Below are 57220 nucleotides of genomic sequence, written 5' to 3' on the forward strand. Positions count from 1 at the left end.
CTCCACACACCGGATTGGCACTGGCCTCCGTGCCAATCCGGTACGTGGAGAAGGGCATCAGGTAGCACTGTTCTGACAGGAAAAATAGCAAATGGACAACAGATCCCATTGCCATCTGGTTTTTCTGCCAGCCAGTGTACCTGGAGTGTCAGTAATGCAGAAAATCCGCACGGGTGGAAGCCGAATTATTTTGCGGGGTCAGTTGCAACCTATGATGCCAATCGAATTGTGAAATGCGGCTTCTATGACGAATACAACTTTTATGGCGGTACTCACCGAACTGACCTGTCGGGGAAATGTAGTTACATCGTGGTTTGCCAGTGATAAGTATCGTCACTGGCAAATGGCGTAAACTGTAATTGAACCATTTTGATCTTCGGTCGTGTCGCAACTGGCAGTCCATGCATTGTTGCCTGAAGGCATGGAACGTGTGAGCCATATAAATCCGGTATTTGATCTGCATTGACCGCCTCCACCAATGACTTTCTTGCCAGATGGACATGTTGCCGTTGCTCCAGGCCAACGCCACGCAGTAGCTGAAGCGGTAACAATTTGGCTATCACCTGCGCCAATTTTTTTCCACGTACCGGATTGGCACTGGCCTCCGTGCCAATCCGGTATCTGGACAACGGCAAAAGTGAACTTCACTACCAGTACGTACAATATCGGGAAAAACACCCGAAATCTGAGCATTGGCGTACATGCGTACTGTTCGTGGACATACCTTAATGGTGCGCCTTTTGGTGGGTTTCAGCAGGTATACTCCGACCAAAACAAGGTTTGGTATGTGAATAATTATGCGTGGGGAAATTATGAGTCCGGCGGCACAATTACTGTTACATGCCTGAATCTTCCTGGTGCTGGGATTTAACCGAAGGGGCAACAATAAGCATCAACGTGTTCCTCATCAACGCCATCACCAATGCCATACATGCGTGTACCTGTCATGATAAATCCGGTCGGGCATTGAATGGGTTTGTAGTAGATAGATCCTCCACTTTTCCCGCCAATGAAGTGATTCATTGCTACAGATGATTGATACCACTTACAGGCGGAGTAGTTCACTTTATTGCCACCAGACCACCGACCGGATTGGCACGGTGATATTGCATTTCGAAGCAAGAATCTCTACCTTCCCCCCTTTTTTGTCTGGAGGGGATATGTTTCAGAAAATCAAAATTCGCAAAATGACAATCAGCCGGGCGCTGGACAAATACCTGAAGACAGTATCCATCCACAAAAAAGGCCATCTACAGGAGTTTTATCGCGTAAATGTGATTAAACGTCACCCTATTGCTGAACGCTATATGGATGACATTACCACTGTTGATATTGCCAATTATCGGGATCAACGGTTGGCGCAAATTAACCCACGAACGGGGCGTCAAATAACCGGAAACACCGTCCGTCTTGAACTTGCCCTGTTGTCATCATTATTCAATATCGCCCGTGTGGAATGGGGAACATGCCGCATGAATCCTGTCGAACTGGTCAGAAAACCCAAAATCAGTAGCGGGCGCGATCGTCGCCTGACTTCAGGAGAAGAACGCCGACTTTCGCGGTATTTCAAAGAAAAAAATCAGGCTCTTTACGTCATTTTTCATCTGGCGCTGGAAACAGCAATGCGACAAGGTGAAATCTTGTCATTGCGTTGGGAACACGTCGATCTGCAACATGGGGTAGCTCATCTTCCAACAACCAAAAACGGTGCTCCACGCGATGTTCCGCTATCCAGGAAAGCCCGTAATTACCTGCAAATGCTGCCGACACAGCTTAACGGTAATATTTTTTCTTATACCTCTTCGGGATTCAAAAGTGCCTGGCGAACAGCACTTCAGGAACTGAAGATAGAAAACTTGCATTTTCATGACCTCCGTCATGAGGCTATCAGCCGATTTTTCGAACTTGGTACATTGAACGTCATTGAGGTTGCCGCTATTTCAGGCCATCGCTCCCTGAACATGTTGAAACGATACACACACCTTCGGGCTTATCAACTTGTCAGTAAACTCGATGCCCGACGCAAGCAAACCAGCAAAATCGCTCCCTATTTTGTTCCCTACCCGGCAACGGTCGAGAACAGAAACGGGCAAGTCGTTGTGACTCTGAGTGATTTCGACCTGGAAACAAGCGCAGCCACAAAAGAACAGGCCATATTTCATGCCAGCGTGTTGCTGCTACGAACACTGGCACAAGCCGCCCAGCGAGGAGAACGCGTCCCTACTCCTGGCGAACTTCCTACAAACATTGATGAACGGGTAATGATTTGTCCATTAACAAATTAGAGGATTCACTTATGATAGAACAACTACAGAGTGATTTTTTATTCTGGATATTTATTTACTTCCTGATAGTAGGTTTGCTTATCAGAAACATTCATCTTACCAGAAAAATTAAATCCATCGAAAAAAACAAAATGTTCCCAGCGGAGGAATATGCTGTCCTGGACATTGAACAGCATATGTCCAATAAATATATTGGGCGGCTAGTAACCCGTTTTATGAAGAGAACTAATGGTGCACCTTTGTTAATTGTGTTTCCAGAATACGATAAAGGAGACAACAATGAAGACAAAAATTCTCCACCATTCCAACTTGGAAAACTAACATCCAACATCAACAATATTAAAGAAATTTATTCCAATGATGACTTAAACTGTTTTCTGAATAATATTTCGGCACAAAAAAATTTATATACAACGCACTCTGGACCTAGCCAGGCATGGATTGAACATGCATATCCTTTGCAACAAGTAACTATTCTCTTACAAGGCACTCGTCATAGTGAAAGGGAAGATATAATCAGTCAACTTGAGATTATTCTTTCCAGACTAAAAAATGGAGAAAATACAGGTTTTGAGCATGACGATGATTTTGGATATTCATTTCAGTATGATGCCGCAGCAGTAGGAAAATCATCATTTTTCGATGAAGCGGCAGGAAGAAAATAAGAATAACGCTCTATCCATTGCACAGACAAATTAACGTTAATCTTTTATGAAAATCTTATTAACAATATTTATTTATCTGCTTACCGCTTTTCAGTCTGCAAATGCAGGTGGAATACCTTATACATTTAACCAGAAAATTCTTCAGGGGAAAGTTATTCGCGTTCTCGATGGCGACACCATAGAAATTAAAACACTACCCGCAAAAATTGTTGTGTATGAAGTTCCGATCCGAGTCCGATTGATAAACATCGATGCCCCTGAAAAGAAACAACCTTTTGGACGCTGGTCAACTAGTCAGCTTAAAACTCTGGTTGCAGGTAAACAGGTGACAGTCTCTTATTCACATAAAGACCGCTACGGACGCATTATCGGTCATGTGTTCACGACGAACGGCACGGATGCCAGCCGCTTTATGGTTCAGTCTGGCGCTGCATGGGTATATGAACGTTACAACGTGGATGAGTCATTACCGGCTCTGCAACGGGAAGCGCAGGAACAAAAACGTGGTTTGTGGGCCGATGCAAATCCGGTTCCACCGTGGGAATGGCGTATCAGAAATTAAGGGGGCAAGAAAATGCATTCTTCTTTTGGTTTGCCATGATTCTGTCTTTTTATCTTTGTGCAATATTAAAGGCTTCTTTTTAACAGGGGGCGGCATGTATGTAATTAATCAACAGACAAGGGACAATAATATTCTTACGTTGCATGATGTTTTTAAAATCTATCAAAATACAGGGGGGCTTCGTCTTGTAAAAACAGAGGAGAATGAAAAGTACATCTCCATTATCATTTGTGGCGTTTTTCGTATTAGAAAAAACAAAAAGAATAACAAAATCACTTTGTGGGGATACAAGCTAAGAGATAAGCACACTGGGGTATGGACCAGAAGAAATTCATTTCCTGGTAAGATTTTTTTATTCTGGTCTAAAAAATCTGCATACGACATGGACGACTGGTTAAAATATGCGATTAGCTACATCATCAAATCATTGATTGAGGCTGGATATTCAATTGAAGACAAACTCTATTTGTTACGCATTGGAGAGGAAGAGGAAAACAGTGAGAGTCGTTATATTTCCACACTATATCCATCCAATGTATATTACTCATATGAGTATGGAATACATGACATTGTTCATTGCCTTGGTAAAATAGCATCATTCAACTACCCCTATAATACACGATATATCAGCAGACATATTTTACTCGCAGAGATAAAAAACAAAATTTATCAGAGAGCATTAAAAATTATAGGGGTGGATAATGAATTTAATGCTTCAAAAGCATTGAGTAAAGCTATATGGATAATGGTAGATAAAAAGATATTTGCACAATATGCCAGAGCTTCACATTGTTCGATAGCTTACAATTCAATTCGTCAGGCATTATTTGAGGACTATCTGGATTTTTCAAAGCGAATCCATATTGTGAATGATATGGATTTTTTCGGATTGTGGCCTATGGTTGGTCGTCTAAGACAACAACATAAAAATGGTCAGTTTATACTATCTGGAAAGACAAAAGAGTTATATGAAAAAATCAGTTTTCCCTGCAAACTTAGTTATGGTGAGTTCAGAAGTTTACGACATGTTAGTTTGTCATTAGTATATGCTTTAAATGATAAACATGATAATGCATCATTCAGATTTACAGTCAGATTATTACGCCATCCACTTATCAAGAACTATCCTGTGAGAGCAATTTACTGGATTATCGATTATATTAGCATTCGAGCTTACTCAGAAAAAGAAAATGATATTTATCGTATATGCTCAAAATGGCTAGAATATCATCGTGATTTATTTAAAAACATTGGCTTTTATGACCGTAATACTGAATCCAGGCAAACATCACGCTGGGAAATGGAAACGAATCAGTTGTGTCATGCAATTGACTGGTTGTTAGCAGAAGAACGGTTAATTCATAAAAACCAGGAGTGGCCTTCTTTCTGGAGACTATCTGATGAATGGACGCGACAAGTGAAGAATAACGTTATTCCCGTAATCCCAAAATGGAAAGGAACTGGGATAAACTGGCAGAAAGTTGATAACGGTGTAAATGAATTAATTACATTTGATGCTCTGTGTCAGGAAGGTCAGGAGATGGAACATTGCGTTGCCAGTTATGCAGACTGGTGTGCATCTGGAGAATATATTGCAATTTCAGTCCTGATGGATAATGAAAGAGCCACTCTTGGACTTTCACGAAAAGAACATGATTTAACCTATCAGTTTGACCAGATGAGAGGTATTCGTAATCAGGCTGTTTCCAGAAACATGCTAATTAAAGGCAGGCATATTTTAAAAATAATCAACTCATCACTAAAAAGATAATGAGTCATCGCATCTCATTACAGCACCGATGACTGGGTGTTTATTCTTTCTGAATACAAAAACTGACTGAAAGATAAGGAAAGAAAGTTTTCTTACCTGTTTGTCTTACGCAATGGTGAACTGGTTCACCATGAGGTCAACAAATCAGAGCTTCTTTGAGAGGTTTAACATGCAATATGCATTGCTTGATGGATTTGAACGAAAGTTTTTGCTGGATGCTCTTGAATTCGGTGTTCTGAAGGACTGGAAAGAAAATCCGGTAAAAGAACTTCCTGATATTGATGAATCTGCTCACCCCTTCCATGTCTGTTATGGTGGATATTTATTAAATCCTGGTGTTTCAGATTCAGATATTAGCAGAAAAATAAAAGACCAGACAGGATTCTGGCTGGCAGCTATTGATGATACCCGCATGGATTGTCATTCAATAGCTTATTATGATATTCACACACTCCCTCTGATTTCGTGTGGTCATCAAAAGATAGTTCCTTTTGCCGCGTTAATAAAAGCTGATGAATGCATCATTTCAAAAATTTCTTCGTATTCTGGTTTTGCCGTAACAGCCTTTTTGAGAATTAAAGACCAGGATATTGCAACTAATATACTTAACCGTGAGGGGATTTTTGCTTTTAATGGCTGTGAACGCAGATTCAGACATCCAGTAAGTGAAGATAACTGGCAACAGGCAGTATCAGAAGAACGTGCTATCCGTTGTGCCAAAAGATTAATTCAATGTAAAGGATAACAAAATGAAACTTTTTATCGCAGAAAAACCCGCAGTAGCGAATGATATTGTTAAGGCGCTTGGTGGCAATTTTACCCGTCATGATGGCTGGTTTGAAAGTGATAATACTATTGTGACTAACTGTTTTGGTCATATTATCGAATCACAGCCCCCCGAAAACTATAATCCTGAATACAAAGAGTGGAAGATTGAAACACTCCCTTTGCGTCTTTATCCCGTAAAATACCAGCCAGTAGAAAGCGCCGCAAAACAAGTTAAAACGATTATTGAGCTTATCAGGCGTGCCGATGTGACCGAAATTATTCATGCTGGCGATCCAGATGACGAAGGACAGCTACTTGTCGATGAGGTCCTGGAATATGCAGGCAACACAAAACCCGTTAAGCGCGTTCTGATCAACGACAACACCCTTCCGGCAGTGAAAAAGGCACTGGCAAATCCCAAAAATAACCGTGACTTCAGAGGACTCTATCTCAAGGCTCTGGCGCGTTCTGTAGCCGACGCGATATACGGTTTATCCATGACGCGTGCTTATACGATCCCGGCACGGGCTAAAGGCTATAAAGGGACACTTTCGGTCGGGCGTGTTCAGACGCCTATTCTTGGCCTGATAGTAAATCGCACCCGTGCCAACAAGAATCATAAATCCAGTTTCTACTACACCATGACCGGGCATTTTCAACGCGGCGTTGATGTTATCAGGGCGAACTGGAAACCTGGTGAGTTCGCACCACTGACAGACCGTAAATTACTTGATAAGGCGTGGGCGAATGGAGCAGCGGCTTCCCTTGCAGGAAAACCAGCGACAGTTGAAGCAGCAGCAACAGACGATAAAAAAACGGCTGCGCCATTGCCCTTTAACCTGGTCCGGCTTCAGCAGTACATGAACAAGAAGTTCAAAATGACGGCACAACAAACGCTGGATATCACACAGCAGCTACGTGAAAAATACAAAGCAATTACTTACAACCGTTCAGATTGCTCATATCTTTCTGATGAACAATTCAGCGAAGCACCACAGGTTCTCGATGCCCTGAAGTCAGTATTCGATCAGCCACTGGACGTTGATTCGACACGTAAAAGCAAGGCGTTTAACAGTGCGAAAGTGACTGCGCATACGGCGATAATCCCGACCGTTAACGTACCGGATGTAAACGCGCTGAGCAGTGACGAGCGCAATGTTTACCTGGCAATCGCACAACACTATCTTGTTCAGTTCATGCCTGAAAAAACATACCAGGAAGTATCCGTTGCCATTCAGTGTGGTGATGAGTCGTTTTATGCCCGTGCCAGGAAAACAACAGACAGCGGATTTGAAGCGTTTCTTGGTGAGGAAAATACCGGGGATGAGGAATCAGAAGCCGAAAATGATGATTCCGCTTTTGATCTGCTCTGTAAAATTCGCACAGGAGAAACAGTGACGACAAAAGAAGTGGTTGTGAATGAGAAGAAAACAACGCCACCGCCATTATTCACCGAAGCCACTTTACTTGCCGCGCTTGTTCGTGTCGCAGATTTTGTCACTGATCCAGTGATTAAAAAGTTACTGAAGGATAAAGATCGGGATAAAAAAGACGAACATGGCGGTATTGGTACGCCAGCTACGCGGGCTTCCATATTGGAAACACTGAAAAAACGGAACTATATCACCCTGGAAAAAGGAAAACTTATTCCGACAGATACCGGGTATGCGCTTATTGATGCTCTGCCGGATATAGCTGTTAATCCAGATATGACGGCATTATGGGCGGAAAAACAGACACTCATTGAAAACGGAGAAATGACCATCGAACAGTTCGTTGACGAACTGTACAATGATCTGATACCGATGATCAGTAATGCGAACAGTGCTGAAATAAAAGTTTCCCCCAGCGCGCCGTCTGGTCAGTCACAACGCCTGTCCTCTCCTTGTCCTTCCTGTGGTAAACAGATTGTTATCAGGCCAAAAAGCTATTCCTGTACAGGATGTGAATTTAAGATATGGAAAGATTTCTGCGGCAAATCATTAACCGATAAACAAATTGAAACGTTAATAACAAAAGGAGTTACAAGTGAATTGAAAGGTTTCATTAGTCAAAAAACAAACAAAGAATTTTCAGCAAAAGTAAAACTGGTTGACAAAGCAACCGGGAAACTGGGATTTGAGTTTACACAAAAAAGTAAGAAATAAATCCAGCAGTAGAAATCAAACATCGTTGTAGCTACTATAGGACAAGGATGTTCTTCAGGAATTGTACAATGAAAACAAAACAAGACTGGCTCTTTCAGTTAAGACGTTGCTCAACACTCGACACACTTGAAAAGATTATTGAAAAAAACCAAAACAGCCTCCCTCCTTCTGAGCTTGAGTCGTTTAATGCCGCCGCCGATCACAGGCTTGCAGAACTCACAATGAATAAACTCTACGATAAAATCCCCCCATCCGTCTGGAAATATGTATATTAGTTCTCATCTATTAATATTAGATTTTTGATCGACACAAACATCAGCAATCCCTATACACCTTTCATAGAATGAATTGAACCCTGTATATAGCCTGTCTGAAATGGATATCTGGCAGGCTATCTTAATAGTGTTATAGGTGATGTGAATGTTTTTCCACATGATCACTCTTTTTCTGTTCTTATCACTATTGATACTCCTGATAAGGATATTCTCCGCCAGACTAATAATTCCGGCTGTGGGCGTGTTTCTGCCAGTATCATCACTCTGGATGGGATTTCATATGCTCACAGAAAATGAATCCTGGACAGTTTTGTTGGTTCTTATACTTATAGACTGGATTAAATCATGAAAGAATACGAAAAAGCGGCTTTAATATATTCCTTAAAGGAAAGCAATACATTAGTTCTTCGGATTATACTCATCTCTATTTTAGTTGTCGGGGTGATTTCAGGCGCGGTATACTTATATAACTTAGCGATCTCGTTGTTTGATTCAAACCCGACGTCTGTGCAATTCACCGTTTGCGGAGTAGGCTGTTTTATTGCTCTATTACTTCAATGGATATCTAATGTTGATGCAAATTACAGAGAAAGAATTGGGGAGCAACCAAGTACAATAAAAAACATTGTACAATATTTATTTGCAGCCATTATTATCATTAGTTTCATTACAATGGCATTAACAGCCTCATTAGTCTTAAAAGACTCGTCCAACATATGGCTCAACATTACTTTTATTGCATTATTACTGTCCATTTTTGTAGCTGTTATTTCTGTTTGGGGTTGATTTTTTTTCCTTGAATTGTTCACCCTTCTTAAAAAACACCCACGCAAGCCCTGCCGACATCGCCCACGCAAGCATCATCGACACCACCGTATGGCTCAAAAAATGATCGCCAATAATCATCTTATAGCAGCCCATCGCCCAGCCCAATGCCATCACCACGATGATGATCGCACCACGACGGCGGCGCAAACTTGGCGCAAACGCAAAGGCAAACAGCGCAAATTCGCTACTGGCATGCGCCGCAGGAAAGCACTTATCAGGAATGGTGTTACGCATACTATCAAGCATCGGCAAATACGGCAGCGTACCATCAAAAATCGTCAAATGCACAGGGCAGACCACATGAGTATATGCCTTCAATGACGCGACAACTGTCGGCACTAGGATCAAAGTCAGCACCAGATACGCAAGCTCACGCACGCGAAATTTTGTCACTGGGACAAGCCACTTGGCAGTGATAGCATTGCCCTTTTTCTCATGATAAGCACGGCAAATGGTCGCAACCAGCAAGTAGATCAGCATCGCCATCAGCAGCTTTTTTAGTCCAGAATACAGTAGCAAATCTGGCAAAAAAGCTTGCTTGGCAACCATCCAATGCCCCATACCCAGATAAAACCAATCAGCGACCATCAGATCAATCTGACTGTGCTCAAGGGTCAGCGTGGCAACGATCGCCATGACAAGAGCGATACTCATCTCAGCAAGTAGGCGTTTATTTGATAAATACGGCATAACAAACCCCACCCCACCGCCCATAATACGAATGGAGTGTGCGGTGGGTTTGGAAAAAATACAGGGAGAAATCAGCGGATGAATGCGGTGCGGTCTTTGACTTTGTCCGCGGTGACATCAAACAGCTTTAATAATGTCGGCGTGATCGCGTCATGGGTCAGGACGGTATCGGTTGCCATTGGCGTGATGCCAGTTTGCTTATCCGTCCAGAAAAATGCAGGCACACTGCGCTGTTCTTTTGGTGCAAAGGCATTTGGCATACCATGTAGATAGACACCGTTCTCACCCAGACTTTCGCCATGATCGCTGACATACAGCATTGAGACATCATAGGCATTGCTGTGCGTCTGCAGCCACTGGATACTTTGAGCGATGAAATCATCGGTGGCAAGCAAGGCATTGTCATAAGCATTGATCAAGGACTGATGTTCGCACTTGGCAAGCTCATTACCTTCACACACTGGCGTGAATTTGGCAAACTTTTCATCATATCGCTTAAAATACGCAGGCCCGTGATTGCCCATTTGGTGCAGCATGATCAGCATATCTTTGCCGTTATTGGCAGCGACAAAGTCATCTAAGCCAACGAGCATACCGACATCGCGGCATTCGTTATAAGGATTGGTGTTGCAGATGGCGTTGTTGGTCGCGGATTTATAATCGGCAAATTGCGCTTTTGGCAGCTTATCCATCACGCCTTTTGAGTCCGAATTATTATCACGCCACAAGATACTTACGCCCAAGCGATCCAGCGTATCCAGCACATTTTCTTGGTATTTGGCGGTATCGACATCATACTCATCCGCGCCCAGATAGCTGAACATACACGGCACAGAATACGCCGTCGATGTGCCGCACGATGTGACATTGCTAAAATTGGTCACGCCATCGATCTTGGCAAGCTGTGGGAAAGTATCGCGCTCATAGCCATTGAAGCTGACATGATCGGCGCGTGCCGTCTCACCGACGACGAACACCACTAGGCGTGGCTTACGCATATCAGGCTTGGTTGCTTGTACCGCGTCTTTGGCGTGATAAATGGTATCTTTTGGCGCACTGGCTTTTTTATACTCAATACTGGCAAGCTTACCCACCGAGTAGATTGGCATGATCGGATTGACATAGCTACGCAGCGGCTTATGCACGCGAAAGAAACTGGCATAATGACTGCTGAACGCCACCACAGGCAGTAAAATCAGCGCAAGACTTGCCACGATCAAGCCCAATCGGCGCATCAAACCCTTGCCCCAAGTCGGATAATCCACCTTAACAAAAGCCACAAGCAAACTTGGTAGCACACCCAAACCAATGATACGCATGATAAACGCTGCGTTTAATAGATCCTTGGTCTCGGCTTGGTCGGTCTGTAGGGCATTTTGGAGCATGGTCGTATCATAGACCGTGCCATAAGTGTCAGTAAAATAACTGGTCACCGCGCCCATGATTAATAGCAAAATCAACACAGGCTTTAGCACATAGCGATACGATGATAACAGCGTGGTGATCAGTAGCATCGCGCCAAAGAGCACGACAGCGATCGTCAGCACAAAGCCGAGATTGTCCGCGATGGGATAGGTTTGGCTGATTTTATCAAAAAAGGTAAGATTGGCGGTCGCGGTCAAGAAAACGGCAACACTCGCCACAAGAACAAACGGACTGACCGAGCGTCGGTACCACACAGAAGTATGCTGCATCATGAGAAACTACTCAAAAAATAAACGCTGGGATAATTGCGGCAATTATACTGCAATTTTTTAAGAAATCCAGTACAATTTATCTGATATAAAAAATTATGCGATACAGAAATATTTCAGAAATTTTATTAGGCAATCATTGCGCAATCCCATACTGAATATACACTTGAGAGTATTTATAATTTGTATCTTAAAAAGCCCGAAAACCGGGCTTTTTTCTTAATTAGTGCATGTCCTGTGAATTGTCACGCTGTTGCTGCAATTCCAGATGTTCTTCTCTGGCCTGGACAAATTGTTTTCCAAGAGCATCTTCTGCCATTTCACGAGTGAATCCGTGATTAAGCAAATCGGATTCGGCCTTCTCCCTTTCGAACTTCAGTCCTTCCCCTCTGAACTTGTCCTCAAAGCGATCAATTGCCTCAAGAATCTTGCCGTCTTCCGGCGTGCAATCCCGTCCCTGTGCTTTCTCAATTTCATGACGCTCCACGCGTTCAGCATTTTTCATTACAGCGTCAATCCCCTGAGAAATATGTTCAGACTCGACGCGATAAATGACAGTATCGCGCTTATTGAGATCATGTAGCTCGCATTCAACCCGGCCCCACTCAATAGCATCCTTGAGAGAGCTGAAATCTTTTATTTCAGCATTCAGGCCTTCATGTGTTGAGAAATAGACATAATCCTTCTGTTGTTCCAGTTTATTCACATTTTCAATAGCCCTTGTACTGAAATGGATACCTGTAATTACCGGAACACGAGCCGATGTTTGGTCCCCCGTTAAAACTTCAGAAGGTGTTTTTCCAGTGATCGCGGCAAATTGCTGCTCCGTAACATCCACTCTGGCAACTGCATCACCACGCTCTAAGCCATGCTTACCAGCGACCGCAAGGTGATAAAGACCACCTTCCCCCCTGGTAATTTCCGCCTCCACAACGATATCCCCATTGCAGGAACTGAACTGAGAACGGTCTTTAACCAGGAAGTTTTCAAGCCCGGAGATCATATGCTCGTTAGCTGAAATACTGGCGAGTATCTCTTCTGGTGATTCTCTGGACGAATCCCCCGCCTGTTCCATCACTGCCATATTAGCGTCATTAACAGCGTCCTTAATTCCTTTAAAGGCGATTTCTTCTCTTGTTACAGGTGTGATTAAGATATCATCCTGGTTAAGCCCGTGCTCCTGAAGCATCTTATTTTTATATTCAGATGCGTCGTGCAATGACTCAAAAGTCTTAATATCTTCACTAAACTCATCCTTCGAAAAAGAAACCGCATACACTAGAGTACGGTATTCTTCATATGAATTGGCAATTATTTCAAATGGCCTATCAAACGTTACTAATGCCCCCTCTGGATAAGAGGATAATTCATCGGTTGAGACAGTTTTAGACATAAGCACAACAGTATCAAAACCATCACCATTTAAATAATTGCTTTCATATTTTTCTATTGCAGAAGATTTGCTTTCCTCATAACACTGAATAGCCGCATCTTTAGAATGAAAGACGATACCTTCATTCAAATCATGGAAGCGACTAAAGTTTATACAATAAATTTCCTGTTTATTATGCACCTGCGCAGTAGCCTGATCGTGTTGAGTAGTAAGCTGCTCCTGAATCAGAGCCTGTGTTCTGTCAATACCTAACTCATTCACAATTTTGCAAAATTCTTTTGCGTCGTTTTCATTATCAAAACTGGCAACGTCAAAAATATCATCGCTGTCTCCAGGTACATGTCCCAGCACTTCCCAAATCTCATTTTCATCGCTATCCAGAGATTTCAAATAGCCAAATTCACCATTTGTGCCTTTACTAAGCATCTGTGAATCCAGGGTGTTTGCCCTGGTAATAACACCAGGATCATATGAAGATGTGGCCTGCGCTGCGACCTGTGCTTGCTCTGTGGCCTGTGCCTGCTCTGTGGCCTGTGCCTGTTCGGTAGCCTGTTCCTGTTCGGTAGCCTGTTCCTGTTCGGTGACCTGTTCCTGTTCGGTGGCCTGTTCCTGCTCTGTAGCCTGTGCCTGCTCTGTAGCCTGTGCCTGTTCTGTAGCCTGTGCCTGCTCTGTAGCCTGTGCCTGCTCTGTAGCCTGTTCCTGTTCGGTGGCCTGTTCCTTCAATGCATCACCTTTCTCTATTCTGGATTCGGACTCCTGGCTATTTTCCTGTGTTTCCACCTGCTCAAACTTATTACCCTGAAGTTCTGCTTTTAATTCCAGCATCATCTGTTGATACTGCTCCGGGCGTAAAATAATCTTCATGTCCTGCTCTGCGGCAACTTCAGCGCACATTTTTTTGAAATCTTCAGAGCCGGTAAGTTTGAGTACACCACCAAACTTTTCCCTGGAATACTCAAGCATTATTCCGATCTCTTCTTTTGAAGGATTTTTACCCGCAACGACAAAGTTCCCTTTGTCGGTAAAGACAGGCTTTTCCGATTCCTGATCGCGATAAACAATCCTGGAATCCTGCTTATCCATCACAAGATCTTTTAGTTTGGAGTTAACCTTTTTCGCCTCTTCTAAGCGGCGCTGGGAATCCACCGCTTTCTGAAGCGAAAGTTCGGGTTCGTCAGCAGAAATGGCGTTGATTTCATCGAAGTTGAGATAGCTTTTGAGACGTTCAAGGGCTTTCATTTCATCTTTATCCTTATGCCAGTCAGCATGATATTGACGAATTATGTGTCGCCCCTCTGTGTCGAGTTCAGAAAGACGCTCAAGTGTGGTTAGTTTTTTGTAAACAATCACACCCACGGCAATATCACGCTGTTCACGTGGTATTAACTTCAACTCGCGTCTCATCTCTCGCAGATCATTATACAGCTTGCCACGCTCAAACCTGATAGTATTTCGTAATGTTTTTTCCGATAAATTCAGTGAGTTAAGACGCTCACGGGCTTCATGATGCGTAAGGCGTCTGTAGGTTGGATAGCGCGTATATGGCGTGTTTTCTAACTGCTGTGAATAAACTTCAAGCAGAAAGGATTTCGCATCTTTCCAGGCAAGATTAATATGCTTTGTCAGAAAATCAGATGCGTTCATATTACGATTCCCCACAGAAAACCGGGGGGAACCGTCCTTTGCTGTTCTGATTTTATGCTGCGCTGGAATAATATTAAAACGCTCGGCGGCAGAAGACAGAAACCTGACAGGATCAATATTTCTGCGAATTTCTGCCATCGTTGCAATTTCGTTTTTCTCTGCCGCCTCATTCAGAGTCTGAAACATCGTTTCACACAAAAAAGAAGAGCGTTCAAGACTTTTTATTCCTGACTCTGTGAATTGTCTATCATAATCCCGTCGCACATCCTGACCAGGATGTTCTCTTTGCGATAATTGCTCTGCCAGATCACGCTGCGAAATATCTGACAATACACTGACAGAGTCGGGTCTTGTGAATCCATTGATTCCGTAAACCATACCGCGTTGGGGCATACGTGACAATCCGACTGTTGCTTCAGATTGACGGATTCTGGCAAACTTTTTAGGACACGACTTGTAACCTCCCGCTCGTCCTGACGTTTGCTGAGAATTTCTTTCGTTAAGTTTTTCTCTTGAGTCATATTCTTTTATCCTCTCTTGCAGGAAATCAATTTGTTGTGAAGGGCTTAATGTCTTGTAAAGTTCCCTTGTTTTCTCCGCCTGGTTAAAAATATGCTTAATCTCTTGGCTTGTTTTATTTAACCAGGTATTAAGTCTCTTTTCTATCTCTTTGTGTGTTGGTTTCTCAAGTGTTAATGTCCTTGTCTCAATGTAATTCTGACGAAAAAGAGGACTTTTTAAGTTTATGTATTTTTTATCTCCAGGCAATTTTACAGCCAGATACTCATTGGTTTTACCAGCATTTCTTATACGAAGTTCACCATACTCTGCAACAATATCTTTGAATACAGAGTAATTTTCAATTTTCTCGTTCTCTATACGCGAAAGCAACTCACCTTTCAATTCAGAGTGATGCTCTTTGTAAAGATCCCCCTTAACTCTACTTATAATTTTTCCGTAATCCGCATCTTTACGCGGATAGTCTTTAGGGCTATCAAGATTATATTTATTATTAATAAATTCCTGTATAGCATCAAGCTGTTCAATTGTATGCCCTTTGGTAACATCTCCCACTGGATTCAGGAACTTTTCAGTAATCAAATTTACTTTAGGAATTACAATATGAATATGTGGTTTTCTTTCAACAAGTTCACCAGTGCTATTATCCTGGATATGACGAATTTTAGGCAAATGAGCTTCCGCATAAAAAGAGTATTCATCAGGATGATAAGCATTCATCAATAATTTTTTATAATCATCAACAACAGCCTTTAACACTTCATTCGACACATGACTTTCATGAAAAGACAGAGTAATGTGCAAATAACGTTCCTGACTTTTGTTTTCAATAGAATCAATAATCTTATCTGTAGTCTGTAAATCACCATCAAGAACAACACGATGATCAAGTTCATCACGCGTGTACTGGCGTTCTGCTTTGCGACCATTTATCAGATAATCAACGATACCATCATTACCACCACCGTATCTGACAATCATTTAGCTATCTCCTGAAGGCGATCACGAATACCGATTAGTCCATTTAAAACCTTTTTATAAAGCGATTCTGATATAATACCTTTTAAATGATCTGAATTTAATCGGTGCGCTATTTGATTTATGTTGTTTCCTGCCCAACTCAACTGAGAAAGACAACGTTTGTATTCTGGTATGTTACGTTTATCAGATGCATATGTGTTTATTTTACCAATAGTAAGCAGCCTGAAAAATTCAGACTTACTAATATTAAGCTCTTTTATAGCCCTATCGAACGGAGCATATTCTTCTTCGGTAAGTCTGAATGTTACATGAACGTTTTTGTTGGTTTTTTTCTTCATATGTCCTCAAGGTTCGTAGAACCGCATAAGAACGGCTGCGTCGTTCGGGGTTTCAAAGGGGCATCCCCCTTTGGCACACGATTGTAACATGACCGGAACGGTCTTGTGTACAATCGGTATCGTGCCTGTGTTTTAGAAAATTATTTGATTCCATAGCATTCACACATCAAATGCACACCATAAACATAGCTAATACATAGCAAAAACACACCATAAAAACCAATGACATAGCATATACATAGCAAACGCATAGCATATACATAGCAAAAATTGCTTGACGTTCATGATAGAATTGCTCATCATGATTTCACTGTCCTGGAGACTGACAAATGAACAATGGAGAAAATAAACTACTTGGTTCGCTCTTAGCTCAGAAGGTCAAGCGAAGTAAAACTGGAAGAATAAGAGAGCGTTTTGCTGAAATAGAAGAAGCGCAGCAACAAGGCATAAGAAACATTGATATTGTTAATGCTCTTAATGATGAAGGTTTTGATCTAACGTTAAAGACGTTTGAAAACATATTACATCGCATACGAAAAGAAAGGGCCGAGAAAAAAGACGTTTCTCATCTTCTTTCAAATAAAGAGAAAACGTATCAAAAAGCAATAACCATTGAGGACAAAAACAGAAAAACGAAGCAAGATAATGATATACTTAATGCATATTTGCCAGTTTGCTTCAACAATGCAAAGATAGCTCAACAAGCTATAGATAACAATGTATCTATAGAAACAATAAAATCTTGGAATTGTGCTAACTTTGTACAAGTTAGCAATACTCTTGGAAATTATATACGAAATAAAAGGTAAGAAAAATGTACTTAAAACTAGCAATTGTAAATAATAGCGGAAACGTAGGGAAATCGACCATTTGCCAAACTTTATTGAAACCTCGTCTGGAGGGGTCAGAAATTATAAAAGTAGAAACATTAAACACTGATGGTACAAATGACGAGAAATTATCAGCAAAGGAGTTTGACGAAATTATCAAACGTATTGATGATAGTGAATGCACCATCATTGACGTAGGCTCATCAAATATTGAGCAATTCCTTGTACAGATGAATGAATATCAGGGAAGTCATGACCTTATTGATTATTTCATCGTTCCTGTTGTGCGAGAAGCAAAACAACAAATAGACTCAATTCAAACCATTACAACACTAATGGCTATGGGTGTTGAACAGGATCGTTTTAAAGTAATTTTCAATCTTGCTGAAAAGGACACCCCTATTAACAAACAATATTCAGTTTTCTTAGCTGACGACGTATGTAAAGAAATTGTAGGTGAAAATCCTGTTGTTGTTTACCATAACAACATTTTCAATATTTTAAATAAAAGCGGCCTACAGTATGATGATGTCTATAATGACAATCGTGATTTTCGTTCATTAATTCGTTCAGCTTCTTCAAAGGAAGAGCGGCAAGATTTGTCAAATTTAAGAGCAGTAAAAATGTTGATGAATGGATTCAACAGCGATCTTGATGTTGCCTTTAAAAACCTCAATCTCGTCTGATACAATATGACCGGGATGTACCCGGTCATAAAATTGGAGAAAAACAATGTCTCGTAGTATCTCTGAAGAGTTTAAAGATCAAAAAATAAACGATCTTCTTGAAGATTATATTGCTTTAGAAAAACAGATCGAAAAAACAGCAAACTTAATTATCAACGCTATAGACGAGACACCTGCTCGTCTGGATGCCGTTCTGTCAGACAAAGTAAATAAAATAATACAAAGCAGCATTGATATTAATAAAGATATTAATATTGCAAAAAGCGATATAAGACAAATATCTAATGAGTGTCAGAGCGAGATAACCAAACAAGCAATAAATACTTTTTCTGGAATCAAACAAAATTTTGACCAAATTGCTTCCGACCATAAAAAACAACTAGAGATACTAACTAAATCAGCAAAACCATTCAGTATCAAAACAGCCATTGCAATTTGTGCCCTGTGCACATTATGCCTGTCTGCGGCATTTTCTGGCGCAACCTGGTATGTTGCACAACATGAAAAAGAGGCAAGTCTGCGCTTCTATGCAAGAGCATTTCTTGATATGAAAAAAATAACTGAAGAGAGCATGAGAAAATTACCAAAATCAGACCAGCAAAATATAAAACTCAAACTAGACGAAATTGATTCAAGAAAACCATAAATATGAAAAGGAGTCCCTAATGACCACTTTTACCGACGAGGACAAAGAACTAATTAAAGAAATCAAAGAGCGTATAGGCAGCCTGGACGTCCGAGACAATATTGAGCGTCGGGCTTATGAAATCGCACTGGCATCGCTGGAAGCAGAAGCGCCAAATTTGCCTGGTGGTTTCACAATTGAAGAAGCAAAAGAATTACACGAAAATCTGGTAAAAAGTCACGTAAGCAAGGCTTTAAGTGGCGAAAAAATGAAAAAAGAAAATCGTGATGCCGATTTGCGCTGGATTCATGGCGTAATAGTTCAGGCTGCGTGGTTTGTGAAAGCATCACTAGGGCAGAACGCATAGTGCGTACCTGCTTTTCTCCTGGCAACGGTGGATCTTCCGCTTCCTCGTCGCTCGCTCGCTATGCTCGGTCGCTGGACTGCGGCGAGCGGTTAGCTATCAAAAAAAATCCCCGCACAACGCGGGGATAGTTTTATTTATATGCAAGTTCATGACGTGCCGCCTGAGCCAGAAAATGGCTACGATCTTTGTATACGCCACCACTTTCTCTCACATATCCATCAATACGACGAATCAATACATCAGGCAATGAAATATTAATACGTTGTTGTTTGCCCTCAATTTCTGACAAATCAACATCAATTACAAACCAGCTATCACAGTGGTTATAATTTGGGTTGGCGGAATAAGTCAAACACCCTTCATCATGAATATCATCAACAGAATGAGCACCGCTTATTACCATCTCTTCCACGATTGCCAATATCGCTTCACGCGCCATTGCGGGTATTTCTGCCTGAGAATCAGCAGCAGAAACACATCCAAAATCAAAGCAATCAAAAACCGGAACGGTGATACCGTATGCTGTATGATCATCTTTCGGTGTTTCGACACCAACAGAAAAGAACATGGCTACCTCCAAAGTCGGCGGGGATTAAATCCCCGCCATTTTTTTGATCGATCTGACAGTACCTAGCGGCAAGTCCTTTTTAGGATGAGGAACAGGAAAAGTTTTTCCTGTTATTGGCGACCACCATATCTGGTGACTGCTTGCCTTATGCCGTTTCAACTCGCAACCAGCAGCTATCAGTTCTTTCAACAGGTCAGCAGATTTCATATGTCCTCCCTAACCTGAAAACAATTATACACACGCATACACACAAAAGCAAATTATTTCATTCGTATGACTTATGAAACACACTGTAAAGACAGTTCAATCTTTACAGTGTAAATCATTTATCCAGTTTTATCGCTATGCATGTGATACATAGAAAATCATATAGTGTTTTACTATATGATACCTGATTGACACTTTTAACTGCACATCTCATCATTTACATCGTAAAGACAAACATAGCTTTACAATGTAAAGCTATGTAATTAAACACTCCGTGTCCCTGATAAGGAAAAAAAATGGCTCAACCAACCCCAGAAAAGATACTGGCAATCATAGATGATCATGATCGCGCACAAAAAAAACAACGCAACAAAAACGTCTTCATTTATTTATGTCTCTGCTTGGCAATTATTGGAGTGGTCGCGCATTCCTTTATATCAACGTTTCGTCTTGATGGTGTAGCCGTCCTTACAATTCTTTTGGGCGTGTCAGCAATCGCATTTTTTCTACATTATGTAGAATCAGGGAAAGGCCAGATTCTTAGCAGTGACCGCATATTGTCCATACTCGCTCAAACCAAAGATTTCCCCACAATTCGACGTAAAGTTGTTAATCGCTTGCTCTCCGGTTCAAAACTCACGGGTAAAGATGAAGAGTACATATTCAGTGAATTGAAAAAAGCTGAACAAAGCAACGAACGTGAAAAGAGATTGCAAGCAATTAAAGAGTATGCATCGTAATACACCGTAAAGCATTGTTTGTAAATACAACACACTACACCGTAATACCAAGAAACATCAACGCCTGCGAGCAACAAAAAGGGGCGATTAAGCCCCTGCGCGATGATGACTGACTTCTTTTTCCAGTGCCTTATTGACAAAGGCATTCAGCGACAAATCTTCTTCCATCGCCATTTCAGCGACCCGACGATGCAGCTCTGGATCAAGCCTGACGTTAAACACACCTTTAAAGGGCGTGTCAGGCTCCTTTCCGTCCTCCACACAGGACTGTAAATACAAATCAACCGATGTTTTAAATTCCCGTTCCAGGTCAGCCAATGTTTCTGCCTCATAAGTCACCAGATCACGAATAAATGCCAGCTTTCCATACAGGATATTATTTTCAAAATCCGGCTCAACCGTACCTAAATATCCTTTATATTTTAAATGTTTCATAAAACCCCAGCCTCTTTCAAGTTCTGTTTAATAGCTTTCAGCGTTCCACCTTTAATATAACTTTCTGGATGTGGGCGATGCATTAATATTGTGTGATTAATTTCAGCATTGAAAAATCGCACTCTTGATCCCTGCATTTCCTTTTTGACATATCCTAGAGAAGAAAACAAAACAACGAGTTCATCCCATTCAAACGTTTTTTTACTGTTTAAAAATTTTGCCAGTAGCTTATCTGCTTTCCCCATACGCTATAATCCCATCCCTTGCCAACATGCAACTAATTATAGTTACAAATAGCGTTGTTGTCAAAAGTCATCGGACAAATAGGAGGGTGAAAGAAAATACCAGGGAGCAGCGAGGCCACATACCCCTAAGCGCAGCGCAACCGCCGGAAAACGCACCACACTGTAAAGACAACAAAATCTTTACAACGTAAAGCTAAATATGTAATACAACTCGCTTACACAATAAGAAAGGGAGAGCATGACACTCTCCCCATATATGAATTTATCCCGGTTATTTAAAACATTTCATACCCTTGCAGGTAGTTTAACCACCACCGGAATTGATCCCACTCCGTGCACGTCATTGCCGGAATTCTGGTTTCCCAGCCTTTGACAAGGGAGTCAGCAAGCTGTACGATCTGCCGCGTTGACATTTAAAAACCTCATTCAGTTTTGATTGTCGATAACGTGATCAGGTTGTTCCAGCAACCTGATCACACCTTTCATAATTTATTTTCCCCTTATACATCCGATATATTCTTTAAAACTCAAATACTCCTCGCCATTATTTAACGAGTCAAAATATTTTTCATATTCGTCCCGATAGAAAAGAATTAAATCAATATCACTCTGCTTAAGTTCACCAAACTGAGAAACAATTCCGGTCTTATAGTCACGAATTTTATTGTTATCCGTAAATATGACAACATACTGTTGTCCCGTATCCTTATGAATAAGAACAATCGTGCAAAGCGTTACTCGTTCGAATGTGAAAACATGATTCGTGGTTGAAGTGAATTTCATTTTAAATCTCCTGTCCGTTTGGACTTAAGAAGGAAAGGAGCCAATCCCCTTTCGATGAAACAATAATACATCTATTTAGATGTATTATCAAGATTTGTTGCCTGAAAACAGCAAGTTATTTGATGGTTTGCTCATTTTTTAATCCGCGTCAGCGGATAGAAGGGGCGAAAGAAAATACCAGGGAGCAGCGGGGCCACATCGCCCCGAAGCGCGGCGCAGCCGCTGACGAACATACCAGGATGCACAGGGCCATCCCTTCGCCCTGCAAAGCCAGAACAGACCAACAGGCTATGATCATGCTGATTTGCGCCGCAGAATGCCGCAGTTAGCGCGAGCGCCAGCGAGTTCACGCCGTCCTGGTGCATTGCAGCAGGGCGGGGCGGTGTACTGCGCGTGTGAGCGTCAGCGAGCTACGGGCGCAACAACACACCAGGCAAAATCGCAATTATGTAAAGTCGCCCTGTTACAAACACACACTATGTAAAGACAAAGAACAATTACAATGTAAAGACAAATAAACCTTTACACTGTATATCTTAGATTTCTGCGTCGTGGTGTTTTTCTTCTCGCTCACGGTTCCTCCGGTGAGCGGGATTCAGCTTTTTTATGCAGGACGTATTCAGGGTGCTCCCCTGCAAGTAATAACAGGTACTCAAATTCACCTTTCGATAAATTAAGCTGGTTGTGGGTTTTAGCTTCTTTTTTCTGCCATGTACTTAAGCCTACGCCAAAAATCTCACCGCACTCTGTCTGGGTAAGGCCAATTTTTTTACGTAATTTCTTTATGTTTTCCGGTGTATTTTCAATAGTCATGCATCACTCTCCTTATATTCTTTCACCATAGTTAAGAGAATATTCTTATCAACAGGTCTTAAACCATTTTTTGTAAAGTCTATTGCCTCGACCTCACTTTCATTAAAAACCAGCTCACTTAACGTTCTCTTTGTTCTTTTTGTTTTTCCGTCAGTGAACTCCTTTGAATAACTGCTTATTTTTTTTACAAAATGGTATTTTTTATCAATCACTTCAAGATAATAAGTCAATCGCCCTTTGTTTTTTCTCATAACTGTTTCAAATATCCTGTAATTTTAACAAGTTGATCTATACTCAAACCCCTAATCTGCAAATCATAACGCTCGCCCTGCTCGGTGACTTTACCGTTCAATCCATTTTCAGCTTTAAAGCCTGTCAATGCCCCATACCAGCTTTCAAGCTGGACAAGTTGCGATAACATACCTTTCAGGATCAGAATTTCGTCCTTTTTTGCCGCCTGGCGTTTCTCATACTCAATCGCCTGTAACACCTCCTGCGAAGCATTTAGCAAAATTTTTCGCTCGATATTGGCTGCTATATCAACGGGATTCCGCTTCCTGGATAACGTACAAACATGATACGGACTACTCCAGGAACGACTATCCACACTCCCCACAACAGAAAATCGGTCTTTTTCCATCCGAATATGCACAGAGTAATTTTTAAACTGCGGTGACGTCAGTTTTATACGAGACGGACAATCATCAAGTTTGTTCACGCGCCAGCCGTTCCCCAGGATACGGCAGACAACTTCAAAGACAGGGTGATATTGTTCAAAAAAAGAGTTCATCTGTTTCCCTTTTTGCTACGTGGCTGCTGTTCCCGTCTTTTTGGGTTCGATGCCCCAAAAGACGGGCTGGTATGATATCGGGGGCTTCTCGCCCCCGTTCTGGTTACGCTCTGGTTTCCACGCGTTGCCACCCTGTCGCCCTGCGCTGTCCGGTTGTACCGTATTTTGCGCGGATTTCTTCTATCGTGTGTTCTTCACGATTCCAGTAACTTTTATGTTCGTCTGGACGATAAAACCATTGTTTTTTCTTTGCCGCCCATTTACACCCGATTTCTTTTAAAGTTTCCTTATGTGTAATAGTTTCTCCACTAATCCATACCCAGTTACCTATCACTTCAAATACCAGACCAGATAAACCAGAAAGAACGTTTAATACTTTTTCCAGGTCATCACCGTAATTATATCGTGCATGTTCATCAGCGCTCTGGAACTGATTTATTTTATCAATATTTGCCATCAAGACATCAAAAGCTGCATTTACCGCTTTCATCAGTTCAGCCCCTAACGGGTTACGATCTGGATGATATTTTAAAGCGGCTTTTCTGTATGCTGCTTTGATATCTTTTTCAGTTAATTCGCCGGATAATCCAAAAACGTTTAATGCTTCCTGGATATTCATTTTAAATCTCCTGTCCGTTTGGACTTAAGAAGGAAAGGAGCCAATCCCCTTTCGATGAAACAATAATACATCTATTTGGATGTACTATCAAGATTTATTTCCTGAAAACAGCAATTTACTTGATGATTTGCTCGTTTCTTAATCCGCGTCAGCGGATAGAAGGGGCGAAAGAAAATACCAGGGAGCAGCGGGGCCACATCGCCCCGAAGCGCGGCGCTGTACTGCGTGTGTGAGCGTCAGCGAGCTACGGGCGCAACATTACATTGCTGCATTAGCCCGGCATTCTCCACGCCCTGAAGGACGGAGTTTTACCCCATCATTCATACTAAAACCCCCTGGGTAAATACTACTACTATTAACATTTTTAACATGGTTGCAGGGGATACCCCCTGCAACTATTTTCTTAGTAGTATGATGTGAACTCGTGTTTTTCTTCCGGTGATCCTTTATATGCTGTTTCGAATTCCTCAATTTCAATTGCTGGCGTACTGTAATAATCACGCACTCGCCGTTTTAATGGCTCACCACAGAAATCATTAAGTAATGGGGTCTTATATCCGCTCATTGAATGAGTCCGATGAACTGAAGCGCGAATCTCCTGAACAGTTACGGTTTTTTTGCCATGAACAGAAATAACCTGGTAGAAATTAACGTTCGTTTGCTCATATCCCCAGGAAGATACAAACACATCGCCAACAGAAACAGTGCCGTTATTAAAAGTCAATGTTTTCATTTTAAATCTCCTGTCCGTTTGGACTTAAGAAGGAAAGGAGCCAATCCCCTTTCGATGAAATAATAATACATCTATTTAGATGTATCATCAAGATTTATTGCCTGAAAACAGCAATTTACTTGATGATTTGCTCATTTCTTAATCCGCGTCAGCGGATAGAAGGGGCGAAAGGAAATACCAGGGAGCAGCGGGGCCACATCGCCCCGAAGCGCGGCGCAGCCGCTGACGAACATACCAGGATGCACAGGGCCATCCCTTCACCCTGCAAAGCCCAACGGACCAACAGGCCATGATCATGCTGATTTGCGCCGCAGAATGCCGCAGTTAGCGCGAGCGCCAGCGAGTTTACGCCGTCCTGGTGCATTGCAGCAGGGCGGGGCGCTGTACTGCGCGTGTGAGCGTCAGCGAGCTACGGGCGCAACAACACACCAGGCAAAATCGCATCCTGAAAAGTTACCCTGTAACATACACACAATGTAAAGCACAAAAACAATTACATTGTAAATACAGAAACATCTTTACAACGTAACTATAATGAATACAATGTAAAGACAAATAAACCTTTACACTGTATATCCGAGGTTTCTATGGGGAGAGCATTACTTGTCGCATCAGATAAAGGCGGTGTAGGAAAAAGCACCACAGCAACAAACCTGGCTTCTTATCTGGTAAATAATTCACGAACGGTCATCATTCTGAAGACCGATAAAAACAATGATATTCTTAGCTGGAACGAAAAAAGAAAGCAAAATGGCTTATTACCGGTTCCTGTTTATGAAGAGTATGGCGATGTATCAGAAGTCATTAAGCGCCTGAAAAAAATATGTGAAGTGCTGATCATTGACTGTCCAGGGCATGACAGCAAGGAATTTCGCAGCGCCTTAACTGTAGCTGACACTCTGCTTACTCTCGTTAAGCCGTCTTCAGATTTCGAAGCAGAAACGCTGACTCATGTAACAGAAAAAGTTCGCACAGCTCAACAGATCAATCCAGACCTGCAACCCTGGGTACTTTTCACGAGAATTAACACGACAAAACCACGCCACAGAAAAGCAGCGATTGATCTCGACAAGTTACTCCGGGAGAACCCGGTGTGGATACAGCCACTTCGTACACGTATTTCAGATTTAGATATTTTTGAAGCGGCCTGTAATGAAGGCGCTGGCGTTCATGATGTACGTCGCGCATCCAGCCTTTCTACAGCTAAAGCACAAATAGAGCTTTTGGCGCAAGAGTTAGGCATCAATCCCTAATGGATGTAATACGACAGCTTTACATCATTAGCTTTACACAGTAAAGCTAATGTAACACACGAAAGGTGATATAATGGCTCTTGACTTGAAAACTCCGGTAATACCAGGACAAAAAACAGAACAAACCAATGCAGACACAGCCCGATTCATCAATGAAGCTACCCGCAAAAAATCGGGAGCAACTAAAGTGACCAATGTCCGGCTTGGGGACGTTTACGAAGATATTCTGGAACGGGAAGCACTGCGAACAGGCCAGACAAAAACAGCAATAATGAAAGCGGCTCTTGCAGCTTACGAACACGGCCTGGACGAAAACGGAAAAAATCACTGGATTCTACAGTCAGCCAGGCTGAAATGATAAAGCCCTTCGGGGCTTTATCCCTTACGTTTTAATTGTTTCTTCTCGCTGGCTTTCTTACGGGCATCGAGAACCAGTTGCGCATAAGTTGCGTGTGCTTTTTTTACTGTACCAGCAGGTTTCCCGTAAAGGTCGTAACGTGTTGCGCCTGGTACAGTACAATTCTGAAGATATTGCCACCGGAACGTCATCACCTGAACCGCACAATTCCACTCTTCAATCGTCAGATCCACATCCGGGTTATCCGCCAGGTATTTCTCAACATCCTGGAGAATCCCGCTTTTCAGGGGCAAGTTCTTTTTTTCGTCTGTCCATAGTTCAGGAAAAACAGCACGAACTTTATTGAAACACTTTTCAAAATATTCTTTCGGATATTTTGGGGGAAAAGTGATTTGTTTTTTCAAATACCAGGGCTGAGGCTGCTTTTTACGTGTTTTCTCTGCTACAGCATCTTTCTTCTGTACTTTCTTGTTTTCATTAACTGCTGATTTTTGTACTTCCTGCGGCTTTTCATTCACCACAGGATTTTCTGGCATGACCAGAACGCGGCGTTTTTTGACCACAATCACGGGTGTTTTTTTTGGCTGCATACTCGCCTCAATAATTGCTGTCATATTGACTAATTATACCATATTCACCAGTTAATATCCTGAAAATACATGGAAAAAGGGGGTATCCGTACAGAATACCCCCTTTGTAAAGGCGCTTAATGCCAGAACCACATCATCCCCAAAAAGGCGGGCTTTCGCCCGCCTCCGGGTTGCTACTTACCGTTGGATTCGTAAGCCAGACTTGCCGTAACCTCCCTGTTTCCATCTTTCAGCCGGACCTCGCACAAACGATTCCGGGTCAGATACGTGAATATTAACAATGTGCAGCACACGATTAATAAACACCAGGTCAGGGCGTTTTTCGGCTGTTTCATGGCCTTCTTCTCCTTGCGTAACGCGCGGTAAGAGGCTATCCTGATGTTGTTCAAGCATTGGGATCGCCTCGTGGGTTAATGAAATATTAACTACGGGGCTTTCTTCTTTCTGCCGCACAACAAGATACAAACCACCTTTTCGCCATGAGGCAGAAAGCCTCAAGCGCCAACAACATTATATATCGACCAGAAACTTGAATAATACATGGTATTGCGTAAAGGGCAGTAAAAGTCTATCCTGGTGTTGTTGAAGCATTGGGATCGCCTCGTGGGTTAATGAAAACTTAACTACGGGGCTTTCTTCTTTCTGCCAGACAACAAGATACAGTGCGCCTTATATCCCCGTCCTTCAGGGCGTGGAGGATGTCAAATATTGACCAGGAATTAAATTCCCAGCTTTCGGCGTGGACTATACAGTGTGTGATTCACCACGATGAATCCTTTGTTGATCCACTGTGTTACCTGCGCAGGTTGAACTCCGGTCAGCCTGGCGAACGATGCCTGATTCCCCCGATAGAACTTGTTGATGTATTCAATCAAAGGCATTTTTTAATTCTCCGAAACAACGCAAAATCATATAGTAATTTACTATATGATTTTTATTCCGCAAGTGATTAACTCATCGGATTTCTTTGTAATTAACGAAACGTTAAATTTAGTTTGTGCCTGGATTGACATCCTCCCCCACCTTCGCACTTCGTGACTCAGGAGGGGGATTCCCATTAGTGGGTGACGGCTGATTGCTCAGCCTCTGGTTCCTGCTTCAACGGGCGGCCTGACTGCACCATCCCTCCACAGGCAAGCACGGCGTGCCCCGCCGCTAAAATGTTACGAGCGCCGTTTACATCGGCGTTCGCTGTATATCCACATACCTGACACACAAATTTACTTTGTGACAGGCGATTTTCTTTCGCAGTATGACCACAGCACGCGCAACGCTGGCTAGTGTACGCTGGCGGAACAGCAAGCACCTGACCGCCACGCCAGAGCTGCTTGTACTCAAGCTGGCGGCGCATTTCATACCAGCCCTGATCCAGTATCGAACGGTTTAAACCTGATTTTGCCCGGACATTGCGCCCCGGCTGGCTGACCGTACCCGCTGCTGACTTTGACATGTTGCTGACCTTCAAATCCTCAATGACTATCATTGCGTGGTTTTTGCTGACGGTCGTTGTGACTTTGTGAAGGTAGTCCCTGCGGATATTTGCAATACGGGAATGCAGTTGCTGTATTTTGCGTTTCTGCTTCTGCCAGTTGTTGCTGAATTTGACCTTGCGGCTTAACTGACGCTGGAGTCTCGCCAGCTTCTTCTGGTTTTTCTGAAAACTGTTTACAGTCTCAAAGACTGTGCCATCTGACAGCGTGGCAAGTTTAGCCACGCCAGCATCCAGCCCGACTATCGTTGTGCTTGTGTGATTTGGTTCTGCCGTTTCAATTTCAACCTGAAACGAGATATACCACTGTCCCGCTAACTGACTGATTGTCGCATTTTTGATTTTACCGTTCACACGTTGAGATTGCCGGAATTTTACCCACCCAAGACCTGACGGTAGCTTCACTCTGCGATTTTCAAGGCAGCAATATTTCTCAAAGTTCACAAAACGGATTGAGTCTCTGCCCTCATTTTTTCGTTTCCATACCGGAGCCTTAGCTGCGAGCTTTTTATCAAAACAACGTTTCCATGCGGTATGCAGGTCTTTCAGCTTTTGTTGCAGATTGTCGGTATAAGCATCCTGTAAGAAGATGTATTCCGGCATTTTTTTCCACACCGTAATCATCCGGTTCAACTCGAAAGCCGAAGGTAGCTTTTCGCCTGAGCCAAGTATGCGCTTTGTCTCCGCAAGACCTAAATTCCAGACAAAACGGGCGCAACCACATAACTGCCGCAAACGCTGCGACTGCTCATGCGTTGGTTCCAGTCTGAATTTGTAGGCTTTCAGGATTAGCATCATCATTCAGTGTGTAGTAGATTTGCTTACAATATTACTGCTTTTACGGCCAACCTCAATGCAAAAATATAAAATCAATCGTTCAAGACATGCTGCCTTCCTTTTGCATGTTCATCTTGTCTTTGTAACAAAATACCGTCGAAAGATACTGGGAGAGTTACACTGTGCAGCATTCCATCAGTATGCAGCAGAAGTCTGCCGTGATTTTGGGGCAGAACTTAAAGAAAGTAACGGAGACGTCGATCATGTCCACATGCTGATCGAATACCCACCAACAGTGCAACTTTCGGTACTGGTTAACTCACTGAAAGCAGTGACATCCCGCCGTCTGCGAAACGAATTTCTTGATTTGCGGGGGGCATACGGAAAAGCCGTGCTCTGGTCGAGGTCATACTTTGCTGGCTCCTGCGGAGGTGCGCCGCTGGAAGTTGTGAAGCAATACATTCAACATCAGCGTGGCTGATCACCTTTCGGGCTTTTCAAGCCCGTCCAAATTCCCCTCCCGCCTTATGTCGGCGGGAGTACCCTTTGGAAGTTAAGATGGCACGCAAGAAGCACACTAGCATTATCATTTTGATCAAAACGCTATTTCCCCCGTTATTGGGGGGCTTTCTTTTTGATGCCGCGCCAGCGGCATGTAAGGCGGCACTCTGTTGTTTTATATGGCACAGAGCTAAACCGCCGAAGCCCGGCGTAAGCCGGTACTGATTGATAGGTTTCACCTTACCCATCCCCATCCTGCTAAGCCATACCCGCTTTCAGCCATGAAATAGCTTTTGTGCGCGGTCGGAGTGGTCCCGACAAGGGTTTACCCGCAGTCGGGGCGTATCTCCGCGTTAGCGGGCCGTCAGGGCCGCTTACGAGCGTGTACTCGATACTTCCAGCCAGAAGACTGACAGCCATGTAATTTCTTAGTTACAACATCCATTATTGAAAGCGATGTTGTTCCCGCCCTTTGGGCGGGGGCGGCGGCGCTTTTCAGTGATGGGTTGGGCGCTGTGGCTGAGTATTTGCAGCGTTTTTTTGTAGGAGGGTTGGAGGGGCTTTGTTTTTCATTAGGCAGAAGTCCATATGCCCGCCGCGAAGCGGTGGGAGGTACTTTTATATTCTGAGCGGCGCGGCGGTAGCCGCTGCAAGCGAAGGCATTTTTGTGATTATCCACAGTTGTTTCAAAGATAAATATTTTCCCTGCGGCGAAGTAACGCAGGGGATTAAAGAACAGGGGTTAAGAATATATTGCGGGTTTGATGTTCTATGTTTGCTGCTTTCTGAAGTTATTCCTTTGCGGGTTTTTGTGGATAACCGAAGGCGTTTTTACTCCGATACCCGATTGCGGCCATCAAAAAACTGTCAGAGCGGTACAAAATGAAAAACGGTCGTCAAATATGAGGAATTTCATGAAATGCAGGCAACACGAAAAGCCCCGAAGGGGCTGAAGAGAGTGCCGATTGTATCAGGCAGCTAAACTAGTGGGGTGGCGAAGCAGTCAGAGCCAGTTCAAGCTGACGTAGATCTCTGGCTACCAGTTGCTCTAATCTTTCTTTAGTGCACCAGTACGCTTCGTCCGGCGGCATACGCTTCAGAATAAACCGCGCAATTTCGTTTCGCTGTTCATCATACGGCAGTTTTGCCAGGCGATTAGCACGTTTGCGCTCCGCTGCTTTCTTACGTCGGGACTTGATGGCATCGAGAGAACGCTGCGCATACCAGCGTTTACGAGCCGAGTGAACAGAGATTTCTTCGCCCTCGCGGATAACGCCTTCTTTAATCAGTTGCAGGCGGATTTCACTTTCTGCAAGGCGTTTACGTTGCTGTTCCTGAAGTTTCACCAGATCAACTCCCAGCATTTTCCAGCCAGTTTCGGTGATCCAGACGTATTTCGGCAGTCGCTGGCGGGATTCACGGTCCCATATCGTCTTTTCTGACGTTCCCAACGTGCCAAAGGAAACCTGCTCTGCCAGCAGACGGGAAAGGCGCGATACTGTGACTGCGGTTTCAGGAATAACGTCTCCCTTACTGTCTTTTGGGCTTATTTCTTCTGCCAGGCGGGAGACAGACATGCCGACAGTGTGCAATCCACGATCACAAAAACTCACAAGTACAACCCATATTGCGTCAAGCAGCCGCTGTTTCTCCGGTCGGAATTTATATTTGCGACCGACACTCTGACGTTTCAGTACATAAAATGGATGCAACGACATGTGCATTCTGAGTGTGTTCTGACCAGTGACCGGGTCTTTTTTAACGAGACGATTGTAAGCGTGGCCCAACTGTCCGCCCAGCGCCTTATAGTTGTCGGGACGGAACCAGGCTGGATTCTCACACTTTGGCTTAGTGGAATGTTCACCCCGGCGACGTTTTGTTGTTCCGCCTTTGTTTTCCTGGGGGACCAGGAATGAGCTTTCAATACCCGCTTCATAGTCCTGCCAGAAACGGATCTGCTCTTCCGGTGATAGTTCAGACCAGTGACGTTTGCTAATCACAGCAAGCTGCACTTAGCTTGCACTGTAAGAGTTGATATTTCCTTCTCATGGAATTAAACTCCACTTCAGGTAGTAAGCGATTACCTGAAATAAAATGTTATCAGCTCAAGGCTCGGCCTTGAGGTCAACCCCCGCTAATCTGCGCTCCCTGGAAAAGACGAGATTACGGGGGTTTTCTTTATCTGAAATTTACGTTCTTGAACAAAATTTCAGCACCTCGTTTTCTGCATTTACAAATCGCGGAAAACTTGCCTGCAAATTTAGCAGCATGGGCGCAATCGATCAACGATGTTCAAGCCTGGCTCGTTTCCTTTTTGATTCAGCACACATCTCTGACAGCTTCAAAATCGTTTTCAGAACTGCTACTGAAGCCCCTTCTTTACTGACGTTCCCCATACAAAACCTTACAAAATCAGAAATTCAGAATTTTGTATATTCAAAAAAGTTTTTTTGACTGCATACACCCACTCACACGATCGAATAAACCACACAAACAGTATTATCTAGATTTTTAGATCGTACATCATTTAACAAACAGAATATTATTCTGTTTTTTAGGTGTTATCTAGATCATTAGATCGCTCTTGCGGCATTGACAGGTTTTAAATGTCGCACACACAATACTATCCAGATGATTGTAAAAAGCTCGTTCATCGCGTTTTTTGTGCTCATTGCCTGGAAAATGAGCACTCTTTGACGCCCGTTAGAACGCTTGTCATCTCATGCTCTTTAACAACCCCGGACAGCGGTCATTGCCTAAAGCCCTGGCATAAGGAGGTTATTATTCGTGCATTTCAAGCACCGCTGGCATCTGTCAGCAACGGGCTACGTAACAGAGTGACGTGCCGCGCCATCTACACAGGTAACGACTCTTTATCCGCAAATATCATTCTGCATACTTAAACCCCCTTATTTGGTGAACTCGCGTTGAGTTAATCTCACTCACTCTCTCCCTGAGCAAGTCGTACAGGCTGCAACGCAGAAGTACACCAGATTTGCCAGTCTCCACTCCAGGTAAGGGGGTTTAGCTATGCATGATGATGAACAATCAGATAAAGAGCCTGTAGTGAGTGGCTGCAACTTTTCATAATTAGCTTATGACGCTGTACTCCGGGGATGTTTCTATTTCAGACAAACAACCGGGAGAAAATATGGCGCGTAAGACAAAAATTAATCCTGTCATTCCTGAATGTGTGGCAGATTTGAAAGGATATCCACTCTATATCATCGTGGCTTATTGGGGATTAAGAAATAATAAAACGCTCACAACAACGGATGTTAGCCGTAATTTCCTTATTACACAGCAACAATCTTATGATGTGCTTACCTACATTTACCAGGAAGCACAGAAGCAGATAACAGCAACTAAACGAACACTATTTAACGAGCACAAAAGAAGAATTAGCGCGTTCAGGATTCTTGATATTGACAAAGGCATATTGCGCACACCCAAAAAAGAGATTGCATATGCCAGCTACGACAATATACCAACTGTCACAATGAAAAGTACCCGTTGTGAGATCCAGGATAGTTTTACAGAACTGCGCCGCTGGATGTGTTCAAGAAAGACAGGTGATCGAGTGGAGGTATTTTTGAATGCCTAAGTACCAAATAAACGCAACCATCAAAAAACCAGGTGGTGGCCCCGTGAAATGGACTCATTACAGCGACTTCCCTATGACCGCTGAAGAATGCAGAAAAAACTTCTCAAAAGAAAAAGAAGCAGGAAAGTGTTTTTCTGTTGATGTTCATATTTCAGATTTCATTTGCAAAGAGATACCTCCACAAAATGCAGGAAATACATATGGCTGATTTTGGTTCCACTAAACAAACCGTAACATTTGAAGAATGGCACGAGCTATTAATGGATTACGCAGAGTTACGCGGTGGAAATGCCGCCGATGCGGAAGCATGGCGTGCTGATTATGAAGCAGGAAAAACTCCGGTTGAAGCATATTGTGATGAATGGGGAGAGGATTAATCATGATTGACGCTATAATTACGCCAATAGTTACATCTATTCCGTTACTCTTATTAATTTTAGTCGCGCTGATATTCGTTAAATCTGCCGTCAAAATCGTGCCACAAGGTAATGCCTGGACAGTGGAACGCTTTGGTAAATATACCCATACGCTTTCCCCCGGTCTTCACTTCCTGATCCCGTTTATGGACCGCATAGGTCAACGGATCAACATGATGGAAACCGTCCTGGATATTCCTAAACAGGAAGTTATTTCGAAAGACAATGCAAACGTAACTATCGATGCTGTTTGTTTTGTCCAGGTCATTGATGCAGCGAAGGCAGCTTATGAAGTCGATAATCTTGCATCAGCTATTTCAAATCTTGTTATGACCAATATCCGAACTGTCGTTGGTGGAATGAATCTCGACGATATGCTTTCTCAACGTGACAGCATCAATTCTAAACTGTTAACGGTTGTCGATTATGCGACTGACCCGTGGGGAATTAAGGTCACACGTATTGAAATTCGGGATGTTAAACCACCAAAAGAACTGACTGAAGCGATGAACGCGCAAATGAAAGCGGAACGAACTAAGCGTGCCCGGATTCTTGAAGCGGAAGGTATCCGCCAGTCAGAAATTCTGAAGGCAGAAGGGGAAAAACAGTCTCAAATACTGAAAGCGGAAGGGGAACGGCAATCAGCGTTTCTTCAGTCTGAAGCACGCGAACGTCAGGCAGAAGCGGAAGCTCGCGCAACAAAACTGGTGTCGGATGCAATCGCTGAAGGTGACGTTCAGTCTGTTAATTACTTTATTGCGCAAAAATACACTGAAGCACTCCAGGCAATTGGCACAGCATCAAACAGTAAACTGGTGATGATGCCGCTTGATTCAAGTAGCCTGGTGAGTTCGGTTGCAGGTATCAGTGAACTGCTAAAAAACGTATCACAGGATACTCCCAAAGTTGATATGAAACAGGCTCAACAATATTTGTCTTAAAACAGATAGCGGACGGTGACAATATTGTTTTAATCACCGTCCTCATATTCATATTCACGAATGAGCAAATCATTTAAATGAAAACTTATGGGTTCATCCTTCTTATTTTACATATAATCCCTATGGGGGCATGGAGCTTTCTTCTTTTTATTACAAAAGATGAGAACAAAGGAGAAAAAATACTAAACCACATCGCATCAATATTTCCATTATGGCTGAACTTCGGAGGGGTGATGATAGCGATGGCTCTGCTGCCCCTGTTAATATGGAGTTTTAATGGCATATTCTTTGGCTTCTTTCTGCTAATTTATGCATTTGGCGTTTATAACTACCTTCATCTTCTTTATTCAATTTCTCCCTTTTATCATGGAGATTAGCCATGTTATGGTTTACACTGTTTCTTCTGTGTATTGCACTTGAAATTATAACCGGAACAGGATGGTTACTCTTAATCAGTCTTGGTGCATTATCAAGCGCCATTGTGGGCTTTTTTCTTCCGATATCACAAGAAGCCAATATATGCTTCTTTGCATCAATCAGCATACTGGCGTCGATAATTAAGTTCCTCTATGACAAAAAACATAAGAAATTAGATACTCTCCTGGTGAACACAGGGCATTCACGTTTTAAAGGAAAAGAATTTACTCTCAGTGACGATATTGTGAACGGCAAGGGGCAATTACTTATTGGTGATACATTCTGGCCTGTTGAGACGTTACACAATGAAAACTACCCTGCGGGAACAAGAGTTATTGTTACAGACATGCAAGGAATAACTCTTAAAGTAATGACCATCGAAGACAAGAGTGAAAACAAGGAATAAATCATGCATCTTTCGTTGTTAATTCCGCTTACAGGAGCAGCGATGAATGCACTATGTATTTTTATTATCAGACTTCTGGATAAGGATTTTATTGAAGTCTATAAAAAAACGCTAAAAAAAATTACTGCATTACATATTTTATTGATGGTGTTAAGTGTCACAGGAATAGTATGAGGAAAATTCTATGCGAAACGCAAATGAAGGAATTTCTCTTGCAGCTATTGTAGCTAAAGAAACAACAACAGGTAAATGGAATGGTACTGGTGGGGGTATTGGTTTAGGTACTGGTGGTATTGGCTTATTCATCGGAGGTGTTTCTGGTTCTAAACAAGAGCAGACACAAAGGGCAAAAAACTTTGAATCGCCTAAAGAGGAAGAATACAGTCTATTAAATGTATACGGTTCGATAATAAAAGTTCTCGTTTTTGGCGTGCTATTTGGTTTATCTGCCCGTTTATTTACATTTTTATCAGACACTGTTTCTGATTTTGCTGAACCAGTAACAACCACCACAGCCACAGGAAAGATTCAATCTATTCTGGATGGCATGGCAGAAATGGTAAGCATTTTAGGCACCGTTGTCCCTTTTTTAGTAATTATTTTAGGCACCGTTATCCCTTTTTTAGTAATTATCATAGCAATGATCTGGTTTCTGTTTTTCAGCAGCAAACGAGAAAAAGAAGAGTTAACTCGAGTTGAACGTGAAGCTGCTAAAACAAAACTCCGTATAGATGTCTATCACCGTTTACGTTACGTTGAAAGCGATCATGTCGTTTTTGACCCGATTACAGGCCGGGAGGTTCCGGCAGAACGGGCGTGTATTAATAAACTTATTGAGGCACTTGTTGATGAAAGCAACAACGTGAGAGGGTGACAGCCCCCTGAAGGATACGATGAAATGTACAGAAAAAAACATCACCTAATAAAAATATTTTTATTAAAAATGGCGTGCAATGTTTTTTCTTTCCTGCTGGGTACTTTCATACTTTCAGCACCGTTTGTCTTATATACATTAACCGGTTCAGTTCTGAATGCCGTTATTCATTTCACCTTTTCTTTGCCTTTAGCCACCATAATCCTGGTTTATGCTTATTCAGGCTTTGAAGAAAGCATTTATTTATTCAGGGCATACAAATATGACTCAAGCAAAAGCTAATCTGAGAAAACTTCGCCGTGCACGTTATGTCCCCCCTCGAACAGTAAAGAAAAACATAGCGAATACAGAACGTGTCGTTTCAAAAGCAATTACCGGCTGTGGTGTCTTCCGTGATATACCACAAGTAAAAATCAATCTCATCGAAACAAGGAAAATTTTACAAATCGAACTGGCTTTATCCATTGCTAACTTATCTGAGGCGAATCCAATTGAGATACGAAAAAAAATCAAAAGCATTGACCGACAATTATCTTCAACCTCAAAAATCAGAACTACATTATGAAAAAAAACGACGATTTAATCACTTTACCATCTCATAATAGCCACGCTCTCGATTACATCATTAAAAAAGCGTTTACACCACGCAAAACCAAAACATCGACAGCGACCCACAACGTTTATAGTTACAATAAAGAAGAATCCACATTAAATTTCCAAAAAATTGGAGAAGCAATTTTTTTCGGCACAGACCTGGTAATTAAGCTGAAGCCAAATATTAGTGCCTCTGGTGAACTCTTCATCTGCCAGAAGGACTAAGCTATGAATATTGTTTCAGAATTTCTTGAGAAAGTAACAACCATTGTTGAATCCACAGCGGCGACGAACGCCGCTAAGGTCGCACAGGCAATATCTCCTACATTCTTTGCTGCTATAGCCTTATACGTTATTTATCTAATATATGAAATCACGTATGCCCAACGTGACGTCCTGATGAGCGAGGTGACTAAGAATATCGGTGCATTCGCCCTGGTTGGTGCATTCACTTATTCAGCGCCTTATTACAGCCAGTTTGTTATTCCTTTTGTAATGCACGCTGGCTCCGACCTTTCTGCTGCTGTTACTGGAGGTTCAGGAACTGCAACCAGTGTTGATAATTTGTGGAACGCTCTATCTACGAATTTAAACAACTTCCTTGATACAAGTATGAGTATTTATGGAAAGTTCCAAATTGCTGAGAAAATGGGGGTTTATCTAGTATGGGGGATTGGCTATATCGGCGGAATGCTTCTCATCTATTACACTACTGTTTTCTTGACACTATCAACTTTCATGGTTGGAATTCTTCTTTCCGCTGGCATTTTATTCATTTGTTTCGCTCTATTTTCATCGACCAGAAATATGTTTACTGCATGGGTCGGCAGTTGTCTCAACTATATACTGTTAAATTTATTCTATAGCATATCATTTAGTTTCTTAATTAGTTTCGTTGAATCAGTTGTCCCTGTTAATGGAGATATAAAACTATCTATTGTAGTTTACTTTTTCCTTATTACGATTATTTCCATATTCCTTATAGAACAAGTTGGCACACTCTGTTCTACATTAACAGGTGGGGTAGGTATAAATGGCCTTACATCAGCCGCTAATGGCTTTGGAGGTAAGGTTGCATCTGGTTTTATGCGAGCATCAGGACTCCGATCTTTCACTAATGGATTTGCCAGCAAAATGCCAAATCCAATCTTTAATGCAGGAAGTCGTTCTGCATCAGCATTAGTTCAGGGATTAAACCGTGGAAGTAAACTTAAAGCGGGGTGATTAACATGAAAGATAAAGTATTATCATTTCTCTTTGCTGGAATAATTACCGTAACATCACCATCAATCTTTGCATCTGGTATTCCAGTAGTAGACGTTACAGCGATAGCTAAAACAGTTGAAGAAGGGCTAAATCGTGCCGCTGAAGCGGCAAGACAGCTTGAGCAACTCAAGCAACAATATGAACAGACCATAAGATACGCTGAAGAACAGAAGAAAAGACTCGAAGGCTTCACTGATTTCAGCAATGGCTTTGATAGCGCATCCAGCTATATGAAGGATTCTCTATCAACAATAACAAATAGTGCAAAATCAGATCTTAGCTCTTTGCGATCGCAATATGACTTATCAAGCAACATTGCAGAGACGCAACAAAAATATGATGCAATCCTGGCTAAGATCAAATTCTATGAAAATTTCAACAATGAAATGCAGGAAAGGGCTAAGAGATTAACCACGTTACAGAAGGAGTTCGCGTCAGCAGATACTCCGCAAAAAAAAGCTGACTTATCTAACCAATTGAATACAGAAAAATTGACAATGGAGCTACAATTGAAGCAATATGATATTGCAGAGAGACAGCTAATCGCGTCTGAAAATGCAAGACAAGAGGCTGTTAGTCGAGAAAAGTTTAAATTAATGATGCAATAGGTGTTCGAATGAAAAAATTCATAAGCACTTTAACTATCTTGTCATGCTTCCTTTTAGCTGCTTGTGAAGACAAAGTTTATGATGTCAGTTACTACGCTGAACATCTTGAACAAGCCCAAGATGTTGTCGAAAAATGCAGCAAAGGGGATATGTCTGGTCAAAACTGCGAAAATGCGCGTGAAGCCATTCAAAAAGAGCAATCGGGTAAAGCATTTAAAAATATGATGCAATAATCCTTCATTAAAAACAGCTCGCAAAGCGGGCTTTTTTTGGCTGTACGCAGTGACCAGTTGATAAATAGTTCTAATGTTCGTGCTGCATTAGAACAACGCACAAAAAGAAGAGTACAAGAAGACAGTGCGGGATCTAATGGAACGTTTACAATAGAATCACCTTCCCTATAGCAAGGTGATTCTATTTAAAAGAATACCCGCCTCGTGCGGGTTTTATCTTGCTTAAAGATCTATGAAACCTCCGGCTTCGGGTATTAAACTATAACTTGCTTTGGCAAATATTGTTTCATTGACTTCATGGAATCTTATTTTCTCCGCCTGTTCATATGTTACAGGGAAGAACACGCCCCCTGGCTCATTAAACATCATAAAATCACCTTGCATTGCGTTACAATGACAACAATGATTCGCGTAATAGTTCATTTTTGCTGTTTTGCTATGGGATGGATAATATAATTTTGAATACTCATTAATCCTTGAGAGAGCAGAGGTTGAAATTATTTCAATTTTCGTTAAATCAGTCCACCATACTCTACTGGTTAACCACCGATAAATCATATTATTCTTTGAATCAAAATACTCCATACCCTTAGGGGAGGATGTTTCATACCATTCATCTAATATACAATCTTCCCATTCGGCAGGATCAACTCCCCAAATAACGTCTCTATACTTATACCAACGAGGTAAAAAAATACCAAACACAGGAGTTGTTTTCTTACAACGCCAACAAGACTGGTGACTTTCCGCAATATAAAAACGTTGCGAAAAAACATTGTAATCATGTTCATTTAATTCTTTTATCCACCGAATAAAATAAATTGGATTTTTTCCCTGTGGAACAAACCATTTCCGTTGCTCTTGGTCCCATTGCGCCCCTTTTTGTTTAGCCAAATCCTTTTCTTCAAACGGAACATTTAAATAAAACCGCGCCATAGCCAACTTAACTCCAGTATTCTGTTCTGATGATGCAACAGGATAGATATCAAAACTAAACAAAGAGTGCAATTCCGCCTTTAATGGCTCATTCATACCCGCCTCGTGCGGGTTTTCTTTTGTCTGAAATATGGAGGAACACCATGAAATCCATCATTTTATCGATGGTTGCCGCCACCGCATTACTGTCAGGCTGCGCGGATAGCAAAACACAACCAGTACCTGAGTCACCGTTAACCTCAAATGACCACCAGATAACGTTGAAAATTGATACCGTGCGAACAGACCTGCCGGACAGTTCTCCTGTTTGTTTGAATGGTATGAATATATACGAAAGTCTGAGCGAGCGGCATCCAGGCTTGTTTGCCAAAAATCAGAACGTGATTTTCCGTAGTGCATTCTTTGATGACGGTCAGGCGATATCCTCCGAAACAATCCGCAAAATAATGCAGAGTACCCCGTGCGTTGAATCACAAACAACATCTGCCGGAAGCTGGGAACCTGCCACGGAACTGATCCCCCGTCAGGCAATATCCGGTGACACTACACTGGCTGAAAAAGATCGGACTGCTGGCTTCACAATGCGGATAGCACCGGAGATTGAGCGTGGAAATTTCCACCTGCTACTCACAACCACTGACCCGATACGGAAACTGACTGTCAAGCAGAATATTTTACTCAAACCGGACCAGCCCCTTATCGTGAGTGGTTTTACTGGAGTTAATGCTGATAGCCAAAGTGAGAACCGGATTGTCATCATTACGCCACACGTGCGTTGATTCCCAACCCCGGATCATTTTTGTCGTTCCCCGCAATCAAAAGCACCTTTAAAAGTCTTTTTAAGGTGCTACAATCTCCATGATACAAATGGAGGACTTATGAGCTACCAAATTCTGACTACGACAGCAGCCAGTATTACTGACCTGAAAAAAAATCCTATGGGAACTGTAGCCGAAGGAGAAGGGGATGCCGTCGCAATCCTGAACCGAAATGAACCAGCGTTCTACTGTGTCCCACCAGAACTTTATGCCTACTACCGGGAACTCGCTGAAGACGCTGAACTCAACGCAATTGCTGATGAAAGAATGAAAAATCCAGACATTGTAAGGGTTAACCTGGATGATTTATGAACTGGCATTTGACCACAGAGCACTGAAGGAATGGCAAAAACTCGGTCACACTGTTCGTGAGCAATTCAAAAAGAAACTGTCAGAACGCCTGATAAATCCACGCGTCCCCGCAGCCAAGCTACATGGTCATACTGACCGTTACAAAATTAAGCTTCGCGCATCCGGTTACAGGCTCGTTTATCAGGTAATTGATGAGAAGGTCGTTTTGCTTGTGATTTCTGTGGGAAAAAGAGAAGGCAGCGACGTCTATCACATGGCAGATACCCGCTGATATTTTAAACCTGTCAAGTAACCCGCCTCGTGCGGGTTTTCTTTTGCCTGAAATATGGAGGAACACCATGAAATCCATCATTTTATCGATGGTTGCCGCAAGTGCTATCGCACTCACTGCCCCCGTATATGCGTCTGATCCATGTGCTTCCGTTCTTTGTCTGTACGGTAAAGCTATCGGTAGCGGCGGCGGGAGCGAATGCAAAAGCGCCGAAAAGGACTTCTTTAATATCATAAAAAAGAAAAAGGGATCTATTCGCTGGAGCAAAACCTTTGATGCCCGAAAAGCGTTTCTTAATCAATGCACGACCGCAGACCCTGCGGCGATCTCAAAAATCATGAGTAAGTTCGGACGTTCCTGGGGTTAACCATGAAAAAGCTCATTATTATTCCCACCACATTATTGCTGAATGCGTGTTCCCATGCCCCTGAACCCGCACAGGCAAAAGGAGGTTGGTATGAACTGAATACCACAATTGAGCAGGTAAGAGCAGACACATACTATAACGGGGTGATCCTTCAGCAGCCCGTGTCACAGCCAAACAGCACTGTTCAATACAGCAATGATAATTATCTCAAAAAGGAAGCCATAAACGTAACTCCCGCGCCTCGTATTGCAGAAACCGTAAAACCACGTTCTGAGCAATCAGCGACAGCGCCAAAAAACCAGGGCAGCAATAATAGTTTTCTGAAGCCGACAACAAACAGCATAACCCCATCTGGTGAGATAAAAACAGCAGCCAAAGGAGCAACTAAACAGCATTCTGAACAACCAGCACTCTCTCCCGCAAAGCCAATCAGTAGCAACAACCATCAGGCACAAACGGCACAAAAGACTGATCAGCAGACAAAACCGCGTCCTGAACAACCACCGCTAATGTCAAAAAGCGGTTTTCTGAAAAAAAACGCTAACAACGCTGTTCCGGCCACCACGCTTACAGGCCCATCAACACCTGAAAAGCAAATTTACTTTGTTCGCCATGATGGTAAAGGCTCGCTGCAAAAAGCATTAAAAGAAATTGTCCCATCGGACTGGACGGCTGAAATATCCCCGGAGGTAACGAAAACCTTCCGTCGCACGATATCCTGGCAGGGCAACGATCAATGGCCTTATGTCCTGGATAAAATGCTTCGCAACTACGGTCTGACAGTAATTAAGAACACCGAAAAAAGACATCTTCTGATTGATTTTCAACAACAGAAAGGGAAAACATCACAAAAAGCACCTGTATCTCCTGACAAAACCCCTGCATCTCCTGTCAGGACACCAGTTTCCTCTGACAAGTTACCTCAAAAACCGCTAACGCCTGTCACTGTTCCGCAAAAACAGACAGAAAAACTTACCTGGAATCTTAAAAAAGGTTCGACGCTGCGGGATGGCCTCACCGAATGGGCGTCAAGTTCGCCGTGTGGTAATTCAACCTGGAATCTTGTATGGGATACTCCTGTGAACTACAGAATAGATGCTCCTCTTATTTTCCGGGGAAACTTTGAATCTGCATTAAAAGATACGCTGATGCTTTATCTTTCAGCAGATAAACCGTTATACGCATTCAGGAATATTGCACAATGCGTAATCACAATTAAAGACACACAACAGGAGTAATCGCTATGGGTTGGTTCTTCAGCTTGCTCCTGATATTCCTGTCAATAGGCAGTTACTATCTGACAGATAACAATAACCAAACCATACAGCGAATGAAGTTGCTTCCTGCAAAACAGGAAGCAATTGAATTTATCCATTTCGCAAATGTTATCAATGACTATCTTTATAAATATCCAGACAAACGTAATTCAGGAGGAACGTTAACATCTGAGCAAATCGGCATAACCCCCGTTTATGATATTCATCATATTATTTACGGTAAGCGAGTTTATATCTGGTCTGCCGATACAGAAGGTCTGATGTCTGCTTTGCAGCAGCAAACAAAACATTCAGCAATGTTAGGAAGAGTAAAAAATAGGAAGATTGTCGATAATCAGGGGAATGATATGGGCGTTCCCGTTCCTTCCTCCATTCCAGAAGAGGCTATTGTACTCATTAACTAAATATCCCCTGACAAGGGGATTCTGAACTGGAGTCTGCATATCCGACACATCATTATGTGGACCGGATATATCGCTACGGCGCGGACTTCAGTCCAGAAAATCTTTACCGGAGATGCCCATGCAGGATAATGATGATGTCAGCGAGCTTGATATTGCCACTCGCGAAGTCCTTATCTTACGATGCAATCTTATTCAGCTTGCTTCTGAATATATAAAAATAAATCCTCTTAAAAACACCCGAATCTATACAGATTTAATTCATCGTTCAGCAGATGTTATCAAAAATATCGAACAAGATAACATCCAGAATAAACATAATTATCTGTCACAGGATGTAAAACATACGCTTGTTTTATACGACCTGTACAAATCAGACTTTGAACAATGTCCGGGGGCAAAATCCCTTATACCTGTCAGGGAAAAAATTGTCTCGCTGAAAGAACTTCTTTCCGGCGCTAATGAGCTGGACAGTATCGTTCGTCGCCCCCGCAGGAAAAAACGTTCTTCACGAATTTAATATCAGGAGATAAATCTCTTATGCAGTTATCAGCGGCTGTTCTGGCTGCACTGATAAGTCAGTGTGCCCCTGATGTATCACCCGATACGATGAATGCCCTGATTATGACTGAATCAGGGGCTAATCCATATGTAATAGCGAATGTTTCTGACGGAACAAGTAAGTATTTTAAAGATAAAAAAGGAGCTATTGAATATGCAGAAAAATTAACAGCAGAAAATAAAAGGTTTAGTGCAGGTCTGACACAGATATACAGCAAAAATTTCCCATCACTCAATCTGACTAATAAAACAGTTTTTGACCCGTGTACAAATATAAAAGCAGGAGCGGCAGTCCTGACGGACAATTATCTGAGACAAAAGGAGGGTAGTAGTAATCAAAAAATTCTCCGCGCTTTATCTTTGTATTATTCGGGTAACGAATCAACAGGATTTATTAAAGAAAAGAAATTTAACAACACTTCTTATCTGGAGCGAGTTATTCGTAACGCGAATAACTATATCGTGCCATCAATCCGTGAAAAAACTGATGAATCAGAAATAAAACCCCCGAATGATGAAGAGAAAACATCACCGGACTGGGATGTTTTTGGAGATTTTAATTAATGAAAGTCAAATCAACTTTGCAGTATTTTATCCTGGCGTTTTTCCTGTCACTAACCGCCTCCGTTGCCTATGCAGGTGGACTCGACACCGCAACAAATACCATGACAGAAATTAAGACATGGGCATTTAGCTTTGGTGGTGTTTGTGCTTTGTGTTACCTGATCTATAACGTCATCATGGCATTCATGGAGAAGAAAAGCTGGTCTGATGTAGGAATGGCGCTTGTCTATTGTGCCCTCGCTGGCGGTGCACTTTACGCCGGGAACTGGGCGCTGGAACTCTTCAAATAAGTAATTCATATATACAACTGTGCCGCATATTTACCTTACGTGTGAGTTGCGGCTTTTTTCATGGTGAGTTATGGACAAAGTAAATGAACATGTCAGTGAGTCATTCATGACTTATAACGGGTTTAACCGTCCTGCGTTAGTTGCTGGTATACCCTTAATGTTGTTATTGTTCACGGCTTTTTTCGCTGTTCTGACAGGCTTCCCCGCTATTTTCCTTTGGGGTATAAAAGGGATAATTATTCCTGTTATATGTGCGCTGTTTCTTTTTATAGTAAAACTGGCCTGTGAAAATGACTCAAACGCACTAAGAGTCATCCGTTTAAACCTTATGGGGCTTTTGTTAAAAATCCGCCACAGAGATTTAATTATTGGTTATTCATCTGTCAGGTAACATATATGCACAAAGTCAAATTAAAAAACAGTGACAATATGGATGTTGCTCGTGAATATCCCGATTATCGCTTCCATGTAACAGACAGTATTATCTTTACTTCTGACAGGAAAATGCTGGCTTCACTTGTTGTAGCAGGCATTCCATTTGAGACAGAGAACGATAATGTTCTTACAAATTTATTTAACAGCGTTAAAAACTTCCTGATTGGGTTAGGAAAGGAAGGCGTCCTGTATTTATGGACTCATCTTATCAAAAAAAGAATAACCATTGATGGAGAATGGAATTTTGACAATGATTTTTTAAGCAGGTTTTCAAAAAAATACCTTGCTCTGTTCACATCCAGCGCATTCTATAAATCAACATGGTATCTGACATTTGGGATTCCCTACGATGATGTTGATACCGGAATCGAGCGCATGAATGAAATCACACAACAGGCGCAAAAAGCACTTCAGCCATTTAACGCTTCTGTTTTATCAGTTCACAAAACTTATATCAGTGAGGTGGCAGACTATCTATCACTATTGCTAAATGCAGAACATAACATGATTCCTTTATCATCCACCCCCTTATCATCCAGTATTTGTGATTCTGAATGGTATTTTGGTGCTGATGTTCTTGAACTGCGTAACAACGAATCGGATAGTAAAAAATTCGCAACGAATTATATTTTGAAGGATTTCCCGATAGAAACAACCCCCGGACAATGGGATTTCCTTCTCAAGCAACCCTATGAATTTATTCTTACTCAATCGTTTATTTTTGAATCACCCACAAAAACCCTGAAGAACATTGATTCGCAATTAAACAAACTGCAATCAGCTAATGATGCAGCCAAAACACAACAGGAAGAACTCGAAGCTGGTAAAGAAGCGGTCGCAGCCGGAATTACGTTGTTTGGTTCACTACACTGCGCATTAACGGTATTCGGTGATACACCAGATCAGGCCAGAAGCAATGGTATAAAGCTCTCTGCTGAGTTTATTACTTCGGGTAATGGATTCCGCTTCAGTCGCGCCTCACTCGCATCACCTTTTGTTTTTTTCAGTCATATGCCGCTGAATAAAAGGCGTCCACTGGATACCCGAAGAACAATAACCAACCTGGCCTGTCTGATGTCTTTTCACAATTATTCCTCCGGGAAAAAATCAGGCAATCCTATTGGTGATGGGTCCGCCATAATGCCTTTAAAAACGGATTCAGGCAGCGTTTACTGGTTCAATACACATTACAGCCCACCGGAAAAAAATGTTACCGGACAAAAAATTGCCGGACACGCAATGTTTCTTGGCGCAACAGGCACAGGGAAAACAACATTTGAAGCAACAGCCAGCGGCTTTCTTCAACGCTTTGACCCTTTAATGTTTGTTGTGGATTACAACCGTTCTACCGAACTTTTTGTCCGCGCATACGGAGGGAGCTATTTCACATTGCAGGAAGGTATCTATACCGGCTGCAATCCGTGGCAACTGGCAGAAGGCCCGGAATCGCCCGTCTGGCACAGACTTCTCGCATTTCTGAAACGCTGGACACAGGTTCTGGCACGAGACAACCAGGGCAACCCCTGTTCTGATGAACATGGCATTGAATTAAACGCTGCCGTGGAAAGCATTATGCGAATGCCTGTCGAAGAACGCCGGACAGCCCTTCTTCTCGATATAGTCAGTCCTGAACTTCAGACGCGTCTCGCCAAATGGTGCGACAACGGCGAATACGCCTGGGCGGTGGATTCCCCCCGGAATACCTTCAATCCACTGCATCATAAAAAGGTGGGATTTGATACAACCGTTGTCCTGGACACAAAAAACGGTATTCATCCTGCCTGTGAACCTTTACTCGCGGTCCTGTTTTTCTACAAAGAAATCATGCAACGTGGCGGCAATCTGATGCTCTCCATTATTGAAGAGTTCTGGATGCCAGCAAACTTTCCTATGACGCAAAGCATGATTAAAAGCGCACTGAAAGCGGGGCGCATGAAAGGTGAAATGATGTGGTTAACATCACAGTCCCCGGAAGACGCCATAAACTGCGCAATTTTTGCGGCGCTGGTACAACAAACCGCGACGAAAATTCTCCTGCCCAATCCCGATGCAAAATGGGAAGGATATAAAGAAATTGGGCTTACTGAAAAAGAGTTTGAAAAACTCAAAGAGCTGGCGAAGGACTCAAGGACCATGCTCATCAAGCAATCTGGCTCTTCTGTTTTCGCCAAAATGGATTTGTTTGGATTCGATGAGTTTATGCCCGTGCTTTCTGGCTCTGAAACTGGCCTGTCTATTTTTGATGAGATTATTGCTGAAAAAGGAGATGTAGCTCCTGATATCTGGATACCAGAACTCCTGAAACGCCTGAACGGTTAATTTCTCTGTTTTATACAGAACGGAAAACAATATGCCCCCCTCATAATTGCCTCCGCGCTATTAATTAGTGCATGTTCTCACACCCTCAATCCTGTGCAGAAAAAAGGGGGATGGTTTGAGTTAAACACAGCAATTGGACAAATCAAAGCAGGTGATTATTAATGGAAAACACAAACTATTATGAACATTCAAAAAAAGAAGCCTCCAAAAAGAAATTTGAAGAAAAGAACGAAAAAAAGGATTATTTCAAGGCCATACGTGACTTTGAGCGTAGTGAAATTGAAATCATAAAGAAAAAGGCAAAAACATTTACCATTCTCGCCATTGGTGAATTTGTTGTAATTTGCATTCTTGGTTTCGCAATAGCCTCCCTTGCTCCATTAAAAACCGCTGTACCGTTCCTTGTGCGAGTGGATAACAGCACTGGATATACTGATATTGCCCCTCAATTATCTGATGCTAAGGAAAGTTATCAGGATGTTGAGACTAAATATTTCCTGTCAAAATATCTCATTAACTATGAAGCATACGACTGGCAGACTATCCAGGAACAGGCCGATACAGTAAAAACAATGTCTTCCCAAAAGGTGTTTTCAGCTTATGACACCATGATTCGTGCTGATTCCTCACCACTGAACATTCTGAAAAACAACTACAAAATTAAGGTCCAGATTAATTCAGTAATCCTTCTAAGGAAGGATATGGCGCAGGTGCGTTTCAAAAAAATGGTACTGGATTTATCTGGTAAACCCGCCCCCGGATACAGAGCAACAGAGTGGATTTCGACGATTTCTTTTGACTGGGATAAAGATATCAAAACAGAAAAAGAGCGCCTTGTGAATCCGCTGGGACTGCAAGTTCTGAGCTACCAACCTGATCCAGAGGTTATAAAATGATGCTTAAACGCACTACTGCGATAGTTCTTTTGTCGATGCTACAAGTACCTGGTGCTTTAGCAGCTATGTACGGCACACCATCGGAACGAGACGGGCGTATTCAGACCGTAGATTATAACGAGCAGGATGTATTTAATGTGCGCGTAAAAGCAGGCGCACAAACAACAATTAAGTTCGGACAAGACGAAACAATAAAAGATGTCGGAATTGGTGATCCAGAAGCCTGGTCAGTATCGGTCAGGGACAACACTCTGTTTCTGCGTCCAAAAGCAGAAGAACCGGATACAAACGTTACCGTTCAGACCAATAAGCATATATATCCTCTTTACCTGATATCAACCACGAAACAACCCACGTATATTCTGCGTTTTAATTATCCGAAACCACCGTCAGCTACCGTAATGACTGAAAAGCCATTTCCATGCACTGATGGTGGAATAATTAATGGTCATTATCAACTCAAGGGGGACAAATCAATTTTCCCTTATCAGGTATGGGATAATGGCGAATTTACATGCATGAGATGGACTAATAAACAGGAAATTCCGGTCCTTTATCGTGTTGATGCCGATGGAAATGAACATCTGGTTAACGGAGACAGAAATAAAAACACAATGGTTTACTATGACGTGGCTGAAAATCTCCGTTTGCGCCTGGGTGATCAGGTTGCAGATATCAGAACATCATCAATCGTTAATCGTCCGTGGAATAAAAAAGGTACGTCAAACGGAAAAACACGAGTAGAGAAGTTCAGCTATGAAAAATAAAGATGATGAAAAAAATAATGACGCGGGAAATCGCGGAATTATCGAAGTAAAAGGTAAAGCAGCACCAAAAAAAATATTAATCCTCATCATATTACTGATTGCCGCGTTATTTGTGATCATTATCTTGTTTAAAGTTCTTTCACGAGAACAGGTCGTTCAGCAAACACCTCTTGAGAAGTCTGACGAGACACTGGTCACAAATACCAACAATGGCGTTTCACTGACAACAATGATGAAAAACATCGAAGAAAAGGAAAAACTCGATGCCGCTAACCGCAGGAAAGCACAGGAGGAGCAAGAACAGAAACAGGCAGACAATGCCCCGTCAGCGCCAGCATCACAAAAGGCCGATCAAACAGCCGTCAATGTGATAGCCAACGGCAGTCCCCAAACCGCCAGTGGAGATCCAAACCAACCACAACCATTGCCAAAATCCGTCCGACAACTGATGGGCGACACAATGGTGAAGATCGACAATCAGGAACCAGGCGAAAAAAACCAGGAAAGAGATGATTTACAGGGCAGTCAGTACGCAGACGGAAAGGTATCCCCTGTGCTGAACCGCCGATATCTGTTATCTGCGGGAACAGCATTATCCTGTGTGCTCAAAACGAAAATCGTAACCTCTTATCCCGGTATCACAATGTGTCAGTTAACACGAGACGTCTGGTCGGATAACGGCGAAGTGCTTCTTGCCCGTAAAGGAGCATTACTGATCGGGGAGCAGAATAAAGTCATGACACAGGGAGTAGCCCGTGTGTTCGTTAACTGGACAACGCTCAAAGATGAAAATGTCAATGTGCGCATTGGCGCACTTGGCACTGACAGTCTGGGCGCTTCCGGCCTTCCTGCATGGGTCGATAATCATTTTGGTCAGCGTTTTGGTGGTGCATTGCTGCTGTCATTACTTGGTGATGGTTTAGATATTCTGAAAAACAGCACGCAACAAACAGGCTCAAACAGCAATATCACCTACGAAAACACATCTGACGCAACAAAAGAAATGGCAAAAACAACGCTGGACAATACGATAAATATTCCCCCCACGGCATATATTAATCAGGGGACTGTATTGTCTGTTATTGTTCCGCGAAATATCGACTTTTCATCCGTATATGAACTTCAGTAATTCAGTAAAGCAATTGATATGAATAACATCAGAGATACCAGTAATACATCACAACCACGAGATAACAGTAAAACCGCAAGACGATATCTGGATATGACGGGTATCCAGTCTGTTCTTAATATTGAACATGTCACAGAAATATCTGTGAATAAACCAGGAACAATATGGTTTGAAGGGAAAAATGGCTGGGAATCTAAAGATGCGCCAGACGCGACTTTTGATAATTTAATGACACTTGCCAAAACTCTGACGAACTTATCAAAGATAAAAATACCACTTAGCCATGATAATCCCATTGCATCGGTAGTTCTTCCCGGTGGGGAACGTGGACAAATCATCATTCCACCTGCAACGGAAAATAACAGCGTTGTGATATCTATCCGCAAGCCATCATTAACACGCTTCACTATAGATGATTATGTCCGAACAGGGCGTTTTGATAATGTCAGGATTGCAACAAAACACGAAGCAATACTGACTGAACGGCAACGCTACCTGTATGAATTATCCCGGCGTCCGGATGGTCAATCTAAAGCTCAATTTTTAAGAGAGGCAGTTAAAGACCGTCTTAATTTTTTAATCGTAGGTGGGACTGGCTCCGGTAAGACAACTATAGCAAAGGCAATTGCAGATATCTTTCCACCTGAACGGCGTTATATAACCGTTGAAGATGTACCGGAAATGTCTCTGCCGCTGCATCCAAACCACATCCGGCTTTTCTACAAAAAAAATACCGTTGAAGCGAAGGAAATCATTGAAGCGTGTATGCGATTAAAGCCAGATCACATCTTTCTTGCTGAACTTAGGGGTAACGAAGCATGGAGTTATCTGGAGGCGCTTAATACAGGGCATGAAGGCTCAATCAGTACCATTCATGCTAATAATACTTATGCCTCATTTTCACGACTGGCAAGTATTGTAAAACAATCTGATGTTGGTATGACTGTTGATATGGACCTCATCATGCGCACGATAAAAACATCAATTGATGTCATTCTTTTTTTCAACCATACCAGAATGACTGAACTGTATTACGAACCCGAAGAAAAAAATCGTTTTTTGAGCACAATGTAAATTGTGGAGATAACTATGAATGCAAAAAAGATGGGGGGGTTAATTCTCTTCCTGTTACTGCTTCTTGTGGGTGTGCTTATAGCCTCAAACTATCTCGGTGGATACACAGCATTAAGATATTCATCCGTTGATATGTCTTTGCTCAAGTGGGATACATTCCATTCTGTAATCTCAACATTTTCTGGCAACCCACAATATAAAAAACTCGTTTTTATGGCATGGTTTGGATTCAGCGTTCCATTAATATTCTTTGCCATATTCATGTTAATTGTCGTGATTGGGATTATGCCTAAAAAAGTCATCTACGGTGACGCCCGGCTCGCAACTGATATGGACCTGAGTAAATCAGGTTTTTTCCCGGATAAAAAATCACCTTACAAACATCCACCAATACTCATCGGTAAAATGTTCAAGGGGAGATACAAAAAACAATTTATTTATTTCGCCGGACAACAATTTTTAATTCTTTATGCCCCGACACGTTCTGGTAAAGGGGTGGGGATTGTTATCCCCAACTGCGTAAACTATCCAGGAAGTATGGTCATACTGGATATCAAACTTGAAAACTGGTTTTTATCAGCCGGATTCAGGCAAAAAGAATTAGGGCAAAAATGCTTTCTCTTTGCGCCCGCCGGATACGCGGAAACTATCGACCAGGCAATTAAAGGACAGATACGCTCTCACCGCTGGAATCCTCTGGATTGCGTCAGTCGCAGTGATTTACTTCGTGAAACGGACCTGGCAAAAATTGCCGCAATCCTTATCCCGGCAAGTGATGATCCTATATGGTCTGATTCTGCACGCAACCTTTTTGTCGGGTTAGGGCTTTACCTGCTGGACAAGGAGCGTTTTCACCTGGACCAGAAAGCCAAAGGTCATAATGCACCGGACGTCCTTGTTTCCATCAGCGCCATACTGAAAACGTCGATTCCCGATAATGGAAAAGATCTCGCCGCATGGATGGGACAGGAAGTTGAAAATCGTAGCTGGATTAGCGATAAAACAAAATCATTCTTCTTTGAGTTCATGTCAGCACCAGATCGCACAAGGGGAAGTATAAAAACGAACTTTTCATCACCACTGAATATATTCAGCAACCCTGTTACTGCTGAAGCGACGAATTTCAGTGATTTTGATATCCGGGATATTCGTAAAAAACCCATGTCAATTTATCTTGGTCTGACACCGGATGCCTTAATCACTCATGAGAAAATTGTAAACCTTTTCTTCTCATTACTGGTTAATGAAAACTGTCGTGAACTGCCGGAACATAACCCGGACCTGAAATACCAGTGCCTTATTCTCCTGGATGAATTTACATCAATGGGTAAATCGGAGGTCATTGAACGCGCTGTTGGTTTTACAGCAGGTTATAACCTTCGCTTTATGTTCATTCTTCAGAATGAAGGACAAGGGCAAAAAAGCGATATGTACGGTCAGGAAGGATGGACCACATTCACTGAAAACAGTGCTGTTGTGCTTTACTATCCGCCGAAATCAAAAAATGCTCTGGCTAAAAAGATTTCAGAAGAGATTGGGGTGCGTGATATGAAAATATCCAAACGCTCAATATCCAGTGGTGGTGGTAAGGGAGGAAGTTCACGTACACGGAATGATGATGTAATAGAGCGCCCGGTTCTTCTTCCTGAAGAAATTGTGTCTCTCCGGGATAAGAAGAATAAAGCCAGAAATATTGCAATCCGTGAAATTATAACCAGTGAATTTAGCCGACCATTTATTGCCAACAAAATAATCTGGTTTGAAGAACCAGAGTTTAAACGCCGCGTGGATATCGCCCGTAACAATCATGTTGACATTCCAAACCTGTTTACACAAGAAGTCATGGATGAAATAGCAAAAATTGCAGAAATTTATCTCCCTAAAGCTGGAGGAAAAAAAGTCATGGTTGCCGGAGGCAATGTGATTACTAATCCAGACCTTGATAATCACGATAAAACAGACGTATCTGAATAATCCTCGCAATAAAGATACTATTGATTAGCAAAGACAGGATTCTATTATGAGAATAAAACACTCGAATATGATAAATATGAATATGAATATGAATATGAATATGATGAAAGAAGCCATTGATGTTTTGATAAACTCTGAAAAACATATTCTGATTATAGGCGAAACTGGAACTGGAAAATCAACACTTTTAGCAGAATTGCTAATCAATGACACTGACGTTAAATATTTTGATTTCTGTGATATTTATAAACGCCATGAACACCTTCCCCTTCTAAAACACCATTATCTTTGCGATGAAAATTTTGATTATTTTGACTTTTTATCTGCACCTGAAAAAACGTTGGTTCTTAATAGTGTAGCCATCGGTAACAACTTACGGGAATCAAAAGTTGTTCAGTTTATTGTTCGATTTATTAAAACAGCCAGGAAACGTGGCAAACGTCTTATTGTTGTCACGACTCCTTCAGATGGCGGCGTGCAGATACAAAACCTTTTCGACACAGTTATATCGTTAACCCGCTCTCACGATGAAATAGGATGCACAGTTATCATTCCAGTACCGGAGTTAATTAAATATGAATAAAAAATTGCTTTGTTTATTAATATCCTCTTTTTTATTATCAGGCTGTGCAAACTTCAAAAAAATCAATACTAATGAACTTGCAGCCGAAAAAGACGCACAAAAAGCGACTGAATACGCGAAAAAAATTCGTAATAACCCGGTTATCCAGGACTCAACAAAACAATGGATTAATACAACGCCAATTATTGAAAAGCAGGTAAAGCAATCAGCGCCGCCCTGCCCGATTGTGATTAATACTCGTTCAGATATTGAGCTACGCCAGATCGCACAACGCATCACACAAACCTGTCATATCCCGGTACGAATCAGCGCCGATGTCTGGACCTATCTGAACGGTACAGGCACTGGCTCAACACAACAAATGACAGGATCAATTCCAGCACCGGATGCAAATGGAATGGTTCCTCTGGCGTCAGTAGGCAGTCAGCCAGTAAAAGTCTCTTCTGGCGGTACATCACTCCCGGAACTGAATATCTCCGGGCTTCCTGCCCTACTGCAAACCGTATCCTCACGGCTGGGAATATCCTGGAAATACGATAAAGGTCGTATCACATTCTTCTATCTGGAAACGCGCTCATTCCCGATCACATATATGGACAGCAATGTGGCATACAACTCAAAAGTTGTGAGCGGCACAATGTCTTCCAGCGGCAGTACCGGCTCTACCAGCTCTGGCGGTATGACTGGCGACGCATCAAATACGCAAACTACAACCGTGGAAATGAAATCATCGCTGTACAACGACCTGAAAAGCGAAGTTTCCTCAATGCTGACACCAGGCACAGGGCGCATGTATCTGTCCACTGGTTCACTGACAGTAACAGATACCCCGGATGTACTGGACAGCGTTCAGGAGATTGTGAACAAGCGCAATAATGAAATGAGTCGTCAGGTTGTGCTGAACGTTGAAATCCTGAGTATCAAGAAATCAAGCCAGGAACAGGCGGGAATCGACTGGAACGCAGTATTTAATGATGGTCATCTTGGTCTGAGTCTTGGTGGCTCATTTGGTAATGCCGCCGAGAATGTTATTACCAGTGGTGTATCCATCGTGGACGGTAAGCTGGCTGGCTCAAAAGCATTTCTGAAAGCCCTGTCGTCACAAGGCAGCGTCAGTGTCGTAACGCAAAACTCCGCTGTGACTAAAAACCTGACGCCCGTCCCTATGCAAATTGCCAATCAGCAGGGCTTCATTGAAAGTGTCACAACCGATTCCACCGCCAATGTGGGATCATCCACGTCACTGAATGCGGCAACAATAACGACCGGATTCAATATGACTCTGCTTCCATACATTCAGCCGGATTCACAAAACCTGCAATTGCTGTTCTCAATGAGTCTGTCTGACAAACCTACTTTTGAGGTGTTCGAAAGTGGCGGCAGTAAAGCACAAACACCGAATGTGGATTTGAAAACAATTAATCAGACTATTGACCTGAAATCAGGCCAGACAGTTATTCTGAGTGGATTCCAGCAATCAAACCGGAAAACCAGTAAGCAAGGTGTAATAACCCCCTCCTTCTTTGGACTTGGGGGTGGCATTAACAGCGAAGACGGCGACACGATTCTGGTCGTTTTGATTACACCAAATGTGCTTAATTCCGGCTCCAGTGCAGTAATAAAAAATGTGAACTAATTAACTGAAAACTCCCTGAAAAAACACAGGGAGTTTTTTTGGAGGTCACTTTGTCTGAGAATAATCAGAATAACCGGAATTTCACTTCGGTTATTAAAAACAAGCGTGCTTTTTTCTCCGGTCTGGACTGGAAAACGCTTCCTTCAGAAGAAAAGAATGCGCGTACATTCGCAAGAAAAAACGACGCTGAATATTTTCTCTCCTGTCAGTATCAGGATTCAGAAAATGAAACCAAAACGATGGTGGCATTTATCAGAAAAGAGGATCTTCCCACAGGGGCGTCCTCATTCTGGTCACTGGCACTGATGATAAAACCCCTCATCGAACCTGACGGATACGCTATCTGCGAACTCGGTGATCTTTATGGCTTTGTTTCCTGCGTCAATAACGTTCTCGTCAACGATGTTGTAGGTAACAAAAGTCAGATCATGAGTGCTCTGACAACATTTCTTGAGTTTAATGAAACACCAGAACCCGGCTGGAAACTATACCAGCCTGAATCATGGGATATCAGCCAGGCACTCCCCTCACTCACTCTGTCTGCGTTGATTGACGTAAAAAAACCGCCGAAAGAGGCGGCGTTTACTCGCGTATCCCGAAAACGTCAGTTCATGATTTATGGCGGAAGTGCCATTCTGGCCATACTGCTCTGGAACGGGATCACCATGTACCAGGAATACCGGGAAAAAGAAGCTGCGGCAGAAGCTGCACGTCTTCGTCTGGCAAAAGAAATGGCAGACAAACAGGCAATACAGATTGCCCCACCGTGGCAACATTTACCTGAAATAAAACCATTTATTGATAAATGCATTGATAAATGGGATGCACTGCCCTTATCGATCGCCGGATGGCGTTTTGACCTTGCTGAATGCAGCACATCCGGTAATGACGGGCTGTTACGCACATCATATAAGGAACTGAGCGGCGTTACGGTCGAGGACTTCAGCACACGGATACGAGAAATATTCCAGGGGACAACCACAGCAACTTTTGTATTGCCAGAAGGCAGCGCCGGGGGATTTTCTCTTCCTGTCAGTTTTGACGTTTCACCTGATCCAATTACCCCGGACACATTGCCACAGGCAACAGATATTCAGGAACGCCTGACAACATTTGCACAAAAAATGAGGTTAAAACTCACCTGGCAGGAAATTGAAAACACAAAAACAGATGAAGAAGGCCGTCCAATAATTCTCCCGTGGAACGAGTATGAATTAATGATTCAGACCAGCACCCCGCCTTCAATACTTTTCGCTAACTTTCATGAACCTGCCGTTCGCTT

Annotated in this window: 64 protein-coding genes and 3 pseudogenes (1 of these 67 cut by a window edge); 47 read left to right on the forward strand and 20 right to left on the reverse strand. The window is 42.4% G+C overall.

Features of this window, described 5'->3' with window-relative positions; translation table 11 throughout:
- Positions 1-1160: 1160 nt before the first annotated feature.
- The 8 genes and pseudogenes from C3451_RS19575 (at position 1161) to C3451_RS24350 (ending at position 9259) form a co-directional block, all read left to right on the forward strand.
- A complete protein-coding gene (locus tag C3451_RS19575) occupies positions 1161-2285 on the forward strand; it encodes a site-specific integrase (RefSeq protein WP_000486716.1) in 1125 nt (374 codons plus the stop codon).
- An 11-nt stretch (positions 2286-2296) separates the two neighbouring features.
- Positions 2297-2950: a hypothetical protein gene (locus C3451_RS19580; protein WP_170855322.1), complete on the forward strand. Its 654-nt coding sequence runs from the start codon at positions 2297-2299 to the stop codon at positions 2948-2950.
- Positions 2951-2979: 29 nt separating this feature from the next.
- A pseudogene (locus C3451_RS19585) lies at positions 2980-3512 on the forward strand (thermonuclease family protein).
- Positions 3513-3606: 94 nt separating this feature from the next.
- Positions 3607-5283 (forward strand): PcfJ domain-containing protein, encoded by a 1677-nt coding sequence (locus C3451_RS19590; protein WP_000289347.1) that lies wholly within the window; start codon positions 3607-3609, stop codon positions 5281-5283.
- A 169-nt stretch (positions 5284-5452) separates the two neighbouring features.
- A complete protein-coding gene (locus C3451_RS19595) occupies positions 5453-6028 on the forward strand; it encodes a hypothetical protein (protein WP_001303470.1) in 576 nt (191 codons plus the stop codon).
- A 4-nt stretch (positions 6029-6032) separates the two neighbouring features.
- The gene (locus C3451_RS19600; protein ID WP_063078686.1) at positions 6033-8198 is read left to right on the forward strand and encodes a type IA DNA topoisomerase; all 2166 of its coding nucleotides are present in this window, start codon (positions 6033-6035) and stop codon (positions 8196-8198) included.
- A 68-nt stretch (positions 8199-8266) separates the two neighbouring features.
- Entirely contained in the window at positions 8267-8473 is a 207-nt protein-coding gene (gene hha / locus C3451_RS19605) for a hemolysin expression modulator Hha (RefSeq protein WP_000850854.1), read from the forward strand.
- 345 nt (positions 8474-8818) lie between these two features.
- A complete protein-coding gene (locus tag C3451_RS24350) occupies positions 8819-9259 on the forward strand; it encodes a hypothetical protein (RefSeq protein WP_000666084.1) in 441 nt (146 codons plus the stop codon).
- Here C3451_RS24350 and C3451_RS19615 read toward each other — a convergent pair.
- The 4 genes from C3451_RS19615 to mobC all read right to left on the reverse strand — a co-directional run bounded on the left by C3451_RS19615 (position 9218) and on the right by mobC (position 16560).
- Positions 9218-9991 (reverse strand): PAP2 family protein, encoded by a 774-nt coding sequence (locus C3451_RS19615; RefSeq protein ID WP_192894890.1) that lies wholly within the window; start codon positions 9989-9991, stop codon positions 9218-9220. The genes C3451_RS24350 and C3451_RS19615 overlap by 42 nt on opposite strands.
- 71 nt (positions 9992-10062) lie before the next feature.
- Positions 10063-11688 carry a phosphoethanolamine--lipid A transferase MCR-1.1 gene (locus C3451_RS19620; RefSeq protein ID WP_049589868.1) on the reverse strand — a complete coding sequence of 542 codons (1626 nt, stop codon included), beginning with the start codon at positions 11686-11688 and terminating at the stop codon, positions 10063-10065.
- 220 nt (positions 11689-11908) lie between these two features.
- Positions 11909-16222: an LPD7 domain-containing protein gene (locus C3451_RS19625; protein ID WP_124304386.1), complete on the reverse strand. Its 4314-nt coding sequence runs from the start codon at positions 16220-16222 to the stop codon at positions 11909-11911.
- Positions 16219-16560, reverse strand: coding sequence for a plasmid mobilization relaxosome protein MobC (gene mobC / locus C3451_RS19630; protein ID WP_000730722.1), 342 nt, complete (start codon positions 16558-16560; stop codon positions 16219-16221). Before mobC ends, C3451_RS19625 begins: the two co-directional genes overlap by 4 nt.
- A gap of 329 nt (positions 16561-16889) precedes the next feature.
- Between mobC and C3451_RS19635 the strand changes: the two genes are divergently transcribed.
- The 4 genes and pseudogenes from C3451_RS19635 to C3451_RS24615 form a co-directional block, all read left to right on the forward strand.
- A complete protein-coding gene (locus C3451_RS19635; RefSeq protein ID WP_001058980.1) occupies positions 16890-17369 on the forward strand; it encodes a hypothetical protein in 480 nt (159 codons plus the stop codon).
- Positions 17370-17374: 5 nt separating this feature from the next.
- Complete coding sequence (stbB, locus tag C3451_RS19640; RefSeq protein ID WP_000280995.1) at positions 17375-18076, forward strand: StbB family protein; 702 nt, start codon at positions 17375-17377, stop codon at positions 18074-18076.
- A 46-nt stretch (positions 18077-18122) separates the two neighbouring features.
- Positions 18123-18722, forward strand: a complete 600-nt coding sequence (locus C3451_RS19645; RefSeq protein ID WP_000091423.1) for a hypothetical protein — start codon at positions 18123-18125, stop codon at positions 18720-18722.
- 157 nt (positions 18723-18879) lie between these two features.
- A pseudogene (locus C3451_RS24615) lies at positions 18880-19065 on the forward strand (hypothetical protein); the annotation flags it as partial.
- Between the two features lie 133 nt (positions 19066-19198).
- On the opposite strand, the gene C3451_RS19655 reads toward C3451_RS24615, so the two are convergent.
- Complete coding sequence (locus tag C3451_RS19655; RefSeq protein ID WP_000466318.1) at positions 19199-19636, reverse strand: type II toxin-antitoxin system HicB family antitoxin; 438 nt, start codon at positions 19634-19636, stop codon at positions 19199-19201.
- 24 nt (positions 19637-19660) lie between these two features.
- Positions 19661-19843 (reverse strand): type II toxin-antitoxin system HicA family toxin, encoded by a 183-nt coding sequence (locus C3451_RS19660; RefSeq protein WP_000833470.1) that lies wholly within the window; start codon positions 19841-19843, stop codon positions 19661-19663.
- A 296-nt stretch (positions 19844-20139) separates the two neighbouring features.
- On the opposite strand from C3451_RS19660, the gene C3451_RS24620 reads away from it, so the two are divergent.
- Positions 20140-20583 carry a hypothetical protein gene (locus tag C3451_RS24620; RefSeq protein WP_240034220.1) on the forward strand — a complete coding sequence of 148 codons (444 nt, stop codon included), beginning with the start codon at positions 20140-20142 and terminating at the stop codon, positions 20581-20583.
- Positions 20584-20670: 87 nt separating this feature from the next.
- Here C3451_RS24620 and C3451_RS19670 read toward each other — a convergent pair whose 3' ends face one another.
- The 8 genes from C3451_RS19670 to C3451_RS19705 form a co-directional block, all read right to left on the reverse strand.
- Positions 20671-21018, reverse strand: a complete 348-nt coding sequence (locus C3451_RS19670; protein ID WP_000681609.1) for a type II toxin-antitoxin system HicB family antitoxin — start codon at positions 21016-21018, stop codon at positions 20671-20673.
- Positions 21015-21263 (reverse strand): type II toxin-antitoxin system HicA family toxin, encoded by a 249-nt coding sequence (locus C3451_RS19675; RefSeq protein WP_000513532.1) that lies wholly within the window; start codon positions 21261-21263, stop codon positions 21015-21017. The genes C3451_RS19670 and C3451_RS19675 overlap by 4 nt, the downstream gene beginning before the upstream one ends.
- Before the next feature lie 489 nt (positions 21264-21752).
- A complete protein-coding gene (locus tag C3451_RS19680; protein WP_000673428.1) occupies positions 21753-22046 on the reverse strand; it encodes a hypothetical protein in 294 nt (97 codons plus the stop codon).
- Positions 22047-22616: 570 nt separating this feature from the next.
- Positions 22617-22859 (reverse strand): hypothetical protein, encoded by a 243-nt coding sequence (locus C3451_RS19685; protein ID WP_000151456.1) that lies wholly within the window; start codon positions 22857-22859, stop codon positions 22617-22619.
- Positions 22856-23110, reverse strand: a complete 255-nt coding sequence (locus tag C3451_RS19690) for a hypothetical protein (RefSeq protein ID WP_001230709.1) — start codon at positions 23108-23110, stop codon at positions 22856-22858. Before C3451_RS19690 ends, C3451_RS19685 begins: the two co-directional genes overlap by 4 nt.
- Positions 23107-23649, reverse strand: a complete 543-nt coding sequence (locus tag C3451_RS19695) for a hypothetical protein (protein ID WP_001083904.1) — start codon at positions 23647-23649, stop codon at positions 23107-23109. Before C3451_RS19695 ends, C3451_RS19690 begins: the two co-directional genes overlap by 4 nt.
- A 103-nt stretch (positions 23650-23752) precedes the next feature.
- Positions 23753-24268 (reverse strand): J domain-containing protein, encoded by a 516-nt coding sequence (locus C3451_RS19700; RefSeq protein ID WP_001025393.1) that lies wholly within the window; start codon positions 24266-24268, stop codon positions 23753-23755.
- A 403-nt stretch (positions 24269-24671) separates the two neighbouring features.
- Positions 24672-25001: a hypothetical protein gene (locus tag C3451_RS19705; protein ID WP_000855119.1), complete on the reverse strand. Its 330-nt coding sequence runs from the start codon at positions 24999-25001 to the stop codon at positions 24672-24674.
- Positions 25002-25588: 587 nt separating this feature from the next.
- Here C3451_RS19705 and C3451_RS19715 point away from each other — a divergent pair.
- Both C3451_RS19715 and C3451_RS24355 read left to right on the forward strand, forming a co-directional pair.
- Entirely contained in the window at positions 25589-26254 is a 666-nt protein-coding gene (locus tag C3451_RS19715; protein ID WP_000532149.1) for a division plane positioning ATPase MipZ, read from the forward strand.
- Between the two features lie 73 nt (positions 26255-26327).
- Positions 26328-26612, forward strand: coding sequence for a hypothetical protein (locus C3451_RS24355; RefSeq protein WP_001162371.1), 285 nt, complete (start codon positions 26328-26330; stop codon positions 26610-26612).
- 17 nt (positions 26613-26629) lie between these two features.
- Here the strand turns inward: C3451_RS24355 and C3451_RS19725 are convergent, their stop codons facing one another.
- The 4 genes and pseudogenes from C3451_RS19725 to C3451_RS19740 all read right to left on the reverse strand — a co-directional run bounded on the left by C3451_RS19725 (position 26630) and on the right by C3451_RS19740 (position 29486).
- Positions 26630-27226: a ProQ/FINO family protein gene (locus C3451_RS19725; RefSeq protein WP_000125165.1), complete on the reverse strand. Its 597-nt coding sequence runs from the start codon at positions 27224-27226 to the stop codon at positions 26630-26632.
- A gap of 149 nt (positions 27227-27375) precedes the next feature.
- A complete protein-coding gene (locus C3451_RS19730) occupies positions 27376-27498 on the reverse strand; it encodes a Hok/Gef family protein (protein ID WP_223202818.1) in 123 nt (40 codons plus the stop codon).
- Positions 27443-27595 (reverse strand): annotated as a pseudogene (locus C3451_RS24625) (DUF5431 family protein); the annotation flags it as partial. The gene C3451_RS19730 and the pseudogene C3451_RS24625, both read right to left, overlap by 56 nt.
- A gap of 664 nt (positions 27596-28259) precedes the next feature.
- Entirely contained in the window at positions 28260-29486 is a 1227-nt protein-coding gene (locus C3451_RS19740) for an RNA-guided endonuclease TnpB family protein (RefSeq protein WP_164548922.1), read from the reverse strand.
- Between the two features lie 58 nt (positions 29487-29544).
- Here C3451_RS19740 and tnpA point away from each other — a divergent pair, with 58 nt between their 5' ends.
- Entirely contained in the window at positions 29545-29949 is a 405-nt protein-coding gene (tnpA, locus tag C3451_RS19745; RefSeq protein WP_001175008.1) for an IS200/IS605 family transposase, read from the forward strand.
- 1003 nt (positions 29950-30952) lie between these two features.
- Here the strand turns inward: tnpA and repA are convergent.
- Complete coding sequence (gene repA / locus C3451_RS19765; RefSeq protein ID WP_001175209.1) at positions 30953-31981, reverse strand: plasmid replication initiator RepA; 1029 nt, start codon at positions 31979-31981, stop codon at positions 30953-30955.
- Between the two features lie 1085 nt (positions 31982-33066).
- Here repA and C3451_RS19770 point away from each other — a divergent pair.
- The 12 genes from C3451_RS19770 to C3451_RS19825 all read left to right on the forward strand — a co-directional run bounded on the left by C3451_RS19770 (position 33067) and on the right by C3451_RS19825 (position 39328).
- The gene (locus C3451_RS19770) at positions 33067-33573 is read left to right on the forward strand and encodes a CaiF/GrlA family transcriptional regulator (protein WP_094171793.1); all 507 of its coding nucleotides are present in this window, start codon (positions 33067-33069) and stop codon (positions 33571-33573) included.
- Complete coding sequence (locus C3451_RS19775; RefSeq protein WP_001127357.1) at positions 33566-33781, forward strand: DUF1187 family protein; 216 nt, start codon at positions 33566-33568, stop codon at positions 33779-33781. Before C3451_RS19770 ends, C3451_RS19775 begins: the two co-directional genes overlap by 8 nt.
- Positions 33774-33950 carry a hypothetical protein gene (locus C3451_RS24360; protein WP_000753049.1) on the forward strand — a complete coding sequence of 59 codons (177 nt, stop codon included), beginning with the start codon at positions 33774-33776 and terminating at the stop codon, positions 33948-33950. The genes C3451_RS19775 and C3451_RS24360 overlap by 8 nt, the downstream gene beginning before the upstream one ends.
- Before the next feature lie 26 nt (positions 33951-33976).
- A complete protein-coding gene (locus C3451_RS19780) occupies positions 33977-34930 on the forward strand; it encodes an SPFH domain-containing protein (RefSeq protein ID WP_072089442.1) in 954 nt (317 codons plus the stop codon).
- Between the two features lie 379 nt (positions 34931-35309).
- Positions 35310-35753: an NfeD family protein gene (locus C3451_RS19790; protein WP_000964333.1), complete on the forward strand. Its 444-nt coding sequence runs from the start codon at positions 35310-35312 to the stop codon at positions 35751-35753.
- 3 nt (positions 35754-35756) lie between these two features.
- Entirely contained in the window at positions 35757-35927 is a 171-nt protein-coding gene (locus C3451_RS24365) for a hypothetical protein (RefSeq protein ID WP_000550721.1), read from the forward strand.
- A gap of 10 nt (positions 35928-35937) precedes the next feature.
- Complete coding sequence (locus tag C3451_RS19795; protein ID WP_123873527.1) at positions 35938-36627, forward strand: hypothetical protein; 690 nt, start codon at positions 35938-35940, stop codon at positions 36625-36627.
- Positions 36628-36889: 262 nt separating this feature from the next.
- Positions 36890-37192 (forward strand): hypothetical protein, encoded by a 303-nt coding sequence (locus tag C3451_RS19805; RefSeq protein ID WP_001485001.1) that lies wholly within the window; start codon positions 36890-36892, stop codon positions 37190-37192.
- Positions 37189-37446 carry a hypothetical protein gene (locus tag C3451_RS19810; protein ID WP_000739144.1) on the forward strand — a complete coding sequence of 86 codons (258 nt, stop codon included), beginning with the start codon at positions 37189-37191 and terminating at the stop codon, positions 37444-37446. The genes C3451_RS19805 and C3451_RS19810 overlap by 4 nt, the downstream gene beginning before the upstream one ends.
- 3 nt (positions 37447-37449) lie before the next feature.
- The gene (locus C3451_RS19815; protein ID WP_001028541.1) at positions 37450-38445 is read left to right on the forward strand and encodes a type IV secretion system protein; all 996 of its coding nucleotides are present in this window, start codon (positions 37450-37452) and stop codon (positions 38443-38445) included.
- Between the two features lie 5 nt (positions 38446-38450).
- The gene (locus C3451_RS19820) at positions 38451-39095 is read left to right on the forward strand and encodes a type IV secretion system protein (protein WP_001310442.1); all 645 of its coding nucleotides are present in this window, start codon (positions 38451-38453) and stop codon (positions 39093-39095) included.
- An 8-nt stretch (positions 39096-39103) separates the two neighbouring features.
- A complete protein-coding gene (locus C3451_RS19825) occupies positions 39104-39328 on the forward strand; it encodes an EexN family lipoprotein (protein ID WP_000713561.1) in 225 nt (74 codons plus the stop codon).
- A gap of 222 nt (positions 39329-39550) precedes the next feature.
- On the opposite strand, the gene C3451_RS19830 is transcribed toward C3451_RS19825, so the two are convergent.
- A complete protein-coding gene (locus C3451_RS19830) occupies positions 39551-40360 on the reverse strand; it encodes a DUF5710 domain-containing protein (protein WP_172690835.1) in 810 nt (269 codons plus the stop codon).
- Between the two features lie 47 nt (positions 40361-40407).
- On the opposite strand from C3451_RS19830, the gene C3451_RS19835 reads away from it, so the two are divergent.
- The 19 genes from C3451_RS19835 to pilO2 all read left to right on the forward strand — a co-directional run.
- Positions 40408-41043, forward strand: a complete 636-nt coding sequence (locus C3451_RS19835; protein ID WP_015059536.1) for a hypothetical protein — start codon at positions 40408-40410, stop codon at positions 41041-41043.
- Between the two features lie 99 nt (positions 41044-41142).
- Positions 41143-41394: a hypothetical protein gene (locus C3451_RS19840; RefSeq protein ID WP_000121741.1), complete on the forward strand. Its 252-nt coding sequence runs from the start codon at positions 41143-41145 to the stop codon at positions 41392-41394.
- The gene (locus C3451_RS19845; RefSeq protein WP_000638823.1) at positions 41384-41665 is read left to right on the forward strand and encodes a type II toxin-antitoxin system RelE/ParE family toxin; all 282 of its coding nucleotides are present in this window, start codon (positions 41384-41386) and stop codon (positions 41663-41665) included. The genes C3451_RS19840 and C3451_RS19845 overlap by 11 nt, the downstream gene beginning before the upstream one ends.
- 67 nt (positions 41666-41732) lie before the next feature.
- Positions 41733-42032 carry a TrbM/KikA/MpfK family conjugal transfer protein gene (locus tag C3451_RS19850; RefSeq protein ID WP_000835764.1) on the forward strand — a complete coding sequence of 100 codons (300 nt, stop codon included), beginning with the start codon at positions 41733-41735 and terminating at the stop codon, positions 42030-42032.
- A 2-nt stretch (positions 42033-42034) separates the two neighbouring features.
- Positions 42035-43270 carry a TcpQ domain-containing protein gene (locus tag C3451_RS19855; RefSeq protein WP_063278137.1) on the forward strand — a complete coding sequence of 412 codons (1236 nt, stop codon included), beginning with the start codon at positions 42035-42037 and terminating at the stop codon, positions 43268-43270.
- Between the two features lie 5 nt (positions 43271-43275).
- The gene (pilM, locus tag C3451_RS19860) at positions 43276-43713 is read left to right on the forward strand and encodes a type IV pilus biogenesis protein PilM (protein WP_063268636.1); all 438 of its coding nucleotides are present in this window, start codon (positions 43276-43278) and stop codon (positions 43711-43713) included.
- A 118-nt stretch (positions 43714-43831) separates the two neighbouring features.
- A complete protein-coding gene (locus C3451_RS19865; protein WP_062897951.1) occupies positions 43832-44230 on the forward strand; it encodes a hypothetical protein in 399 nt (132 codons plus the stop codon).
- 20 nt (positions 44231-44250) lie between these two features.
- Positions 44251-44835: a lytic transglycosylase domain-containing protein gene (locus C3451_RS19870; RefSeq protein WP_063268637.1), complete on the forward strand. Its 585-nt coding sequence runs from the start codon at positions 44251-44253 to the stop codon at positions 44833-44835.
- Entirely contained in the window at positions 44835-45125 is a 291-nt protein-coding gene (locus C3451_RS24370; RefSeq protein WP_063268638.1) for a conjugal transfer protein, read from the forward strand. The genes C3451_RS19870 and C3451_RS24370 overlap by 1 nt, the downstream gene beginning before the upstream one ends.
- Before the next feature lie 70 nt (positions 45126-45195).
- Positions 45196-45516, forward strand: a complete 321-nt coding sequence (locus tag C3451_RS19880) for a VirB3 family type IV secretion system protein (protein WP_000362081.1) — start codon at positions 45196-45198, stop codon at positions 45514-45516.
- A 5-nt stretch (positions 45517-45521) separates the two neighbouring features.
- Positions 45522-47879 carry a VirB4 family type IV secretion system protein gene (locus C3451_RS19885; RefSeq protein ID WP_124304387.1) on the forward strand — a complete coding sequence of 786 codons (2358 nt, stop codon included), beginning with the start codon at positions 45522-45524 and terminating at the stop codon, positions 47877-47879.
- 161 nt (positions 47880-48040) lie between these two features.
- Positions 48041-48775, forward strand: a complete 735-nt coding sequence (locus C3451_RS19895) for a type IV secretion system protein (RefSeq protein WP_000432282.1) — start codon at positions 48041-48043, stop codon at positions 48773-48775.
- Positions 48776-48840: 65 nt separating this feature from the next.
- The gene (locus C3451_RS19900) at positions 48841-49542 is read left to right on the forward strand and encodes a TrbG/VirB9 family P-type conjugative transfer protein (RefSeq protein ID WP_000274524.1); all 702 of its coding nucleotides are present in this window, start codon (positions 48841-48843) and stop codon (positions 49540-49542) included.
- Entirely contained in the window at positions 49532-50671 is a 1140-nt protein-coding gene (locus tag C3451_RS19905; protein WP_000790640.1) for a TrbI/VirB10 family protein, read from the forward strand. Before C3451_RS19900 ends, C3451_RS19905 begins: the two co-directional genes overlap by 11 nt.
- A gap of 18 nt (positions 50672-50689) precedes the next feature.
- Positions 50690-51745 carry a P-type DNA transfer ATPase VirB11 gene (gene virB11 / locus C3451_RS19910; protein ID WP_001059977.1) on the forward strand — a complete coding sequence of 352 codons (1056 nt, stop codon included), beginning with the start codon at positions 50690-50692 and terminating at the stop codon, positions 51743-51745.
- Between the two features lie 15 nt (positions 51746-51760).
- Complete coding sequence (locus C3451_RS19915) at positions 51761-53719, forward strand: type IV secretory system conjugative DNA transfer family protein (RefSeq protein WP_015059539.1); 1959 nt, start codon at positions 51761-51763, stop codon at positions 53717-53719.
- Positions 53720-53765: 46 nt separating this feature from the next.
- Entirely contained in the window at positions 53766-54302 is a 537-nt protein-coding gene (locus tag C3451_RS19920) for a sigma 54-interacting transcriptional regulator (RefSeq protein WP_001220543.1), read from the forward strand.
- On the forward strand, positions 54295-55938 hold the full coding sequence (locus tag C3451_RS19925) for a PilN family type IVB pilus formation outer membrane protein (RefSeq protein ID WP_001035592.1): 1644 nt from the start codon (positions 54295-54297) through the stop codon (positions 55936-55938). The genes C3451_RS19920 and C3451_RS19925 overlap by 8 nt, the downstream gene beginning before the upstream one ends.
- Positions 55939-55988: 50 nt before the next feature.
- Positions 55989-57220 carry the 5' portion of a type 4b pilus protein PilO2 gene (pilO2, locus tag C3451_RS19930; protein WP_001454111.1) on the forward strand. Its footprint extends 79 nt past the window's final position, so only the first 1232 of its 1311 coding nucleotides appear in the window; it begins with the start codon at positions 55989-55991; its stop codon lies beyond the right edge, outside the window.

The sequence above is a fragment of the Enterobacter sp. 301B genome, assembly GCF_003850715.1.
Taxonomy (GTDB): Bacteria; Pseudomonadota; Gammaproteobacteria; order Enterobacterales; family Enterobacteriaceae; genus Enterobacter; species Enterobacter intestinihominis.

Bases quoted from the DNA above. Each gene is read 5' to 3' on its own strand.
- C3451_RS19880 (WP_000362081.1), top strand. From the start codon at position 45,196: ATGGACAAAGTAAATGAACATGTCAGTGAGTCATTCATGACTTATAAC.
- C3451_RS19835 (WP_015059536.1), top strand. From the start codon at position 40,408: ATGAAATCCATCATTTTATCGATGGTTGCCGCCACCGCATTACTGTCA.
- C3451_RS19575 (WP_000486716.1), top strand. From the start codon at position 1,161: ATGTTTCAGAAAATCAAAATTCGCAAAATGACAATCAGCCGGGCGCTG.
- C3451_RS19595 (WP_001303470.1), top strand. From the start codon at position 5,453: ATGCAATATGCATTGCTTGATGGATTTGAACGAAAGTTTTTGCTGGAT.
- C3451_RS19905 (WP_000790640.1), top strand. From the start codon at position 49,532: ATGAAAAATAAAGATGATGAAAAAAATAATGACGCGGGAAATCGCGGA.
- pilM (WP_063268636.1), top strand. From the start codon at position 43,276: ATGGGTTGGTTCTTCAGCTTGCTCCTGATATTCCTGTCAATAGGCAGT.
- C3451_RS19580 (WP_170855322.1), top strand. From the start codon at position 2,297: ATGATAGAACAACTACAGAGTGATTTTTTATTCTGGATATTTATTTAC.
- C3451_RS19635 (WP_001058980.1), top strand. From the start codon at position 16,890: ATGAACAATGGAGAAAATAAACTACTTGGTTCGCTCTTAGCTCAGAAG.
- C3451_RS19700 (WP_001025393.1), bottom strand. From the start codon at position 24,268: ATGAATATCCAGGAAGCATTAAACGTTTTTGGATTATCCGGCGAATTA.
- C3451_RS19655 (WP_000466318.1), bottom strand. From the start codon at position 19,636: ATGTTCTTTTCTGTTGGTGTCGAAACACCGAAAGATGATCATACAGCA.
- C3451_RS19815 (WP_001028541.1), top strand. From the start codon at position 37,450: ATGAATATTGTTTCAGAATTTCTTGAGAAAGTAACAACCATTGTTGAA.
- C3451_RS19870 (WP_063268637.1), top strand. From the start codon at position 44,251: ATGCAGTTATCAGCGGCTGTTCTGGCTGCACTGATAAGTCAGTGTGCC.
- C3451_RS19820 (WP_001310442.1), top strand. From the start codon at position 38,451: ATGAAAGATAAAGTATTATCATTTCTCTTTGCTGGAATAATTACCGTA.
- C3451_RS19895 (WP_000432282.1), top strand. From the start codon at position 48,041: ATGGAAAACACAAACTATTATGAACATTCAAAAAAAGAAGCCTCCAAA.
- C3451_RS19620 (WP_049589868.1), bottom strand. From the start codon at position 11,688: ATGATGCAGCATACTTCTGTGTGGTACCGACGCTCGGTCAGTCCGTTT.
- hha (WP_000850854.1), top strand. From the start codon at position 8,267: ATGAAAACAAAACAAGACTGGCTCTTTCAGTTAAGACGTTGCTCAACA.
- C3451_RS24355 (WP_001162371.1), top strand. From the start codon at position 26,328: ATGGCTCTTGACTTGAAAACTCCGGTAATACCAGGACAAAAAACAGAA.
- C3451_RS24620 (WP_240034220.1), top strand. From the start codon at position 20,140: ATGGCTCAACCAACCCCAGAAAAGATACTGGCAATCATAGATGATCAT.
- C3451_RS19840 (WP_000121741.1), top strand. From the start codon at position 41,143: ATGAGCTACCAAATTCTGACTACGACAGCAGCCAGTATTACTGACCTG.
- C3451_RS24350 (WP_000666084.1), top strand. From the start codon at position 8,819: ATGAAAGAATACGAAAAAGCGGCTTTAATATATTCCTTAAAGGAAAGC.
- C3451_RS19845 (WP_000638823.1), top strand. From the start codon at position 41,384: ATGATTTATGAACTGGCATTTGACCACAGAGCACTGAAGGAATGGCAA.
- C3451_RS19740 (WP_164548922.1), bottom strand. From the start codon at position 29,486: ATGCTAATCCTGAAAGCCTACAAATTCAGACTGGAACCAACGCATGAG.
- C3451_RS19810 (WP_000739144.1), top strand. From the start codon at position 37,189: ATGAAAAAAAACGACGATTTAATCACTTTACCATCTCATAATAGCCAC.
- C3451_RS19590 (WP_000289347.1), top strand. From the start codon at position 3,607: ATGTATGTAATTAATCAACAGACAAGGGACAATAATATTCTTACGTTG.
- C3451_RS19625 (WP_124304386.1), bottom strand. From the start codon at position 16,222: ATGATTGTCAGATACGGTGGTGGTAATGATGGTATCGTTGATTATCTG.
- C3451_RS19925 (WP_001035592.1), top strand. From the start codon at position 54,295: ATGAATAAAAAATTGCTTTGTTTATTAATATCCTCTTTTTTATTATCA.
- C3451_RS19855 (WP_063278137.1), top strand. From the start codon at position 42,035: ATGAAAAAGCTCATTATTATTCCCACCACATTATTGCTGAATGCGTGT.
- C3451_RS24370 (WP_063268638.1), top strand. From the start codon at position 44,835: ATGAAAGTCAAATCAACTTTGCAGTATTTTATCCTGGCGTTTTTCCTG.
- C3451_RS19705 (WP_000855119.1), bottom strand. From the start codon at position 25,001: ATGAAAACATTGACTTTTAATAACGGCACTGTTTCTGTTGGCGATGTG.
- C3451_RS19830 (WP_172690835.1), bottom strand. From the start codon at position 40,360: ATGAATGAGCCATTAAAGGCGGAATTGCACTCTTTGTTTAGTTTTGAT.
- tnpA (WP_001175008.1), top strand. From the start codon at position 29,545: ATGCAAAAATATAAAATCAATCGTTCAAGACATGCTGCCTTCCTTTTG.
- C3451_RS19900 (WP_000274524.1), top strand. From the start codon at position 48,841: ATGTACGGCACACCATCGGAACGAGACGGGCGTATTCAGACCGTAGAT.
- C3451_RS19675 (WP_000513532.1), bottom strand. From the start codon at position 21,263: ATGGGGAAAGCAGATAAGCTACTGGCAAAATTTTTAAACAGTAAAAAA.
- C3451_RS19795 (WP_123873527.1), top strand. From the start codon at position 35,938: ATGCGAAACGCAAATGAAGGAATTTCTCTTGCAGCTATTGTAGCTAAA.
- C3451_RS19615 (WP_192894890.1), bottom strand. From the start codon at position 9,991: ATGCCGTATTTATCAAATAAACGCCTACTTGCTGAGATGAGTATCGCT.
- virB11 (WP_001059977.1), top strand. From the start codon at position 50,690: ATGAATAACATCAGAGATACCAGTAATACATCACAACCACGAGATAAC.
- mobC (WP_000730722.1), bottom strand. From the start codon at position 16,560: ATGAAGAAAAAAACCAACAAAAACGTTCATGTAACATTCAGACTTACC.
- C3451_RS24360 (WP_000753049.1), top strand. From the start codon at position 33,774: ATGGCTGATTTTGGTTCCACTAAACAAACCGTAACATTTGAAGAATGG.
- C3451_RS19805 (WP_001485001.1), top strand. From the start codon at position 36,890: ATGACTCAAGCAAAAGCTAATCTGAGAAAACTTCGCCGTGCACGTTAT.
- C3451_RS19865 (WP_062897951.1), top strand. From the start codon at position 43,832: ATGCAGGATAATGATGATGTCAGCGAGCTTGATATTGCCACTCGCGAA.
- C3451_RS19825 (WP_000713561.1), top strand. From the start codon at position 39,104: ATGAAAAAATTCATAAGCACTTTAACTATCTTGTCATGCTTCCTTTTA.
- stbB (WP_000280995.1), top strand. From the start codon at position 17,375: ATGTACTTAAAACTAGCAATTGTAAATAATAGCGGAAACGTAGGGAAA.
- C3451_RS19680 (WP_000673428.1), bottom strand. From the start codon at position 22,046: ATGAAATTCACTTCAACCACGAATCATGTTTTCACATTCGAACGAGTA.
- C3451_RS19725 (WP_000125165.1), bottom strand. From the start codon at position 27,226: ATGACAGCAATTATTGAGGCGAGTATGCAGCCAAAAAAAACACCCGTG.
- C3451_RS19670 (WP_000681609.1), bottom strand. From the start codon at position 21,018: ATGAAACATTTAAAATATAAAGGATATTTAGGTACGGTTGAGCCGGAT.
- C3451_RS19715 (WP_000532149.1), top strand. From the start codon at position 25,589: ATGGGGAGAGCATTACTTGTCGCATCAGATAAAGGCGGTGTAGGAAAA.
- C3451_RS24365 (WP_000550721.1), top strand. From the start codon at position 35,757: ATGCATCTTTCGTTGTTAATTCCGCTTACAGGAGCAGCGATGAATGCA.
- C3451_RS19915 (WP_015059539.1), top strand. From the start codon at position 51,761: ATGAATGCAAAAAAGATGGGGGGGTTAATTCTCTTCCTGTTACTGCTT.
- C3451_RS19920 (WP_001220543.1), top strand. From the start codon at position 53,766: ATGAGAATAAAACACTCGAATATGATAAATATGAATATGAATATGAAT.
- C3451_RS19690 (WP_001230709.1), bottom strand. From the start codon at position 23,110: ATGAGAAAAAACAAAGGGCGATTGACTTATTATCTTGAAGTGATTGAT.
- C3451_RS19775 (WP_001127357.1), top strand. From the start codon at position 33,566: ATGCCTAAGTACCAAATAAACGCAACCATCAAAAAACCAGGTGGTGGC.
- C3451_RS19695 (WP_001083904.1), bottom strand. From the start codon at position 23,649: ATGAACTCTTTTTTTGAACAATATCACCCTGTCTTTGAAGTTGTCTGC.
- C3451_RS19790 (WP_000964333.1), top strand. From the start codon at position 35,310: ATGTTATGGTTTACACTGTTTCTTCTGTGTATTGCACTTGAAATTATA.
- C3451_RS19645 (WP_000091423.1), top strand. From the start codon at position 18,123: ATGTCTCGTAGTATCTCTGAAGAGTTTAAAGATCAAAAAATAAACGAT.
- C3451_RS19685 (WP_000151456.1), bottom strand. From the start codon at position 22,859: ATGACTATTGAAAATACACCGGAAAACATAAAGAAATTACGTAAAAAA.
- C3451_RS19770 (WP_094171793.1), top strand. From the start codon at position 33,067: ATGACGCTGTACTCCGGGGATGTTTCTATTTCAGACAAACAACCGGGA.
- C3451_RS19660 (WP_000833470.1), bottom strand. From the start codon at position 19,843: ATGAAATCTGCTGACCTGTTGAAAGAACTGATAGCTGCTGGTTGCGAG.
- C3451_RS19850 (WP_000835764.1), top strand. From the start codon at position 41,733: ATGAAATCCATCATTTTATCGATGGTTGCCGCAAGTGCTATCGCACTC.
- C3451_RS19600 (WP_063078686.1), top strand. From the start codon at position 6,033: ATGAAACTTTTTATCGCAGAAAAACCCGCAGTAGCGAATGATATTGTT.
- C3451_RS19885 (WP_124304387.1), top strand. From the start codon at position 45,522: ATGCACAAAGTCAAATTAAAAAACAGTGACAATATGGATGTTGCTCGT.